At 66.1% G+C, this 57,671-nt stretch carries 37 protein-coding genes and 1 pseudogene (1 of these 38 running past the window's edge); 33 read left to right on the top strand and 5 right to left on the bottom strand.

Going from position 1 to position 57,671, the window contains the following annotated elements; all coding sequences use genetic code 11:
- Window positions 1-187: 187 nt before the first annotated feature.
- Window positions 188-727 (bottom strand): annotated as a pseudogene (locus IF188_RS12620) (transposase); the annotation flags it as partial.
- A gap of 191 nt (window positions 728-918) precedes the next feature.
- On the bottom strand, window positions 919-4,449 hold the full coding sequence (locus IF188_RS20180) for a polysaccharide pyruvyl transferase family protein (protein ID WP_224751838.1): 3,531 nt from the start codon (window positions 4,447-4,449) through the stop codon (window positions 919-921).
- Window positions 4,450-4,727: 278 nt separating this feature from the next.
- On the opposite strand from IF188_RS20180, the gene glf reads away from it, so the two are divergent.
- Both glf and IF188_RS12635 read left to right on the top strand, forming a co-directional pair.
- Window positions 4,728-5,864, top strand: coding sequence for a UDP-galactopyranose mutase (gene glf, locus IF188_RS12630; protein WP_191172171.1), 1,137 nt, complete (start codon window positions 4,728-4,730; stop codon window positions 5,862-5,864).
- Window positions 5,861-6,928: a polysaccharide pyruvyl transferase family protein gene (locus IF188_RS12635; protein ID WP_191172172.1), complete on the top strand. Its 1,068-nt coding sequence runs from the start codon at window positions 5,861-5,863 to the stop codon at window positions 6,926-6,928. Before glf ends, IF188_RS12635 begins: the two co-directional genes overlap by 4 nt.
- 14 nt (window positions 6,929-6,942) lie before the next feature.
- Here IF188_RS12635 and IF188_RS12640 read toward each other — a convergent pair whose 3' ends face one another.
- Complete coding sequence (locus IF188_RS12640; RefSeq protein WP_191172173.1) at window positions 6,943-7,884, bottom strand: glycosyltransferase; 942 nt, start codon at window positions 7,882-7,884, stop codon at window positions 6,943-6,945.
- 462 nt (window positions 7,885-8,346) lie between these two features.
- On the opposite strand from IF188_RS12640, the gene IF188_RS12645 reads away from it, so the two are divergent.
- From IF188_RS12645 to IF188_RS12660, 4 genes are all read left to right on the top strand, one after another.
- Window positions 8,347-9,126: a class I SAM-dependent methyltransferase gene (locus IF188_RS12645; protein ID WP_191172174.1), complete on the top strand. Its 780-nt coding sequence runs from the start codon at window positions 8,347-8,349 to the stop codon at window positions 9,124-9,126.
- Window positions 9,127-9,182: 56 nt separating this feature from the next.
- Entirely contained in the window at window positions 9,183-13,985 is a 4,803-nt protein-coding gene (locus IF188_RS12650; RefSeq protein WP_191172175.1) for a glycosyltransferase, read from the top strand.
- A 615-nt stretch (window positions 13,986-14,600) separates the two neighbouring features.
- A complete protein-coding gene (locus tag IF188_RS12655) occupies window positions 14,601-15,455 on the top strand; it encodes an ABC transporter permease (RefSeq protein WP_191172176.1) in 855 nt (284 codons plus the stop codon).
- 49 nt (window positions 15,456-15,504) lie between these two features.
- On the top strand, window positions 15,505-16,974 hold the full coding sequence (locus tag IF188_RS12660) for an ABC transporter ATP-binding protein (protein ID WP_224751840.1): 1,470 nt from the start codon (window positions 15,505-15,507) through the stop codon (window positions 16,972-16,974).
- A 31-nt stretch (window positions 16,975-17,005) separates the two neighbouring features.
- Here IF188_RS12660 and IF188_RS12665 read toward each other — a convergent pair whose 3' ends face one another.
- Window positions 17,006-18,748, bottom strand: coding sequence for an alginate lyase family protein (locus IF188_RS12665; protein WP_191172178.1), 1,743 nt, complete (start codon window positions 18,746-18,748; stop codon window positions 17,006-17,008).
- 254 nt (window positions 18,749-19,002) lie between these two features.
- Between IF188_RS12665 and IF188_RS12670 the strand changes: the two genes are divergently transcribed.
- Window positions 19,003-21,846, top strand: a complete 2,844-nt coding sequence (locus tag IF188_RS12670) for a hypothetical protein (protein ID WP_191172179.1) — start codon at window positions 19,003-19,005, stop codon at window positions 21,844-21,846.
- Between the two features lie 6 nt (window positions 21,847-21,852).
- Here the strand turns inward: IF188_RS12670 and IF188_RS12675 are convergent, their stop codons facing one another.
- The gene (locus IF188_RS12675) at window positions 21,853-24,189 is read right to left on the bottom strand and encodes a glycosyltransferase (protein WP_191172180.1); all 2,337 of its coding nucleotides are present in this window, start codon (window positions 24,187-24,189) and stop codon (window positions 21,853-21,855) included.
- Window positions 24,190-24,236: 47 nt separating this feature from the next.
- Between IF188_RS12675 and IF188_RS12680 the strand changes: the two genes are divergently transcribed.
- From IF188_RS12680 to rpsE, 26 genes are all read left to right on the top strand, one after another.
- Complete coding sequence (locus tag IF188_RS12680; RefSeq protein ID WP_191172181.1) at window positions 24,237-25,403, top strand: nucleotide sugar dehydrogenase; 1,167 nt, start codon at window positions 24,237-24,239, stop codon at window positions 25,401-25,403.
- A gap of 153 nt (window positions 25,404-25,556) precedes the next feature.
- Window positions 25,557-26,999, top strand: a complete 1,443-nt coding sequence (locus tag IF188_RS12685) for a sugar transferase (protein WP_191172182.1) — start codon at window positions 25,557-25,559, stop codon at window positions 26,997-26,999.
- 47 nt (window positions 27,000-27,046) lie between these two features.
- Entirely contained in the window at window positions 27,047-28,897 is a 1,851-nt protein-coding gene (locus IF188_RS20575; protein ID WP_191172183.1) for a DUF4012 domain-containing protein, read from the top strand.
- Window positions 28,894-29,394, top strand: a complete 501-nt coding sequence (locus IF188_RS12695; protein WP_191172184.1) for a VanZ family protein — start codon at window positions 28,894-28,896, stop codon at window positions 29,392-29,394. Before IF188_RS20575 ends, IF188_RS12695 begins: the two co-directional genes overlap by 4 nt.
- Before the next feature lie 75 nt (window positions 29,395-29,469).
- Window positions 29,470-29,688 carry an Rv0909 family putative TA system antitoxin gene (locus tag IF188_RS12700; RefSeq protein WP_191172185.1) on the top strand — a complete coding sequence of 73 codons (219 nt, stop codon included), beginning with the start codon at window positions 29,470-29,472 and terminating at the stop codon, window positions 29,686-29,688.
- A gap of 327 nt (window positions 29,689-30,015) precedes the next feature.
- Window positions 30,016-39,894 (top strand): VWA domain-containing protein, encoded by a 9,879-nt coding sequence (locus tag IF188_RS12705; RefSeq protein ID WP_191172186.1) that lies wholly within the window; start codon window positions 30,016-30,018, stop codon window positions 39,892-39,894.
- 313 nt (window positions 39,895-40,207) lie between these two features.
- Window positions 40,208-46,900 carry an LPXTG cell wall anchor domain-containing protein gene (locus tag IF188_RS12710; RefSeq protein WP_191172187.1) on the top strand — a complete coding sequence of 2,231 codons (6,693 nt, stop codon included), beginning with the start codon at window positions 40,208-40,210 and terminating at the stop codon, window positions 46,898-46,900.
- A 424-nt stretch (window positions 46,901-47,324) separates the two neighbouring features.
- Entirely contained in the window at window positions 47,325-48,890 is a 1,566-nt protein-coding gene (locus IF188_RS12715) for an RAD23 family protein (RefSeq protein WP_191172188.1), read from the top strand.
- Between the two features lie 500 nt (window positions 48,891-49,390).
- Window positions 49,391-49,699, top strand: a complete 309-nt coding sequence (gene rpsJ / locus IF188_RS12720) for a 30S ribosomal protein S10 (RefSeq protein WP_106816553.1) — start codon at window positions 49,391-49,393, stop codon at window positions 49,697-49,699.
- Window positions 49,700-49,707: 8 nt separating this feature from the next.
- Window positions 49,708-50,385 (top strand): 50S ribosomal protein L3, encoded by a 678-nt coding sequence (gene rplC / locus IF188_RS12725; RefSeq protein WP_191172189.1) that lies wholly within the window; start codon window positions 49,708-49,710, stop codon window positions 50,383-50,385.
- A 4-nt stretch (window positions 50,386-50,389) separates the two neighbouring features.
- Window positions 50,390-51,052, top strand: coding sequence for a 50S ribosomal protein L4 (rplD, locus tag IF188_RS12730; RefSeq protein ID WP_191172190.1), 663 nt, complete (start codon window positions 50,390-50,392; stop codon window positions 51,050-51,052).
- A complete protein-coding gene (gene rplW / locus IF188_RS12735) occupies window positions 51,049-51,348 on the top strand; it encodes a 50S ribosomal protein L23 (protein WP_191172191.1) in 300 nt (99 codons plus the stop codon). The genes rplD and rplW overlap by 4 nt, the downstream gene beginning before the upstream one ends.
- Window positions 51,349-51,374: 26 nt before the next feature.
- Window positions 51,375-52,214: a 50S ribosomal protein L2 gene (gene rplB / locus IF188_RS12740; protein ID WP_191172192.1), complete on the top strand. Its 840-nt coding sequence runs from the start codon at window positions 51,375-51,377 to the stop codon at window positions 52,212-52,214.
- 12 nt (window positions 52,215-52,226) lie between these two features.
- Window positions 52,227-52,508, top strand: a complete 282-nt coding sequence (gene rpsS, locus IF188_RS12745) for a 30S ribosomal protein S19 (protein ID WP_018171448.1) — start codon at window positions 52,227-52,229, stop codon at window positions 52,506-52,508.
- 22 nt (window positions 52,509-52,530) lie between these two features.
- Window positions 52,531-52,929, top strand: a complete 399-nt coding sequence (gene rplV / locus IF188_RS12750; RefSeq protein ID WP_018171449.1) for a 50S ribosomal protein L22 — start codon at window positions 52,531-52,533, stop codon at window positions 52,927-52,929.
- Window positions 52,929-53,708 (top strand): 30S ribosomal protein S3, encoded by a 780-nt coding sequence (gene rpsC / locus IF188_RS12755; protein WP_018171450.1) that lies wholly within the window; start codon window positions 52,929-52,931, stop codon window positions 53,706-53,708. The genes rplV and rpsC overlap by 1 nt, the downstream gene beginning before the upstream one ends.
- Window positions 53,708-54,127, top strand: coding sequence for a 50S ribosomal protein L16 (gene rplP / locus IF188_RS12760; protein ID WP_029145865.1), 420 nt, complete (start codon window positions 53,708-53,710; stop codon window positions 54,125-54,127). Before rpsC ends, rplP begins: the two co-directional genes overlap by 1 nt.
- Complete coding sequence (gene rpmC, locus IF188_RS12765; protein WP_045301493.1) at window positions 54,127-54,441, top strand: 50S ribosomal protein L29; 315 nt, start codon at window positions 54,127-54,129, stop codon at window positions 54,439-54,441. Before rplP ends, rpmC begins: the two co-directional genes overlap by 1 nt.
- Window positions 54,441-54,755, top strand: a complete 315-nt coding sequence (gene rpsQ, locus IF188_RS12770) for a 30S ribosomal protein S17 (protein ID WP_191172193.1) — start codon at window positions 54,441-54,443, stop codon at window positions 54,753-54,755. Before rpmC ends, rpsQ begins: the two co-directional genes overlap by 1 nt.
- Window positions 54,752-55,120, top strand: a complete 369-nt coding sequence (rplN, locus tag IF188_RS12775) for a 50S ribosomal protein L14 (RefSeq protein ID WP_191172194.1) — start codon at window positions 54,752-54,754, stop codon at window positions 55,118-55,120. The genes rpsQ and rplN overlap by 4 nt, the downstream gene beginning before the upstream one ends.
- Before the next feature lie 4 nt (window positions 55,121-55,124).
- Window positions 55,125-55,484 carry a 50S ribosomal protein L24 gene (gene rplX, locus IF188_RS12780; protein WP_141892564.1) on the top strand — a complete coding sequence of 120 codons (360 nt, stop codon included), beginning with the start codon at window positions 55,125-55,127 and terminating at the stop codon, window positions 55,482-55,484.
- A 2-nt stretch (window positions 55,485-55,486) separates the two neighbouring features.
- The gene (rplE, locus tag IF188_RS12785) at window positions 55,487-56,077 is read left to right on the top strand and encodes a 50S ribosomal protein L5 (RefSeq protein WP_191172195.1); all 591 of its coding nucleotides are present in this window, start codon (window positions 55,487-55,489) and stop codon (window positions 56,075-56,077) included.
- A 127-nt stretch (window positions 56,078-56,204) separates the two neighbouring features.
- Complete coding sequence (rpsH, locus tag IF188_RS12790; RefSeq protein ID WP_018171457.1) at window positions 56,205-56,603, top strand: 30S ribosomal protein S8; 399 nt, start codon at window positions 56,205-56,207, stop codon at window positions 56,601-56,603.
- 6 nt (window positions 56,604-56,609) lie between these two features.
- Window positions 56,610-57,146: a 50S ribosomal protein L6 gene (gene rplF / locus IF188_RS12795; protein ID WP_191172196.1), complete on the top strand. Its 537-nt coding sequence runs from the start codon at window positions 56,610-56,612 to the stop codon at window positions 57,144-57,146.
- Between the two features lie 2 nt (window positions 57,147-57,148).
- Complete coding sequence (gene rplR, locus IF188_RS12800; protein ID WP_191172197.1) at window positions 57,149-57,508, top strand: 50S ribosomal protein L18; 360 nt, start codon at window positions 57,149-57,151, stop codon at window positions 57,506-57,508.
- Window positions 57,505-57,671, top strand: partial view of a 30S ribosomal protein S5 gene (gene rpsE / locus IF188_RS12805; RefSeq protein WP_191172198.1) — the start only. 520 nt of this gene lie beyond the right edge of the window; the window shows 167 of its 687 coding nt (coding positions 1-167); it begins with the start codon at window positions 57,505-57,507; its stop codon lies off the right edge, out of view. The genes rplR and rpsE overlap by 4 nt, the downstream gene beginning before the upstream one ends.

A 57,671-nucleotide genomic window follows, 5' to 3' on the forward strand; every position in this document is an offset into this window, starting at 1 on the left:
GGCAGAAGGAGCCTAGGAAGCTGGCGCCGAACCCGAATATCCGGTGGCGCTCAACCACGCGATCGCGTCGACGAGCAAGTGGCGCTCAACCGCAATACTCGTGGCGCTCAGAGACGCGAATATTCACTCGAGCCCGAGGTAGCGGCCCCTTCGACCCATTAGTCGGTCTGCTGGGCCAGGACCCGACCGCGTCGGGCAGGTTCGCGGCCATCGTTTCGGCCGGGCCTTGTTGGGCGTCGGTGATGACCAGGCGGAACCCGCTTAGGCCGCGGGCAACGAGGCCGGCGAAGAACGAGCTCCAGGCTGCTTCTGTCTCGGATGTCGCTACCCGCAGGCCGATGACTTCGCGGCGGCCGTCGGCGAACGCGCCGGTCGCGATCAGCACGACCGTGCTGATGACGCGGCCGCTTTCGCGAACCTACGGGGTCAGCGCGTCGGCGTTGACGAAGATGAACGGACCGGCGTCGTCGAGGGGGCGGGGCTGGTCGACGGGCTCGTCGAGCTCCGCCACCATCCTCGAGACCTCCGGCTTGGATAGCGAGTGCATCCCGAGGATCTTGTCCAGCTTGTCCATCCGCCGGGTCGAGAGACCGGCGAGGTAGCAGCCCGCGACGACGGTGATCATTGCGGTCTCAGCCGACTTGCGGCGATCCGGCAGCCACTCCAGGAAGTAGGTGCCATGCCGGAGCTTCGGGACCGCCATCGATCGCGTATTCACCGATACGTCGAACAAGGCGAATCAGAGTTCGACGCAGCGAGGCGGAGGCATCAAGTCGATGTCGCCCAGATGGTGAGTGAGGGACCAACTTCAACGCGCAACACCGCCGGGATCCTCACGACACCGTCAAGAGCGACGAGTCGGAAGAAGTATGAATCGGGCCCTCGAGACCCGCCGAAGGGGCCGATTCACCGCGGAAACTAGCGTACGGGAACTGTCCGCGGCAGCAACCTTTCGCGGGCTGGAGACTCGCTACGATAGTCATCCCAAATCTGCTGGCTTAGCGACCTCAGCTGATCGATTGCCGCAGCACGCAGTTCCTCGACGCGGTCCATCGGCACAGCGGGCACGCCGCGCTCGACGATCTCAATGAGGCGCCGGTCATCGGGCGCAAGCACTAGGTCCTCGCGACCGATCGACTGCATGAAGGAGCGAGCCTTCGCGACAGGATTCACGCACACAGTCGGAACACCGTACATGGTTGCCACCAGAGTTGTATGCAGCTTCATGCTGAGGACAAGCGAGCACTCACCGAGCGCACGAGTAATGTCGCCTAGGTCCTCGCTATGGAATGTTTCTTTCCCATCGACCTCAAGCAGGCGAGAGTTTTCTAGATCCTTCTGTCCGTGATTCCCGACGCCGCCTATGATGTGGCGAACTCTCCACCCCTGCGCCAGCAGCAGGCGGGACACCTCTGCCATCAGGGCGTATTCTTTCGGATGTTTGATGTGGCGTGTCACTAGCCCAAGAATTGGTGCGCCTTCGGGGCGCGTGACAGGCGGGAGCGGAAGAGCGCAAACGAGGTCAGGATGCGTCGAAACCAGTCGACGACCGCGAATATGCTTCTTGATCCATTCCGCTGAGCGATCGTCCCGTGCCGACACCGAACGGATACTGCGATGACGGAGGAACTCTCGCCAGCGCCGTACCACACGCGGGTCGATGTCTGATCGATTGAGTTCCACTCCGATCCCCGCAACATGGACGGGGCGACGAAGATACATTGGGTTAATGAAGTCGGGATTGATTCGCGGACGGTAAGGGCAGATGAGGTCTCCCCCGCCAATGACCACCGCGTCCATCACATCGACTTGCTTTTGGCGGATATCGCCGAAATAGCGCGGCCTGTTGAGCCCCGTTAGGAGGGTAAGGTCTGACCATTGCCCTAGCCAATGCTCGTAGACGCGTACGTACAGCTCGTCTCCATAATTACCGTGCGTAAACGACCCAGCCAGGCCGATCCTCGGTCGCAGTAGGCGCTTCAGCTCGGCGTCACTTTCGGCAATTGACTCTGGGGCGGGTGCGAATGGTGCTTTCTTGCGTTTCGTGAAAAAGGCACCTCGTCTTGCTCGGGCCGGCTGAGCTTCAGCCTCTCTGGTGTGATGCTCGACTCGCTCCGCGCCTACTGGATGGCTGGCCAGGAGCGCCCCACCGTCGTCGTATCCGCTAGTTTGCCCGGCCATCGACCACATTGCGTGGAGATGCAGCACCTTGTTCACAAACGTTTTGGCGTAAGAATGATGAAGGGCATACGTTGAACCGAGGTGGTCCCGAGCAAAACGGTACGCCGGAAGCATGAGATCGTTTAGGCGCGGATCCTTCGCAAGCTCGCGCAGCGCTTGTACCGCGAGATCGATAAGCGAGACGGTATCCGTCGCAGCGCCACCGGTCTGGTCGCCACACTCGGGGCACGCCACCCATCGGTGTTCCCTGCGGCGTTGATCGCGGGCCCGCCGGAGTTGGTCATTATCGGGTACGAGATCGGTTCGCGCCCGACCGTAGACCGCCGAGTAGGCATCGTTGTACGCGGAGCTTCCATACGGGACTGCCGCGAGTTGCGGGTTCAGTCGATGTATTAGTTCGAGCTGAACTCGTGCGCCGGAGAGGACCTTGCCCGACATGAGGCGCAACCGGTGCAGTGATCTCGTGGGACCGGGTCCCACTCGTGCCGAGCCAAGGGCGGCTGGCATCGCGCCGCCGCCATGGAACCGTGCCCGATAGAAGTTGAAGAGTTGGGACCCCTTCTCCGTAATATCGCCGGGCAGCTCGCCCCATATGCGAGCGATATCCGTGACGCCAGATAGGGGCGCCGCCTTCAGGCTTGCCCGCCCTCGCCACTTGAACATCTGCTGGGCGAGTTCGACGCTCACTTCGTCGGGGTTGGGCACAGCCGGGGCAGCTAGTTGCCAACTCGACGTAGTGTAGTCCCGCGCAATGTTGTCCAACCCGGCACCGCCGGCGTAAACGATGTCGTCCGACCACTCGTGCGCATGACCGTGGCTCCGATGCCAGTATGTACCGAAAGTAGCTTCAATCTGTCGGCGCGCAATATGGCGCACCGTGCACGGGCCGATGGATGTTTCGGCATGTTGGCTGAACGGTATACCAGTTGCCGCGGCAATGAGAGTGGCGATCTCTTCATCCTCGGCCGAGGGTGCCTGATCGGGGGCTTCGGTGTACAAGGATAGTTTTGCCACTGCTGTGGGCGGCCCTGCAAGGAACCCCGCCAGAATCAGTCTTGAGTCCAGGCCACCGGAAATGTCGCACCGGACTTGAGTGATGGTTGGGTCGTTCGCGATCGCCTGGCAGTTAGCGACTAGTTCTACGGCTGCAGCGTCCAGCAACTCGTTATATCGAGAAACCGTGAATCGTGCGGGATTGGCGATATCAGCGCCGAGCTGGCTCGTCTCGCGACGGCTCACACCATCCGGCGTTACTACGAGCACTGTGTCAGGCCGCAGGCTGGAGAAGCCGTTCAATTCGAGATCGTCCAACAAGGGTTGCTGGAACGGTTGCGTCAAGGATGTGAAGTCCGCGTCGATCGTTTTCAGGTTTAGTGACAGATGCTCGCCGCAAGCTCGTGCGATCCAGGTCGCCAGGAGGAAGCTCGAAGCTACAACGTGGAGGTTCTCGCTCACGTACTCGAACCATGAGGAAGTTCCTACGTAATCGCTGTGGAACTCAATTGTTCCATCGTCGGCAATGACGGCGGCGAGAAAGTCGCCGCACTGAAGGGAAGTGAACCGTGAGTGATTCCCATCTCCCGGGCTCGAAGCCGACGACATTGGCTTCGCCGACAACGCGCGGGCCACCTCGCTGGAGCGCCGCAGCGTACCTTCATCGAACGCAATTCCCGAACCGATTGCCCACCCCCCGGTGTCCGGAAGATGCAGCGGCTTGGCACTCGTGAACGCATACATTCCGGACTGGGCAATGGTGTGCGGGTCGACTGCGGTTCCTTCTCCGCTTGCGTTACCGCGGCCGTCCGAGAGCCTGAACACCGAGGCGCCCGCAGATCTTGCGAGTCCAGCCAGCGAGACGGGAGAGGTGAGTTCCCGGTCGTTGCTCCCGGTGAACCGAATGATAGCGATCGACTCGTAAGGACGATTCGCGGGATAGATCAGCGGCGTACCGATTGCGACCTCAACGTCGTGATCGTCTTCGACCCACGCTGCGAAATCTTCTCGATCCGCGGCGCTAGGAACGTACTGCCACTCGGTTCTTGCAGCGGCCTTACTGCCCTCCACATCGATGACAACGTGAAAGTCGCCACCGCCCTCCTGCAGGATCGCCACGTCCCACTGGTATGAGGTCTCTTCCGTGGTCGGCGACTCATCCACCAAGGTGGTGTGACGCATGAGCCGGTATCGCAGCTTGGCAGCGGTAGGAACGTCGACGCATCGACAAGTGAGCGTCTCGTCGGCGGGATCGAAGACCAGCGTCGCGTACATCTTCGGGTTCTCATCACTTCTCAATGGGCCCAGGTCTCGCCTAGACGATTCGGCATTGCGATCCGGACGATTCTAGCCAACCTGCCGCGGATGTCTGGCCATGACCAATTCTGCCCCCGCGTATGTCGTCGACGACGCGATCCGTGGGGGCGTCTCCGGAGCCACGAGGCGTTACGCGAACTGCGGCCGTTAGGATCGAGCGGTCGCGACTGCATCGGGTTCGCGGGCGCGTCGGCGGCTACGCCAGCGCTACGACTTGTCACAAGAGGGCTTGCATCATGGATCTTCTCATCGTCGGTTCGGGGTTCTTCGGCCTCACCATCGCGGAGCGGGCAGCGGCATCCGGTCGCAAGGTCACCGTGATCGATCGCCGGTCTCACATCGGTGGGAACGCGTTCAGTGCGGCGGAGCCGGAGACGGGGATCGAGGTGCATCAGTATGGTGCGCATCTGTTCCACACGTCGAACCCGGGCGTGTGGGAGTACGTGAACCGGTTCACGTCGTTCACGGATTATGTGCACCGGGTGTACACGAACCACAAGGGCGTGGTGTACCCGCTGCCGATCAACCTCGGCACGATCAACCAGTTCTTCCAGGCGGCGTACACGCCCGATCAGGCCCGCGCGCTGGTGCATGAGCTGGCGGGGGAGTACGACGCGAAGGATGCCGCGAACCTGGAGGAGAAGGGCATCTCGCTGATCGGGCGGCCGCTGTACGAGGCGTTCATCCGCGACTACACCGGCAAGCAGTGGCAGACCGATCCGAAGGAGCTGCCCGCGGAGGTCATCAGCCGGCTTCCTGTCCGCTACAACTACGACAACCGGTACTTCAACGACACGTGGGAGGGTCTGCCCACGGACGGGTACACGGCGTGGCTGGAGCGGATGGCCGACCACCCGAACATCGAGGTGAAGCTGGACACCGACTTCTTCGATGTGTCGCAGCCGCTGCACAAGCAGGCGGTGGTGGGGCAGGTGCCGGTGGTGTACACCGGGCCGGTGGACCGGTACTTCGACTACGCGGAGGGGGCGTTGTCGTGGCGGACGCTGGACTTCGAGCAGGAGGTGGTGCCGGTGGGTGATTTCCAGGGCACCCCGGTGATGAACTATGCCGACGCGGACGTGCCGTACACCCGCATCCACGAGTTCAAGCATTTCCACCCGGAGCGTGCGGACCGGTACCCGACGGACAAGACCGTGATCATGCGGGAGTACTCGCGGTTCGCGGAGCGGGAGGACGAGCCGTACTACCCGGTGAACACGCCGGAGGACCGTGCCGGGCTGCTCGCGTACCGGGAGCTCGCGAAGGGTGAGAAGGACGTGCTGTTCGGTGGCCGGCTGGGCACGTACCAGTACCTCGACATGCACATGGCCATCGGCTCCGCCCTGTCCATGTGGAACAACCAGCTCGCATGAGCCCGACCTGGTTCCGACGCTCGAAGAGGCAGGCGACGAGCGAGAAACAGGCGGTCATCGTCGGGCCCTACCGAGTACACAACTTCGGCGACGACCTGATCGGTGCGATCATCGCGAAACATCTGCAGGGGCGTGGCTACGACGTGACGGTGCCTCGGCTCGGTGCCGAGAACGCGGAATGGCTCGGAACGAGATACGCCGCTGACTACGACGGCATCCTCGAGCGGTCCGAGCTGATTGTGGTCGGCGGTGGCGGCATCATGTCCGATACCGCAGGAGCGAAGCCAGGAGCGTCCTATCTCGAGATCGTCTCCCGAGCAGTCGCTGATGGCCGGATCACGGGAAAGCCGGTCGTCGTGACAGGGGTTGGAGCCGGTCCATGGGTCCGTGACAAGTCGAGGAAGCTCGCATTGGAAGTGTCGGACGTCGCGGAGAAGATCGGGGTCCGTGACGAGGAGTCGCGTTCACACCTCGCATCGCTCGGTGTCGACACCGACAAGATCGTCGTGGGCGCGGATATCGCTCTTCTGACCTCGGACTTCCTCCAATTCCGCCCGCGCCGGGTGCGCCGGATCGGCCTGCAGTTCGACATCGCGAACTTCAAAGATGTATATGAGAACCCCGAGATCACGGAAGTGGCCGACGCTGTCGTGCGCTACGCGAACGCAAACGCCCGCCACGTCACGCTCGTGTCCAACGGACGCCATCGCTCGCAACTGGCGGACGGCGCTCCATCCTGTGACCTGATGCGGTACGTGACCTTGAAAGAGTTCCTTCCGCAGCTCGCCGGCGTTCGGGCCATGTTCACGTCGCACCTCCACCTGGCGATCACCGCGTACTCGCAGAGGATCCCGTCGTTCTCGCTCTACGTTCGGGAGAAGACAAAGCGCTTCTACGATCAGATCGGTCACCCGGAGCGCGCTCTAGATCTCCGTACCGCGACGGTGGCCGACTTCGACCGACTGATCGCTCAAGCCGAGACCGTGACCTGGACAGGCGAGGATGAACAGAGACTGGTCCGATTGAAGTCGCAATCTCGAGACCTTCTCGACTTCGTGGGGTAGGGACAGTCTTACTATCAGCGGCGCGATCGGCCACGCACCGACATCATCGCTCGGAGGGCGATCTGTGCATCAATGCCGCTGTCGAGGGCCTTCAGAGAGGCGATCGCATCGTCCGGAAGCACCGTGATCCGCTTCTGGGCGCCGTCGAACACCCCGTAGACCACTTCGCTGAGCATGTCGGTCACCTGCGGCGAGAATGTACGCCCGTCGACTTCGCGGGCCATCGCGACGTAGCTCAAGAAATAGCCTTTGGCGGACTTCTCGTCGTCGAGCGTCGTAATTGTGGAGCCGGGCCGGATACGGCGAGCATATACGTCTGACTTAATGTGAGCGGTGCGATCCGCGTCGAGTAGCAGCCTGAATGTGTACGGGTTGTCCTGGTGCACGATACCAGGGATAAACCGTGCACCGATCCGCCGCACGTAATCCGTCCGGGCGATATACATCCCCACATGAGGTCGATAGTCGCGGTGCCGTCTCATGTCGGCGATCATGTCGGCACCCGGTCGAGTCTCGCGGTATTCCCGTGTGCGCTGGTAGTAGGTGGAGTAGCGAGTCCAGGTCGCACTCGACACGTCCCCGTCCCGGAACGCGAAGCAGTCGAACAGCAACACGTCGAGCCGCTTCTCGTCGGCCTCGCGGACCAGGGCCGCAAGCGTGTCGCCTGGCCAGAAGTCATCGCTGTCGAGATACACGAGATAGCGCCCTGTTGCCGCGTCGAGCCCAGCATTGCGACCCACGGATTGGCCCGAGTTCGGCTGGTCGATGATCGTCAGGCGTGGATCCTGGTCCGCGTATCGCTGGAGTACGCGTCCTGATCCATCTGTTGAACCGTCATTAACGCAGATCACCTCGAGGGTTATCGCAGTCTGGGCCAGCACGCTCGACAAACAGTCGTCCAGCCAAGGCTCCGAGTTATATATAGGCACGACAACCGTGACATCCGGCGTCGTCACGCGATCCGGTCCTGGTCGTGGGCCCGTTGAGCCGAAGTGCTGCGGGACTCTCAGAGCCGATGCGTCCGGAATCGGGGCTCTCGTCGACCGGGAGCGTCGCTCCGCCTTGAAGCGCGTCAGCGCGCGCCGTGCGTTCGTGAGCCTGCGCGGCAGCCAAGTGATCACTTGGCCTACGCGGTACGACACTGACCCCCGTATTTGTCGCAGCTGTCGTTGAGCAATGTCCCGCTCGGCTCGCAAGATGCGGAGCTCGTTATCGTGACCGTCCGGTACCTCGGCGGCGGCGGCGTTCGGGGTTCCGGATTCGTTGCTGGACGTCGGTTCGGGACTGCTGGTCACTTTTACTCTTTTCGCCGGAACGGGCGTGCTGATCGATGCTATCGGGGCCATGAGTCCAACACAGGATCACCGATCCTGTGAGGGCGGTCGCGCTCGGCGGCGTGCTTCTGTAGCGTGAACACGATGACCGAAGCCAGCGAGTCAGCGCGAATCGAGCCGAGACCGGCTGACAAAGACGACATCCGTGCGCTCAGCGCGCGACTTGACGAGGCTACCCAGCAACTGACCCGAATCGGCGAGATGCTCCGCATCATCGATCGACGCACACTCGATATGCCCCGTGGACTGCTCACGGATATTCAAGCGCTTCAACAGCTGCTTCGGCGTTATGAGCCCGAGGCGACTTTGCCTCAGGTCTCAGGATGGGCTCTGAGCCCCCGCGGACTACTTACCATGGTCGATCTCATTGAATCCGCGGAAGCGCAACTCGTCGTGGAGTGCGGAAGCGGGACGTCGACTCTCTGGATCGCATATGCGCTTCGGGAACTCGGTCACGGCAAGGTCGTCGCCCTCGAGCACCTGCCAGAGTACGCGATGCGCACCCAGGCTGTAATCGATGACCATGGCCTTGGCTGGTTTGCTGACGTGCGTCTCGCACCGCTCAGAAAACGATCGACCGATCGAGGCGACTATCTCTGGTACGACTTCGAGCCGCGTTCTCTCCATGCGGCCATCGACGTGCTGCTCGTTGACGGCCCGCCACAAGATACAGGGCGGCATGCCCGCTACCCGGCGCTCCCGCTGTTGCGTGACCGACTCGCCCCCGGAGCGAGGATTCTCTGCGACGACACGAACCGGCGTGATGAGAAGGAGATGATCGATTACTGGCTCGAGGACGAGCCTCGCCTGGCTCGGCAGTCGTCACCGGCGCCGGACCTTGAAGTGCTAATGCTTCGCGCCTGACGCTGGGGCGCGGGTTCCGTCAAGTGGCGAGTTGAGCATCAAGTAGGCTCTACGCTGTGATTCTCCCCGTCGATAACTTGCCCGGTCAGGCATGGCATTCCAACGATCTCCTGATCCGGATCGCTCAGGGCGAGCAGGTCGGGGGAGAGGAGGGTCGGCACCGAGGAGCGCGACCTAATCCTCCCCTTGCCACTGCCGATCTGAAGTTCGGGGTCGCTTCGCTCGAACTGGTCGCGGGAGACCCGGACGTCCACGAAGCCCTTTCAACCGTCCGTTCGACGGCGTTCACAGACCGTGACCTCACAGCGTACGGGGTGCGGGTTGAGTCGATGTGGGTGCTCGACGTGCTCGTCGGGCGGCACACCGGTTACGCGTATGACTGGTCGTCCTTCCGTGCTGAGGTGCTCGAAAGCACATGTCCTCGCCCGGAACCATCGGCTCCAGTCGACGGCATTCCTCTGAACACGCTGCTCGCGATCCTTGAGATTGTCCATACGCACGGCTTTGACGAACCGATTGAGCACGCCCTGTTGACGCTGGTCTTTGACCGCGTGGTGTCGGGTGCTGCACTGCCGCAGGAATCCCGTGAACGCTTCCTTGGATGGCTAGTCCAGGCCGGCATGAGCACACAGGCACGAGAAGTGCTCCGCCGGTCGAAGGACTCGACATGGGCGAGCCTCGCCTTCGCAGCCGAACTCGAGCATCCGCGGTTCGGCGGAACGTTTGCGGCGATGCTGCGACGACTCAACGAGCCCTATCGACGGTTCGGGCTCGAGGAGATCTCGCTCGAGGGCGAGGGCGAGACACCTTCCGCCCGGTTGTCGGCGCGCCCTCGCTCTCGCGCTGGGGCCGGCCCGCTGGTGACCGTGATCATGACATGTTCGGATCCCGGTGCGGTGTTGCTCACATCGGTCTCGTCCCTCATCTCTCAGACCTACCAGGACTGGGAGCTCATTCTGATGGATGACGGGTCCCAGGTCGACTCACGGCCGCTACTCGAGCGGGTTGCGATGCTAGATCCGCGGATCCGCATCGTTCGCAACGAAACATCGGCGGGCTCATTCGTCCGTACTAACGAAGCCCTCAATCTGGCTCGCGGTGTATTCGTCGCTATGCAAGGGGTGTCCGAGTGGTCGCACCCGCATCGTCTTGAGATTCAGGTCCGTGATCTACAAGCCAACCCGATGCGACTTGCGAACACCATCTTCGAGGCGCACATTACCGAGAACTTTGACCTGCTCGATGATCAAGGAGCGCGGCTGATCGCTTCCGAGCGGGCGCTCATGTTTCGACGCGAGCCAGTGCTCGCCGCAATCGGTTACTACGATTCGGTGCGATTCGGCGCTGATGTCGAATTCCGAGACCGTATTGAGTCTGTTACGCGACGGCCGGTACCGGGCTTGCTTCCTGGGGCACCGCTCCAGTTCGCGCTGTGTGAGACAGCGGATTCGCGAGACAGGTCGCGCGCAGGGACAGCTGACGCGGCAGAGAGCGTAATCTATGCAAGCGCAACACGGTGGTTCCTCGAACGGGTCAAAGCGGGCGCGCAGGACCCGTACCTCGCCTTCCCCTTGTCAAGTCGACCGTTCCACGCGCCGAGTCGATGGCGTTCGATCGACGCCAGGTCGTCAGAGTACGACCTGATCGTTGTGTTGGACGGACGAGAGTCCAGCATTCGAGAAGACTTTCACGCGATTGTCGTCGATGAACTTCGCACTGCAGCCGCTGCTGGATTGCGCGCCGCTATCCTGCAGTCGGACTCTCCCATCGGGCCCCAAGAAACGACGCACTTTCCTGCTGAACTGCAGGCGCTGATCGATGCTGACGTGATCACGCGAATCAGTGCGGCTGAGGCCGCTCGCGCCAGTACGGTCGTAGTGCGACACGCTGCAGCCGCTCAAGGACACCCCGAACGACGATTGCTCATCGAAACTGAGCGGGTGGTGATCGTCGAAGATCCCACCGCGGGCGATATCCGAGGTCGGACGATTGCACGTCCCGATGTCGTTCGGACGGTCAAGGCATGGTTTGATGTCGCACCGACGTGGGAGCGTGCACTTCCGAGCTTGCCTTTTCCAGCCTTGACTTCGGTGGTGTTGCGGGATGGGCGAGTGCGACTGACCTTCGCGACAGGTGTGCCGACTATGGTCACTGCCGTTCGTCTGACGAACGAGTCTGCGACCCTGGAACTGGTGCCGGAGGTGAAGGGGAACGAATCTGTCACCTGCAGCGCCGATGGCGACGTCGTGTCGGGGGAAGACTGGGCAGTCGAAGTGGATTACAGCGCGGGCGGGGGCCGCATGGTCACCCGGCGCTGCCCTGCCACGTCCCAGACGGTGATTTGGAATAGCACGGATCTGCTCGCAGTCAGGACTGAGCAAGGCTCGCTGAGGTTCTTGGCGGCAACGTCGGCGGCAGGCGTGCTGACCAGTCGCGAGTTTATCGCGGAATACACCACTGCGGCGGTTTCTGCGGCGCGTATCGTGGGCTCTCGGATCGAGATCGAAGCATCAGGCGGCAGCGCATCGGCCATCGTAGGGCTCTACGCGCTGCGCGAAGTCGATGGCGCGGTGATCCGTCGCAGAGACTTCACCCGTGCGACGTCACCGACCGGTCAGACGACGTGGACGCGGCCGCTTGCGAAGTTCGCTGAGGCGAAATGGGAGATCTTCGGAAGCTTCCGCACGCCGCTGGGGTTCGCGGAGTTTCCCTTGACGCTCGATAGTTCTATGAAGATGGAGTCATCGGACACCTGGCAGCCACAGGTTCTCGTGCGCAATAGGTTGATTATTGATTCACCTCAAGCAAGCAGATTCCGACGCGCCGTGAGCCGAGTTACGCGTTCGGCGGATTCGGTCGTCGGCGCGCGTGCTCGGCATCTGATGCGATTGAGCGATGGTGAGAACCGGGCGCGTTCTCACAGCGCTACGGCGGGGGACTACCATTTTGATGCTTCGCACTCCGTGGCACGGGTAGAGGGCGTTCCTGCTCTCACCGTCGTTATGCCTGTTTACAATGTTGAGCCGTACTTGGACGTTGCAATCTCGTCCGTTCTGCAGCAGGATTTCGCGGATCTGGAACTGATCATCGTCGACGACGCGTCGACCGACGGTGGGCGCCGCATAATCAACAAGCATTGGCAGAGGGACCCCCGCGTACGAGTGTTCGGCCTTGACCACAACACCCTGGGCGGCGCAGGCGTACCGAGCAATATCGGAATCCGGGCGGCCCGCGGGACATACGTTGCATTTGCTGATAGCGACGATCATGTCACGAAAACCGGTTTGGCGAGCCTCGTGCAAACTGCCGAACTTCACGCTGCGGAGATTGTAATAGGAGACTTCCGCACGTTCTCTGACAAACAGAAAGAGGGGATTGACTCCTACGATCGAGCCGTCTGGAGTGAATTCCCGGTAAATCGTCCGATTTCCGCGTTTAGCCACCCCGCACTGTTCCGTCTGTCGCCGGTGCCGTGGCGAAAGCTATATCGTCGCGATTTCCTCGAAGAGCATGGGATCCTGTATCCCGAAGGGGATTACTTCTACGAGGACAATCCTCTGCATTGGTTTGTTCTCTCTCGCGCGCATCGAGTTGTAGCCTCCGACGAAGTAGTTTCGTACCATCGGATGGAACGTGAGGGTCAGACAATGAGTGCCCAATCGTACAAGCTGGGTTCGTTTGTGAATCACATGAATACGATTCTCAATTTCCTCGCGACGAGTACCGATGAACATCGCGACGTGCTGTTTGAAGCATTCTTTGGATTCCTTGATAGAAGTCACTGGGTTGTGCGGAATCAGTCCCAAGCCTCGGCGGCGGCACTGATCCGTCGGGGACTTGGCGATGTCTACGAACGTGCGGTGGCAGCGGCACCCACAGCACCGATCCCGCCGCTCATCCGCTCGCGCCTCGCCACGTATCGGTCGGCCTATCCAGACGTGGATCTCACCGTCGTGGTCCCCGTCTTCAACAGCGCCGACCTGTTGACGCAGACGTTGGATTCTGTCCTTGAGATGTCCGGGGTCAAGTTCAACGTTCTGGTTGTGGACGACGGGTCGACGGATGCATCGGCTGAGATCATGCGATCGTACGAGGACCGCTACTCGAACGTCCATGTCTTCTCTCAAGGAAACCGCGGTGCGGGCCGGGCGCGAAACTCCGTGATCCCGCTTTGCACAGGGCGCTATACATATTTCCTAGACGCGGACGACCTTGTCGATGCTGACTCGCTGGTCGCAGCGGTGGCCCAGGCCGATCTTGTATCCGCAGACCTGTTGTTCACCCAGTATCGGATTGAATACACTGACGAAGCGCGCTCGCGCGGAATGTTCAACGCCGACAGCGAGATCTGGGCAATGTTGCCCCTAGCTGTGGGGAACGAGGATCGGCAACGACTGCTGGCGGGGCTGATCAATTACCCGTGGAACCGAATCATCCGAACCACCTTGTTGCACGACGCGAATATCTTCTTCGGACCGACAGTCGTCCACAACGATGTTCTGTTCCATTGGCACACCATCGTGAGCGCTCAGCGGATCGATTACCTGGACGTCGAGGTCTGTGTCCACCGTAAGTTCGCGACGCGCGACCAGGTGACCAACATCAGCGACGCACGCCGAATGGCCGTGTTGGAGGCACTCCGAGGTACCTACGAGCGGATTTCGCCCCTCGAGTCCTATCCGGCAGTGCAGGCAGTATGGGAGCAGTTCGCAGCGAACCTCCTTGAGTGGGCCAAGAGTCGCGTGCCGGATGCGTTGCAGTCTGCATATACAGAGCGAAGTGACGAACTCATGCGGTCGTTCAGTGCTGACAATGTCACGCCGGCATCGCCAGTTGTTGCCCGCTCTCACGATCGCTGAACTGTGACTGACCACGAACGAGTCGAATCAACATGGTTGGACGCTGACGACGGCGGACTTACGCGGCCATCGCACGGGCGCGGAGAGGTCGGGCTACTGGCGAACTGAGATTCGCGGATGGCCTGATGGGGCCGACGAATGAATGGGTCGCCGTTACGAGCTGGAAGTGGCGAACGCCTGAATACACAAGCAGTGTCGAACGGCGGAAGGACCGTTTGACGTGGTCGGCGCGCAGAACTCAGGGATTGCGTCAGCGAGTCCCTTCCCTGATCGTAATGATCGGCCTGATCCCGCTGCGCGGGACCTCGGCGTGCGCGGTGCGCGTGATGGAATGGGTCAGCGCGAGGTACCTGCCGAGCCGTTGCCACGTACTCTTCGTCATCGAACAAGGGCATTGCGGACACATGGAGACACAGTCATAAGAAGCCCCTCGACGTCGGTGTGCGATGTTCGCAGGGTGAACGACCATGCGCATGGGGCGCACGCATTCACCGATCCGACCCGGGACTCGCCGTCGACTCAGGTTCACTCAAGGCGCGACGGTAGTATCTGAGGGATGTGCGCGCGGGGGACGGTCCCACGAACAACGTGGCGGACAGAGAGGTAAGCGAGTACGTGGTGGATTCACCCCTTCGCGCCCCGGCTCCGGGCCTTTTCGAGGTAGGACGCCGCCCGCCATTCGGTCCGTACCTGGTCGAGGCCTGGCGTCGTCGGAGCTTCGCGTTCACGCTGGCCGGCTACAAGCTTGTTGGGGGCCTGCTGCAGAACCGGCTCGGCGTCCTCTGGATCGTGCTCAAGCCGCTGTTTACCGCCGTCATCTACGGCACAATCTTCGGCGCCGTGCTTTCGAGTGAAGCTCGTCCCAACGACTGGGTGCCCTACCTAATCACGGGCGTATTCACCTTCGAATACTTCACCGGCTGCTTCGGTGGCGGGTCGAGAGCAATCACGGGTAACGCCAAGCTCGTCCAAAGTCTGGGCTTCCCGCGCATCCTGCTACCAGTTTCGGTCGTCGTTGAACAGACAATGCGCGTCGTGCCGATCTTCCTGTTGCTAGGAATCCTGCTGCTCGTCTTTGGCGTTCCGCTGAGTTGGTCGTGGCTCCTGGTGATCCCCATCCTCGCGATGATGGCTGTGTTCAACCTCGGCGTGGCACTCATCGTCGGCCGCATGTCGGTCTGGGTACGCGACGTGCAGCAGTTCATCCCGACGATCAACCGGATCCTGTTCTACGCCAGCTCCATCTTCTTTCAGGTGGACATCGTATTTGCCGACAACCCGGTCATTCTGACGATCGCCCATCTGGTCCCCACTTACGACTTCATCGCACTCGTTCGAGGGGTGATGCTTGTTGCACACCCCGCCCCGTTGCTCGCTCTCATCGCGGCGCCCATCTGGACGGTACTCGCGATCGGCATCGGTGTCGTGTACTTCTGGCGAGCGGAGGCGAGGTATGGCCTCGGTGAGTGATCTGGAACGTCCCGGGACCGTGGGGTCGACGGCGAACCTCCGCCGCCCGATGATTGTCGTCGATGACGCGCACGTCACCTATCGTGTGTACGCGTCGGGCAAGCGAATGAGCGCGCGCGACAGCATCTTCAGCGTGAACGCGCTGCGAGGTGGGCGTGGGCTCAAGTCGGTTCACGCGCTACGCGGTGTCAGCTTCACCGCTTCCGAGGGCGAGACGATCGGCGTCATCGGCCACAACGGCTCTGGAAAGTCCACGCTGTTCAAGGCGATGAGCGGGCTCATCCCGCCGTCAGAGGGCAACATCTGGGCCGCGGACCGTCCGGTCCTACTGGGCGTGAACGCGGCGCTCGTGCCAGAACTCTCGGGCGAGAACAACATCAAGCTGGGGCTCCTGGCCATGGGCTTCACGCCTGAGGAAGCCGCCGCGCACATCGACGAGATCGCTGAATTCGCGGAACTGAACGAATTCATCCACCACCCAATGCGCACCTACTCGTCGGGTATGGGGGCGCGACTGCGCTTCGCCATCGCCTCGGCGAAGGCGCACTCGATTCTTCTCGTGGATGAAGCGCTCGCAGTCGGCGACCGTCGATTCAAGCTGAAGAGCGAACAGCGCATCCGCGAACTGCGGGACAGCGCCGGTCTGGTGATGATCGTGAGCCACTCGGTGAGCTCCCTTCGCGACACTTGCGAACGCGTGTTGTGGATCCACAAGGGTGAGCTCCGCGCGGATGGCGATGCCAAGAGCGTGATTGGCGAGTACGCGAAGTGGGTCAAGCAGCCTGGGCTTGGTGCGGTCGGCGCAGCCTCCGTCGTAAAGGGCAGGCGCCCCGCCCCATCCATCGCACAGCCCAAGGCACCAGCCACCACATCGGCGGCTCCTACCGACACGCTCACGGCATCGGCATCGGCATCGGCATCGGCACCGGCATCGGCATCGGCGCCGTCACCGATCCACACGGCGCCAGCCGTACCTCCTGCTCCGGCGCCGCAGGTTGTCCCCTCGCCCGTGCTCGAGCCGGCAGCCGTCGAGACGTCCCCGGCTCCAGTTCCTCCGGCGTTCGCAGCCGTCGAACCACCCACTTTCGATCAGCTGCTGTCAGGCGAAGCGATGCAGGAACCCGCGCAGAGCAAGCCGGCGCGTCCCGCCCGCACGAAGTCGCGACAGACTCGCGAGCAGCCCGTTGCCACGCGGCCCATCACTCTGCCTCGTGAGAGCCCGCGCGACGCGGCACGTCGCGAGCGCTACCAACGTGCGGCGCGCGATCGCAACCGACGCAGGATCATCGCGTTGGCCATCACTGGCGTGGCGATCCTGATCGCGGTAGGCGCCGGCGCGGCGATTGCGCTTGTCGGTGTGCTGACGCACAGCGCGTCATTGCCCGCTCCGGGTGATTCGTGGTCGACGGCGTCACCGGCGGCGATTGTTCGATCGATCGACCAGTTGCCGCTTTCGGACGAACCCAGTCGGTCAGTTGACGAGATCCGTGGAGACGTCTCGCCCGCATCCCCGCTCTGAAAGCGGGTCTGTTCGTCCGGAGCCTCGCGGCCTACGGTCGTCTACGAACGCGGCGGATGACCAGGAAGCTGGCCGCCGACGCCATTGCGATGACGAGGACAGCCACGACTATGGGCACCGCAACGCTCAGCGTGGCTCCTGTGGGCGCGGATGCCTCCGCCGTCGGGGAGGTCGACCGCGTGGGGGTGGGCGTCGGAGTGGGTGTCGGCGCCTGCTCGGTGAACTTGACGGCTGGAACTGGCTTGTCCGCGAGGCGATGCGTAAGACCTTCCCAAGCGCTGACATCGCCCACGGGGTTACTGTCAACGCGGCGATCGGCGATGAACGCGGCCAACGGATCGTTCTTGGGGTATTTCGCGCCATATCCTCGGATCTTGATCGCGGAGAAGGGGACGCCCTTACGAACCACGTACGCGTTGTAAACGACCTCGGCCGGGAGATTCGCTAGCAGGAGGTTCGTGGTGAGGTCGGTCGCTCCATCGCAGAACCCGCGGGGCCAGCCTTCCGTCTTGTAGGTCAGTGCGACCTGCGCTGCGTACAGCACGCCGGACATGATCCGCTCCTGCTGTTCGGCGTAGAGATCGTCGCCCTGGATGGATGCGGTCTCGGCGGCGTTGATCATGGCGCCGAGCCCGAGTGCGGTATGGCCGAAGTCTCGGCACGACTCTTGAGACTGCCCATTCTGAAACCCGAAGTGCGGGTCCGTCTTCGGGTCGGTCTGGCACGGGGCAACCTTGTTAGCGAGCCAGAAGCAACTGAGATCGGTTCGACTCTGGTACTGCCCGGTGCCAGTGACCGGCGAGGCGGGCACGCGTCCATCCTCGGACAGATATACGTATGCCGGTACCGCCTCGCGCCACATCGCGAGTGCACGGTTGTAGAGGTCACGGTCGTCCAAGAAGACCGCGATGTTCATAAGGCTGTCGGTGGCGGAGAGCTTCCAGTTGCCGTTGTAGGGGCCGTAGTCGAACGTCGACAGCATCGGCACGGCAGTCGTGCGCAGCATCGCGCTGAATCCCTCGACGTCAAAGGCTTCGTCACCCTTCTGGGGCGTGTAGGTGTAGCGCAGGATCTCGGCGCCGCGCAGCATGGTCTCACCTATCCATGCGGTCATAAGCGGGCCGTTCGAACCGGTGTTGCCTCTGAAGTGCTGGGCATACGCGTTCAGGATCGCGATCGCACGCTGGGCGTAGCCCGCGTTGCCGGTGTACCAGAACATCAGCGCCTGTGCGTAGACCGCGCGGGCGTCCATGCGTGCGTCGGTGCAGCCGACGTCGGGGACGTTGAACGACCCACAGTAGGTGACGCAGCCTGCACCGTCCTTCAGGCTGCACCGGGACGACAATGGGTCGACAGCGCCAGCCGACGCGAAATCTGAGAAGTCTGGGGCGTCACGTGCAACGTACGGCGACGACACGAGCTGTTGGAAGATCGTCGTCCACGGCTTGTCGCCCGCGAACAGGTGTTTGCGCGATGTCTCGAGCGAATCGAGGCTGTCGAACACGCCGGGGTGCGTGAAGCCCGCTGACGACACGACCGGCTTCACGGCGTCCGGGCTCGGCTCGGTATCGGGCTCAGGCTCGGCGGTCGGAGTGGGCGTGGGTGACGCCTTCGACGTCGCCTTGGGCTTCGCGGTCGGTGTCGGGGTGGCCTTCGCCTTCGACGTCGCCGTCGGGCTCGGCGAGGGCTTGGGAGTCGACGCGGCCTCAGCCACGACACCGTTCACCGGGAAGACGACGATCACGACGAGGAGGACGGTCAGGAGGGCCGTCAAGGGTCGCCTGCGAGCTCGGGGCACGCGTCGGGATGATCGGGTCTTCATGCTCTCGGGGGAGTGGCCGTGCGATGGTCGGTCCCGCGTTCGCGGGATGGCCATCCCGACCCTACCGGCGTCCGGCTGTGAGCCAGGTCACAAGGCGTGGCGATGGGATTGAATCCATGTCGTAGCCTGCGACTATTGTCGATCTCGGTTCGCCTGGGGGCGCACCCTCTGATGCGGAGACCGCATCTTCATCTCTGGGGAGACGCTTGTCTACAACACCTCGGGCGCGCTCTGGCGCGCTCATTTCCACTGCGGCTCTGGCCGGGCTGCTCGCGTCGATGGTCGTCGCGACGCCGGCCCTCGCTGAGGAGCCCACGCTGCCGACGGGAAGCATCACCGGCAGTGTCCACGATGTCGTCGAAGCAGCCGTCGACGCCGCCCACGTCGAGCTCTTCGCGCTCGTCGATGGCGCGTGGATGCCTGAGCCCACGGCCGAGACCACCACCGATGTCAATGGCGACTACGCCTTCGATGCGGTCGCGGAGGGCACCTACGCCGTCCGCGCGGCGGAAGCCGTGGAACCCTCCGACTTCCTGCCGACCTGGTACCCGTCGACCGAGACGATGCCCGCGGTGGACGCCACCGACGGACTCGTCATCGTCGAGGCGACGCCGGTGGACGACATCGACATCGTCCTCGTCGCGAGCTCGATCGAAGCCACGGTGCTGCCGCAGATCAGCGGCACAGCGCAGGTCGGTGCGACACTCACCGCCACCGACGGTGAGTGGAACGTGAGCGGACTCAGCCTCAGTCGGCAGTGGTTCCGCGGCACGACTGCCGTTGCGGGTGCAACGGGGACGACGTACGCACTCGGCGCGGCCGACCTCGGTCAGATCATCTCGGTCACCGTGTCTGTCGCCCGCGACGGCTTCGGCTCGGCAGCAGTCTCCTCGGCGCCCACGGCAGCCGTCGCTGCCGGCACGATCTCCGGCGCGACGCCGACTGTCAGCGGCACGCCGACGGTCGGCACGACACTGACGGCGCGCCCGGGCACGTGGACTTCCGGCACGACCATCGCGTACCAGTGGCTGCGGAACGGCGTTGCCATCAGCGGTGCCATCAACAGCACCTACAAGCTCACGGCGACCGATGCGACCACCGCGATCGCGGTTCGCGTGACCGGAACGAAGTCCGGCTACACCACGGTGACGAAGACGTCGGCGGCGACCCTGAAGGTCGCCACTGTCGGAACGCCGAAGGTGACGGGCACTTACACAGTCGGCGAGACGCTGACAGCGACCGCCGGCACGTGGACGAGCAGCACGTCGTTCGCGTTCCAGTGGCTGCGCGACGGCAACCCGATCTCGGGCGCCACCGCGAGCAGCTACAAGCTGACGTCGTCCGACAACGCCAAGGTCGTCACGGTTCAGGTCACGGGCACGAAAGCGGGCTACCCGACGGTCGTGCGAACCTCTGCGACATCGGTGAAGACGGTCACGGCCGCAACACCGAAGGTCTCCGGAACGCTCGCCGTCGGCCAGAAGCTGACGGCGACCACAGGCACGTGGACGTCGGGGACGACGCTCGCCTACCAGTGGCTGCGCAACGGGAAGGCGATCACGGGCGCCACGAAGAGCACCTACTCGCTGACCTCGACGGACGTCGGCACCGCGATCAGTGTCAAGGTCACCGGCACCCAGCCGGGCTTCGCGACGATCAGCAAGACCTCCAGCGCGACGCTGAAGGTGCAGACCGCGCCGCGACCGACCGTCTCGGGCTCGATGGTCGTCGGCACGACGCTCACCGCAAAGCCGGGCACGTGGACGACCGGAGCGACGCTGTCGTACCGCTGGCTGCGTGACGGCACGGCGATCACCGGCGCGACGAAGAGCACGTACACGCTGACATCCGGCGACTCCGGCAGGCTCATCACGGTGCGGGTGACCGGCACGAAGTCGGGCTACGCGACGATCGCGCAGATCTCGGCGAACACCACGAGGACGATGCTGGCTGCCACGCCGACCATCACCGGCATCACGAAAGTGGGCTCGACCCTGACAGCGAAGCCCGGCACGTGGACGAGCGGGACGACGTTCACCTACGTCTGGCTGCGCGACGGAGCCTCGATCTCGGGTGCGACCAGCAGCACGTACAAGCTCACCGCGAGCGATCGCGACAAGCACATCAGCGTCAAGGTCACCGGCCGGCAGTCGGGGGTCACCACGGCGACCCGCACCTCGTCGAAGACCGCCGCCATCGCGGCCGGCACGCTGACCACCTCGACCCCGACGATCTCGGGCACCCGGCGTGTGGCCTACACCCTCACGGCGAAGGCCGGCACCTGGGGGCCGGGGACGGTCTCGCTGAAGTACCAGTGGTACCGCAGCGGCACCGCGATCACCAATGCCACGAAGTCGACCTACAAGCTCGGCAGCGGCGACATCGGACGGACCATCACCGTGAAGGTGACCGGCTCGAAGTCGGGCTACACAACCGCGAGCAAGACGAGCGCACCGACCGGGACGATCGCGAAGGCGACGTGGTACGGCCAGGAGTTTGGCGTGTTCACTACGAGGACGATCTCAGGCTATGGAAACGACATCGTCTCGGTGCCGGCAGGTGTGAGGACGGGAGTCATCACGGCCGACTTCGACGGGGGAGGAAACTTCATCGTCGTCTCGCTCGACAGCTCCTACGAGTACCAGGACTTGCTCTTCAACGAGATCGCCTACTCGGCGGGGTTCACGGGCGCGACGGTCTACGGAGACGTCGACAAGTATTTCGATGAGCCGACTTCGTACTTCGAGATCGAAGCCGACGGAGCGTGGACGATCAAACTGTCGGCCATCGATACGGCCAAGAGTCTGCCGGGATCGGCGTACGGGCCTGGCGTCTACAAGTACGACGGTGGGACGCGCACCGTGGGGCTCAGCTACTACGGCGAGGGCAACTTCATCGTGGAGCAGTACTACAAAGATTCGTACTATGGCACCGATTGGGATCTCATCGTGAACGAGATCGGGGCGACAAGCGGGAACTATGCACTGCACGGCGGCCCCTCGATCATCGTGATCACGGCCGACGAGGGCGCCTGGCAGACCTTCCGCTAGCCCCTCTCAGCGCCCGAGCAGCCGCGTCTTCACCTTGTGAGCCAGCGGGCGCAGACCCGGGAAGCGCTGCAGCGTCGCTCGACCGAGCGGCGCTGCAGCCTCCCAGAGCCGGGCGCTGCGCGCAGACCCACCACGACCACCCGAACGAGGGCCACCTCGCCCGCGCTCGGCGAAGAACACCAGCAGCCGCAGCAGTTCCGAGGCGTCTTCGAGCGTCGGCTCGGGCGAGAACTCCGCCGGCAGATCGCCGGTGACCACACCTCGGTACAGTGCACCGAAGTCGTACGAGAGCGCTCGGCGTGCGGCATCCACTGACGAATGAGAAAGCCGCTCGAAGCGCGCCGGATCGTCCGCGAGGTGCGCGATCTCGCTTGCGAGCGACGCGGCGTCGCCCTGTGGCACCGCGACGATGCCCTCGTTGCCCTGCACGAGGGTGAGCCAGGGCAGCTCGTACATGAACACCGGCAGGCCGCGCGCCTGCGCCTCGGCGATCGTGAGCTGATAGCCCTCGATGATGCTCGTCGTCACGAACGCGTCGGCGGCGTCGATCGCCGTCACGAGGTCGCGTCCGTGCCGCGGGCCGACCGCGATCACGCGCTCGCCGACGCCGCGCCGGCGGGACTCGGCGTTGAACTTCTTCGCGGTCAGGTCGTCCCAGTCGGGCCCGATCACGGTGAGCCGGAAGTCGACCTCGAGCTGCTGCAGCTGGACGCCGACCTCGATCAGCTCAAGAACCTGTTTGGTGTGCTGCTCGAGTCGGCCCCACCACACCAGCTCCAGACGTCCCGTCGGCGGCCGCTTGGTCACCGTCGACGCTGCGGACTCGATCAGCAGCGGCGATGGCGGATTCGGCAGGTACGACGTGTGATTCACGCCGCGCAGCTTGAAGTGCGCGACGTCGAGCGGCGAGAGCACCACGAGGCGCGCGAGCGTGTTGCTGCACTGTTCGATGAGAGACAGCCGGTCGTCGCCGTCGTACACCGGCCGGGCGACGAAGTTGTGCACCCAACCGATCGTCGCCGCGCCCTCGGCGCGTGCCGCCAAGGCGAACTCGGGCCAGAAGCGGGTATAGAGCACCTGGTGGTCGATGACGAGGTCCACCTCGTGCGCACGGCAGATCTCGGCCCACTCCTCGAGCCGGGCCACGATGCCGCGGCCCGTCATCTCGACGAACGCGGCGCCCTCGGGAACCGCGCCGGGGTCGTTGCCGCCGTTGCGCGCCACCACGGTGACGCGGTAGCCCGCCTGCTGCAGGTAATGCGCCTGCGATGCGATGACCGCCGAGACACCCCCGGTGCGCACAGTCGAGGTGGCGAGAAGGATGCTGCGCACGGGCCGATCGCCGAGGCCCTGCCAGGCGGTGTGGAATCGGAGTGTCGTGAGCGCCGCGGGGTAGAAGCGGGCGGCCGCGTGGATGATGTCCTGCCCGGACGCGACCGTGTGCAGATGCGCCAGTGCCGCGTCGAGCACGGCGCTGTCGCTGCGCGTGATGAGCTGTGAGCACACGTACCCGACGATCGACAGGCGCGCCGACTCGTACGACTCGCGCAGCAGCGCCGGGTCCGCGTGCGTGGTCGCGAGTTCTTCGACGGCGGGACGGATGCTGTCGATCGAGCCGATCGCCGAGGCGTAGAACTCTGCGCGCTCGACGCTGTCGACATCGTGGCCGCTGCCGCCGCGGCCGAAGTGATAGATGTACAGGCGGTCGGGGATCGACACGTAGCGACCGGCGAGCGCGGCCGCGAGGAACATCAGCGGCAGATCATTGACGCGAGCGAGCGTCAGATCCTCGGGGAGCAGGGCATATGCGTCACGGAGCATGGAGGTGCGGAAGAGGTAGCGCCACAGCTGGCCCTGCGCCGGCTTGCCGACCGGGAACAGACCCGCCAGCACGTCCGTGCCCTCGAGCGCTTGGTGGAGCGGCTGCAGCCGGCCCTCATAGGATCCGCCGGTCTTGCCGTGCCGGTCGACGACCGTGACGCCGAAGCCGACGAGATCGGCCCTCGCGGCTGTGGCCGTCTCGAGTGCGCGGCGTGCAGCATCCGCCGCCAATTCGTCGTCGCCGTCGAGGAACAGCACATACTCGGCAGACGCGGCCAGGATGCCGACTCGTCGCGACTGGAACGCCGTCAGATTGCGGTCTTGGCGCACCAGACGCACGCGCGAGTCGCGCGCGGCGAACGACTCGATCACGGCCGCGGTGCCGTCGGTGGAGGCGTCGTCGACGCAGATGACCTCGATCTCGGAGAGCGTCTGCGCGAGCGCGCTCTCGATCGCCGCCGACACCGTCGATTCGTCGTTGAAGACCGGCAGGACGATCGATACCAGGGGAGCGGGCGACATGGGCCTCGATTCTATTCGGAACCCCTGGCCCGGTTAGTCTTCTCGGCATGAAGATCGCCATCGTCGGCACGGGCTACGTGGGCTTGTCGAACGCCGTCGTCCTTGCTCAGCACCATGAGGTCGTCGCCGTCGACGTCGACCCGCACAAGGTCGACCTGCTGAGCCGGCGAGTGTCGCCCATCGTCGACGTCGAGCTCGAGGACTACCTCGCCACGCGCGAGCTGAACCTCACCGCCACCCTCGACGCCGAGGCGGCGTACCGCGGTGCGGACTTCGTCGTCGTCGCGACCCCGACCAACTACGACGAAGAGACGAACTTCTTCGACACCTCGTCGGTGGAGTCGGTCATCGATGGGGTGCTGGCCGTCAACGGCGGCGCCACGATCGTGATCAAGTCGACCGTGCCGGTCGGCTTCACGGAGCGCGTGCGGTCGGAGCACCCGGGCGCGACGATCGTCTTCTCGCCGGAGTTCCTGCGCGAGGGGCGGGCCCTCTACGACAACCTGCACCCGTCGCGGATCGTCGTCGGCGACCGCGGACCGGCGGGGCGGCGCTTCGCGGACCTGCTGCTCGAAGGCGCGATCGACACCGACGTGCCGGTTCTGCTCACGGACTCGACCGAGGCCGAGGCCATCAAGCTCTTCGCCAACACGTACCTGGCGCTGCGGGTCGCCTACTTCAACGAGCTCGACACCTACGCGGCCGTCCACGGACTCGACGCGCGCCAGATCATCGAGGGCGTCGGGCTGGACCCCCGCATCGGCTCGCACTACAACAACCCGTCGTTCGGCTACGGCGGCTACTGCCTTCCGAAAGACACGAAGCAGCTGCTGGCGAACTACTCCGAGGTGCCGCAGAACCTCATCGCGGCCATCGTCGACGCCAACCGCACCCGCAAGGACTTCGTGGCCGCCGACATCATCGCGCGCGAGCCCAAGACGGTCGGCGTCTACCGCCTCGTGATGAAGTCGGGGTCCGACAACTTCCGCGCGTCGTCGATCCAGGGGATCATGAAGCGCATCAAGGCCAAGGGTATCGAGGTCGTGGTCTACGAGCCGTCGCTCGAAGAGGAGGACTTCTTCCACTCCGAGGTGGTCCGCGACCTCGACGAGTTCAAGACGCGCGCCGACGTGATCATCGCGAACCGGTCGACCGACGTGCTCGACGATGTCGCGCACAAGGTCTACACGCGCGACATCTACGGTCGCGACTGACCCGCAAGCCGGCCGAAGCGGCATCCACAGCGGATTGCCGTGTCCGGTCGCTTTGGTAGGCTTCACGCGGTGTCCCTGGCGACACCGACCGACGCTGTTCGGCCGCCAACCCGTCGCTTCACGCCCCCGCAAGGGCGAACGTCCCCCCGTGCGATGACTGAGACCTCACGATCACCCCGCGACGCCGACTGGCCGCGTCGCTACGCCAGCCGGCTGTTCTACTCCGACGCGCTGGTCGTCGCGGCGACCCTGACGATCTACGGTCTCATCGCGCTCGATCAGCTGAGCCAGCCGGTGGCCTGGCCCTCGGGGCCGACGATCCCCTACTGGGTGTTCCTCATCCTGCTCGGGGTCGTGTGGCTGCTGTCGCTCGACGTGATCGACACGCGCGATCGCCACATGATCGGGCAGGGCATCACCGAGTACCGGCGCATCGTCAACGCGACGGTGATCGTGTTCGCGCTCGTGATCATCTTCGCGTTCTTCTTCCGCATCGAGATCGCGCGGTCGATCTTCATCATCGCTCTGCCGATCGGCGTCGCCGCCCTCGTGCTCTCGCGATGGCTGTGGCGGCAGTGGCTGCGCCGTCGGCAGCGGCAGGGCAGCTATGTGTACCGCGCCGTCGTCGTGGGGGAGCGGTCCAAGATCGCCCACATCGCCCGTCAGATCGAGCGCGCGCACGACTCGGGGTACGTCCTGATCGGCGCCCTCACGCGGGGCGGTGACGGCTCGGTCGCTCAGCTCCCCGTGCTCGGAGATTTCGCGGATGCCGGCACCGCCGTCGAGCGGGCGGGCGCCGATACGCTCATCGTGACGGGTTCCGACGAGCTCGATCCGCAGACGATGCGTCGGCTCGGCTGGGAGATGGCCGACCGCGACATCAACTGGGTCGTGGCCCCGACGGTCACGGACGTCGCCGGTCCCCGCATCCACTCACGCCCCGTCGCCGGACTGCCGCTCGTCCACATCGACTTCCCGACCCTCGAGGGGTACAAGCGCGTGTCCAAGCGCGCCTTCGACCTCGTCGGCTCGACGCTGCTGCTCGTGCTGCTCTCGCCCCTCATGCTGGTCACCGCCATCGCGATCCGCATCGACGGGAGCGGACCCGTCTTCTACCGCCAGATCCGCGTCGGCCGCGGCGGCCGCGAATTCGGCATGCTGAAGTTCCGCTCGATGGTGGCCAACGCCGACGACCAGCTCGCGAGCCTGCTCGACGTGCAGGGCACGACGAACCGGCCCCTGTTCAAGGTCACGAACGACCCGCGGATCACTCGGGTCGGCTATTTCATCCGCAAGCACTCGATCGATGAACTGCCTCAGCTCGTCAACGTCTTCCTCGGCGAGATGAGTCTCGTCGGACCTCGCCCGCAGCGCGCCGCCGAGGTGGCGCTCTACGACGACGACGCGCACCGCCGCATGCTCGTCAAGCCCGGCATGAGTGGACTGTGGCAGGTGAGCGGGCGCTCCAAGCTCTCGTGGGAGGACTCGATCCGCCTCGACCTGTACTACGTCGAGAACTGGTCGTTCACGCAAGACATCCAGATCCTGTTCCGCACCATCAAAGCCGTGATCGCCCCTGGTGAGACCGCACATTGAGCGCGTCTCTCGGCTTCGTCACAGGCCCTGACCGGTAGCATCCTCTGGTGTCTTCCAAGCCCACCCCCGGTCGCTTCCGCGAAGGTCGCGCCGGCAACCATGCCCCGGCGCCGCAGCGTCGACGGCGCTGGCCGTGGGTGCTCGTCGGCGTCTTCGTCGTTCTCGGCGCGCTCGCCGGTGTCGGCGGGATCTTCGCGTCGCAGGCGCTCGGTGTGCGTGACGATCTGATGGCCGCGAAGTCGCAGCTCGGATCGCTCACGGAGGCGTACAAGAAGGGCGATGCCGCCCAGATGCAGTCGATCGGCGCCGAGGCGCTGCGGCTCACCACCAAGGCGGACGCCACCGTCGAAGGACCGCTGTGGGATGTGGCCTCGGCCCTCCCCGTCGTCGGTGTCAACATCGCCGCGGTGCGCAGCGCCACCGAGGCCACCCACATCATCGTCCGCGATGCTCTGCCCTCGGGCATCGAGCTTCTCGGCATCATGTCGCCCGACAAACTGAAGGTCGAGGGCGGCGGCATCAACCTCGCGCCCTTCCAGCAGGCGCAGCAGACCCTGCCCCAGATCAAGACGGTGCTCGCGAGCGCCCAGGCGAAGGTCTCCGGAATCGACCGTGCCGCGCTGCTGCCGGTCGTCGACGACGCCGTCGGGCAGCTCATCTCGGTCGTCGATCAGGCGGGGCCGATGCTCGACACCGTCGAGAAGGTGCTTCCGATCGCCTTGCGCATGGCCGGCTCCGAGGGGCCGCGCAACTACCTGGTGGTGTTCCAGAACAACGCCGAGATCCGCGCGACGGGCGGCAACGCCGCGACGTCGACGCTGATCCACGCCGAGAACGGCAAGATCGAGAAGGTCGAGGACGATTCGGTCGAGGACTTCTACAACGCCGGCGTGACCGGGCGACTGCGCTCCGACCTGCCCGACGAGACGCTGGCGCTGTACGAATGGGACTTCACGAAGAACGCCCAGAACTTCACGCGCACCCCGGACTTCCCGACCACGGCGCAGATGTTCTCGCAGCTGTGGACGCAGACGAACGACTCGCAGCTGGACGGCGTCATCTCGATGGACCCGGTCGCGCTGTCGTACATGCTCAAGGCCAGCGGCCCCGTACCGCTCAAGGACGGGTCCGAGATCAACGCCGACAACGCCGTGAAGCTCCTGCTGAACGACACGTACGAGAAGTTCGGAACGAACGGCCTGGCTGCCGACGCGTACTTCGCCGACGTCGCCTCGCGCGTCTTCGACAAGATCGCGAGCGGGTCGTGGGAGCCGACCGCGATGATCGACCAGCTCACCCGCTCGGTCGATGAGGACCGCATCTACGCGTGGTTCCCGCGCGAGGACGAGAACGCGCTCGCGGTCGACCTCAAGATCGACGGCGCGCTGACGGCCGACAACACGAAGGCGACCCAGGTCGGCATCTACCTGAACAACGCGTCGTATAGCAAGCTCGAGTACTTCCTGTCGACCTCGCTCACCGTGACCTGCGATGCGGCCACCCGCACCATGACGACGTCGCTGACGATGGCGTCGACCGTGCCCGGCAGCAACATGAGCGGCTACCGGCTCGGCTACCGCAACCCGTCGATGGACCTGCCCCGCACGACGATGATCCTCGACACCCTCTACGTCGCGCCTCCCGGTTCGACGATCACGGCGATCAGTCCGGCGGACGGCGACGTCAAGCGGTGGAACCGTGACGGCGCCGAGAAGGGGCATCCCCTGGCCAGCCGCACCATGCTGCTGAAGAAGGGCGAGACGAAGACGGTGTCGTTCACCACGCAGCTTCCGGAAGGCGATCTGGGGCCGCTCGAGGTGCGCTACTCTCCCACCGTGACGCAGACGCCGGTGACGATCGACGCATCGTGCACCGCCATGTTCCCGGCGGCGAAATGACGAGCGATCGACTGCCGTCGACGAGCGGTCCGCGACACACGATCATCGCACTGATGGTGCTGGGCTACGGCGCCTTCCTCGCCTTCATGGTGTTCTGGCCGAGCCCGATCGACGCGCCGGTCGAAGGCCTGCTCGACCGCGCCATCTCGGAGCTGCACGAGCGCGGCGTGCCGACGTTCATCGACTACACGTTCATCGAGTCGTTCTCCAACGTGCTGCTGTTCATCCCGGTCGGGTTCCTGTTCGCACTCATGGTGCCGCTGCGCTGGTGGCCGATCGCGCTGCTGCTCGGGCCGGCGCTGTCGGCCTGCATCGAGCTCGCACAGCACTTCCTGCTCGACGCGCGTGTGTCGACGATCAACGACGTGGTCGCGAATTCGATCGGTGCGACCATCGGCGTGCTCATCGCGGTGATCATCCGCGCCGTGGTCAAGGCTCGGGACGAGAAGGTCATCGAGCGGCACGAGGCGCAGAAGCGCGCGCGAGAGTGGGCGTAGCGGGGCTTTCGGCGCGGCATCCGTCCCGACAGAATGTGTGGTGACGCCGCACTCGGGGCGAGAGACGGAGCCAGCATGAGCGGGTTCGACGACCTGGTCAATCAGGGCAAAGAACTGTACGAGCAGAACAAAGACAAGATCGACGACTTCTTGAAGTCGGAGCAGGCCGAGGGCATCAGCGACAAGGTGCTGGACGGCGCGTCCGACTTCGCCAAGAAGGTGCTTCCCGACGAGCACGACGCGACGATCGACAGCGTGCGCGGCAACCTCGACGGAGCCGTCGGCGACAAGTGAACGACACGCAGAAGCGGCCCGGGGCGACCCGGGCCGCTTCTGCGTTTCCTGAGCGGATCGTGATCCGCGTGTGACCGGGGGTGCTTGACGCCGCCCTCGAGTCGCCGCTAGCTTGACCGTGGGCTACGTGCGTCCGGTGCAACTGGGGAGTTAACACCGGAGGGAACGCACACTTGGGGAGTCCGACCGGGAATTCGGGGTCCCCTTGAGCTGACATCAGCGAGAAGGGGAACCTTGATGTCTGGGTACTGGGGAAATGACGGTTCAGCGCGCACGGGAATCCGGCGCAGCCTGCGAGCGGCTCGGGAGCGCGACCGCAGACTGACGATGCGGCACCGGTGGTACGCCGGTGGCATCGCGACGCTGCTCTCTGGCGCGCTGATCTTCGCAGGCATGTCGCCGGCGTTGGCGAACGAGACGCCGGCGCCGACGCCATCGCCGTCGGCGACGACCGAGTCGACCGACACGGGCGATGCTGAGAAGGATGCCGCCACCCCGGCTCCGTCGGACGACGAGGCGGTGACACCCGAACCCGAGAAGAGCGAGCCGGCGCCCGAGCCCGAGCCCGAGAAGAGCGAACCGGCTCCCGCACCGGAGCAGAGCGAGCCGGCGCCGGTGAAGACCGACGAGGGCGAGAGCGAGACGGATGCCGCCACGCAGAAGCCGCAGAGCCGCTCACTGGCTGCGGAGGCGCCGATCGCGCCGCTCGCGGCCGGGCCCGACGGCGGACAGCCGCCCTACATCTACTGGCGCGCCGTGGACCAGGACGGCGTGCTGCTCGGCGGGACGACGTTCAACGTCGAGCGTCGCTCCGGCAACAACTGGGTGGGTGACACCAGCATCACCGACAACGGTCCGGGCGACCTCGACCCCGACCTCGGCGAGTTCCTGGTCAAGACCGTCGGCTCGAACGCGGTCACCGCGAACTCCCGTTATCGCGTGCAGCTGACGGATGCCCCCGCCGGCTACAACGTCACCGACGACGATGCGCGTTCGATCAACAGCAACACGAACTGGACGACGTACAACTTCGGCGACTTCACGAGCACGAAGGTCCAGCCCGGCACCATCACGATCCAGAAGGGCGGGCTCCGCACCGGCGGCCAGACCGTCGCCGGCCTGCAGGACGCCGTGTTCGAGGTCCGCACCGGCACCGACGCTGCGCCTGACATGAGTGCAGGCGGGCTGATCGGCTCGTGCACGACGGCCGCCAACGGCCGGTGCTCGATCTCGGTGCCCAGCGGCGCGCAGTACTGGATCGTCGAGAAGACGGCGCCGACCGGCTGGAGCAGCGTCTCGCAGTTCAACGTCGGCAACCCCGCCGCCAACACCGCCTACCGGTTCCGCACGGGAACCGTCGCGGCGGGTTCCGACACTTCGTACCCGCAGGTCGGCACCGGCAACGGCGCCACTGCCTCTGGCGGGTTCTGGGCTGACATCAAGAACAACCCGGCCGCACTCCAGGCGTGCGGCATCCGTGTCGGCCTGCTCATCGACCTCTCGAACTCGATCGACTCGGGTGAGTTCACGCAGCTGAAGAATGCGGCGAACGGCTTCGTCGATGCCCTGCAGGGAACGCCCTCGTCGCTCGCGGTGTGGACCTTCGCTTCGCAGGCGCCGGTCGGGGGCGCGAGCAACAGCACCCTCGGCCTGACGTCCGTGTCGACCGCCGGCGGCGCGACCACGGTGAAGAACAAGATCAACGGTCTGACCAAGCCTTCCGAGAGCCTCGGCGCCACGAACTGGGACCAGGGCCTCTGGCAGGTCGCCGGCGACGCGGCGAACAAGGTCGACGTGCTGCTGATGCTCACCGACGGGACGCCCACCGTCTACGGCCCGAACGCTGAAGGACCGGGCAACTTCTCGCGCTTCCGCGAGGTCGAGAACGCCGTCTTCTCCGCGAACGCGGTGAAGAACCTCGGGACCCGCGTCGTGCCGGTCGGCATCGGCGTCGACGGCGCCGAGGCCAACATCCAGGCGATCTCGGGCCCGGCCGTGAACAGCGACTACTACCTCGTCGCCAACTACTCGGCGCTCGCGACGTTCCTGCAGAACCTGGCCAAGGGTCAGTGCGAGAGCACGATCAACGTCACGAAGATGGTGATCCCGAACGGCGGCACCGTCGCCAACGCGACGCCCACGCCCGGCTGGGGCTTCGGCGCCACCAGCGGCAACGCGGTCACGCCGAGCAACGGCACGACGAACGCCTCGGGCGCCATCAGCTTCAAGGTCTCGGGGCTCTCCGCTGGGTCGTCCACACCGGTCACAATCACCGAAGAGGACCGCGCCGGGTACACGCCCGCACCTCAGGGCGGCAAGAACGCGGTCTGCAAGAACGACCTGGATCAGCCCGTCACCGTCACGAACGTGGGTGCGCTCGGCTTCACGGCCAACGCCACCGGCGGGCGCATCGTGACCTGTACGGTCTACAACCAGGCGCCGAACCCGAAGGTCGACCTGAAGGTCGAGAAGAAGTGGGTCATCAACGGCGTCCCGTACGACAACGGCTCACAGCCGATCGGCTCGGCCCAGCTGACCCTCGACGGCGCCGCCAAGAACTTCGGCACGAACTACACCTACGACGTCGGCACGTCGGTGGCGATCGCCGAGACCGTGACGCAGCTTCCGCCGTTCTGCACGAACACCTCGACCGGCACCGGCTCGCACACGATGACGTCGACGCCGAACCCGAACGTGATCACGATCACGAACACCGTGACGTGCACCACGCAGCTGAAGCTGACGAAGAAGGTCGTCGGCGGATCGGCCGACCCCACCACGTGGACGCTCACGGGCACCGGGCCGCAGGGTTCGCTCCCCGGCCCGAACGCGAAGTCCCCGACGGGGCTGACGAACGTCACGCCGGGCGTCATCTACACGCTCGCCGAGTCGGGCGGCGACCCCCGCTACACGCAGGAGGTCGTGCCGGGCGCGACCCCGCGCCCGGGTTCGACGGGCTCGTGGCACTGCTACGTGCTCAACGAGAACGGCACGCGCGGTGACGAGTACGACGGCCTCAACGGCGGTGTCACGGTGCAGCTCGGCCAGCACGTCGAGTGCGAGGCGATCAACCGGACCGCGAGTCTCGTGCTGCGCAAGCACGTCGTGAACGACAACGGCGGCGACGCGGACCCGTCCGACTGGGATCTGAAGGCGACGCCGGCCCCGCTGACCGGCCTGGCCACTCCGCCTGCGGTCGAGGGCGCGGACTCCACGACGGCCGCCAACACCATCCAGGTGCGGCCGGACCACACCTACACGGTCTCCGAGACGGGACTGACGGGGTACACCAAGGTGAAGCTCCAGCAGCTGGTCGGCGCCGACTGGGTCGACGTCGAGGGCTGGGATGTCACGGTGGCGCCTGGCGCGACCGGCGTCTACCAGATCGTCAACGACGACATCGCTCCGAAGCTCACCCTCAAGAAGGTCGTCGTGAACGACAACGGCGGCACCACGCCGGACACTGCGTGGACGCTGTCGGCGACGACGGAGGACGGCCCGGACCTCAGCGGTCAGACCGGGGTGAACGGAGAGGTCGTTGCGGGCGAGGTCTACACGCTCGCTGAGAGCGTGATCGGCGGCTACGACTTCAAGGCCCTGTCGTGCACCGGCTACCCGAACACCACCAAGGGCAGCCCGACGCTGACCCTCAAGCCGGGCGACGACGTCACCTGCACGTTCACGAACGACGACAAGCCGGGCACGCTGCGGCTGCTCAAGGTGGTCGACAACTCCAACGGCGGCGACAAGGTCGCAACCGACTGGAACCAGCACCTGACCGCCACCCTTGGCGCGACGACGCTGACCTTCGACCACAACGTGCCTCGGACGGTGGATGCCGGCACCTACACGCTCGCCGAGATCGACCAGCTCGCGGGGTACCAGCTCACGAACCTGGTGTGCTCGACCGGCGGAACGTCGCTCGCTGCGCCGACGGTCACCGTCCCGAACGGCGTCGAGGTCGTCTGCACCTTCACCAACTCGTCGCAGAAGCCCACGCTGACGCTGGAGAAGAAAGTCGTCAACGACGGCGGTGGCTCGGCCACGGCGAACCAGTGGACGCTGACCGCGAAGAACGAGGCCAACAGCGACACCCCGATCAACGGCACCGGCACGCAGGTGGGCGGCGACCCGCTGCTGGCCGCGATCAGCGGTCAGGTGGTCGCGGGCCGCGCCTACGTCCTGAGCGAGTCCGGCCCGTCGGGCTACTCGCAGGACGGCGCGTGGTCGTGTGTCATCACCGGAACGCAGACGGCGGTCGCCCTCACCGACGGCGCCGTGAAGGTGCCGCTGGCGAAGGACGTCACCTGCCGGATCGTGAACAACGACACCGACGCGACGGGATCGATCGCCAAGACGGCATCCACCCCCGTCCAGCAGCCGGACGGAACGTGGTCGATCGACTACACCGTCACCGTCACGAACAGTTCCGCGACCGGCTCGTACGCGTACAAGGTCAACGACACGTTCCTGTTCGGCGCCGGCATCACCGTCGGCACGGCCACCGTCGACAACTCCGGCGCACCGGGTTCGACGCTGACGGCCGGCTGGGACGGCGCGGCGCAGCCGCAGCTCGCGACGGGCACCGTGCCCGCGGGGGCCGGCAACACGCACGTGTTCGTCATCCACGTCACCGGCATCGCGATCGCCGACAGCGTGGCTGACGGCGACGCCTGGAAGTGCGAGACGCCCGAGCCGGGCGGATTCGCCAACCGGACCGACCTGTTCACGCGCACCGGCACCACACCGGCGGGCACCGCGTACGCCTGCAAGGAGCCGGCGTTCCCGACGGTCACGAAGACGGGCACGAACCCGGCATCGCAGAACCCGGACGGTTCGTTCAACGTGGTATATACCGTCACGGTTATGAACCCCGATCCGACGGCGGTGCAGGCCGCGCTGACCGACGCATTCCCGGCCGCTCCGGCGGGCTGGACGCTCGTCGACGGCGTGTGGAACGTCGCGGCTGTCGACGCTGCGCCCGCCCCGACGGCGGCGACGTTCGCCCCGGGCAACGGGACCATCTGGCAGGGTGTGCTGCCGCCGACGGCGAGCTACGCCTACACGGTCAGCGGGAAGCTGCTGCCTTCGACGGACGCTGTCAGCATCGGCGACTGCGCGGCGCAGGCGGGCCTCAAGAACAAGGCCACCGTCACCTCGGGCCAGGTCGTCAAGGATGCCGAGGGCTGTGTCACGGTCGTCCTGCCGCCGGTGAGCGTCTCGAAGACGGACGGCACGGTGACGCAGCTGGACGGCGGTGACTGGCAGGTCGACTACACCGTCACCGTGACCAACTCCAGCCTGACCACGGGGACCGTCTACACGCTGACCGACCTGCCCGACCTCGGCGTCGGCTTCTCGGTCGTCAGCGAGGGCTGGCAGGGCGCGGCACCGGTGGCGAACACGCCGATCGAGGCCGGCGGCTCGGACGAGTACGTCTACCGCATCGTGGCGTCGTTCGACCCGGCTGCCGAGGACCCGGAGCTCACGTGCGAGCCCGGCGAGGGCGGCGCGTTCCACAACGTGGCGACGGTCGTCTATCCGGGTGGCTCGAAGAGCGACGACGGCTGCGGCCAGCCGGCCTCGCCCGAGGTCGTGAAGGACTCGGCGACGATCGCGCAGCAGGGCACCGACTGGCTGCTCGGCTACACGGTGACCGTGACGAACCCGAGCGCCATCCCGCTCTGGTACTCGCTCTCGGACACCCCGGCGGCACTTCCTGCCGGAGTGAGCGGCGCGGTCTGGACGGCTGAGGGACCGGCCGACCTCGACGGCGGCACGTTCACGGCACCGGCGACGGCGTTCGACGGTGTGGGCAACACCCTCGTCGGCACCGGCACGCTGCCGGCGGGCGCCTCGCACGTGTTCACCATCACGGCGCAGGTCACCCTCTCGAACGACGTCAAGGCGGCGGACCTGGTGTGCGGCGAAGAGCCGGGCACGGGCGTCTGGAACACCGCCACCGTCACGAACGGCGTCGGCGGCGACGAAGACGACGCGTGTGACGGCATTCGTCTGCCGAAGGTCGGCATCGAGAAGTCCGATGCGAAGGTCGCACAGAACGTCGACGGGGAGTGGGTGCTGTCCTACGACGTCACGGTGACGAACCTCGACCCGACGCTCTCGGCGGCGTACGCGCTCGCCGACACCCCGCAGTTCGACGCGAGCTTCGACGTCGTCCCGGGTTCTGAGACGTGGACGCAGGACGGCACCCCCGGCATCCCTGCCGGTGTGCTGGCCGGCGGCGCCTCGACGGTCTGGACCTACACGGTGAAGGCGACCGTCGACGCGGAGGACTTCGACCCCGAGACGGCGCTCACCTGCACGACCGAGGGCGAGACCCCCGGCGGCGGCTTCTACAACGTGGCGACCGTCACGTTCCCGGGCGGCACCGCGAGCGACGACGGCTGTGGCGTTCCGACGAGCCCCAAGGTCGAGAAGACCGGCGTGGCGGCTGTTCAGGATGCCTCGACCGGCGAGTGGACGCTGGCCTACAAGGTGAAGGTCTACAACCCGACGAGCACTCCGCTGCAGTACGTCGTTCACGACACCCCGCAGGCTCTTCCGGCGGGAGTCACGCCGGTCGGGATCTGGGCGGCCTCGATCGACTCGATCGGGGCGGGCAACGTCGGCACGCTCGGCGCGACGTGGGCCGCGGACCACACCCAGCCACTCGGTGCCGGGCTGCTGACGCAGAACTCCCAGAACGTCTACCTCGTCGTACTGAAGGTGAAGATCGCGGCATCCGTGCCCGACAGCGCCCTCGACTGCGAGGCGCAGGGCAAGGGCCTGTGGAACCACACGGTCATCACCAACGGCATCGGCGGCAACGAGTCCGGCGACTGCATCCCGGTGGTCCGCGCGGTCACCGAGCAGTCCAAGACCGTGACGAGCACCTCGCAGGGCGAGGACGGCACGTGGACGATCACGTACGACATCGTCGTGACGAACACGTCGACCGAGGCGCCCGCGACGTACAGCGTCACCGACCGGCTCGAGTTCGGCGGCGACATCGAGGTGCAGGATGCCTCGTGGACCGGTCCGGGCGGAACCGACGTGCCGTTCGCGAACGCCGGTGACGACTGGACCGCCGACATCGCGACGGACGCGACGCTGGCGCCGAAGACCGACACGACGGGGACGGCGACCTACACGGTCACCGTGCACGCGACGGTGCCGGCAGAGGCGTGGAACGGCGACACGCTGGGCTGCTACCCCGACGACGAAGACCCGTCGGGCGGCTTCCTCAACACCGCGGTCATCACCGTCGCGGGCGAGGAGTATCCGGTCGACGACTGCTCGGAGCCGGCCCTGCCGACGATCGACAAGACCGCGACCAGTGCCACGCAGAACCCGGACGACCCCGACAGCTGGACGGTCACGTATCAGCTGACGGTCAACCCGAGCGGGTTCGACACCTTCTACACGCTGACCGACGTGCCGGGCTTCCCGTCGGGCATCACGCTCGGCGACGGCACCGCGCAGCGCACCACGCCGGCGGGCGACGAGCCCATCGACATCGAGCCGGGAGCGTCGTTCCCCGACGACCCGGTCGCGCTCGGCGCGAACGAGACGCAGGTGTGGACCGTGTCGTGGAAGGCGACGGTCACCGAACCGGTGCCGACGAACGAGCTGGAGTGCAGCGAGGGACCGGGCTACGGCTACTTCAACGCCGCCTACCTGTACGTCGGCGACGACCAGGTCGATGACGGCACCGCCTGCATCCCGGTCAAGGAGGCGGTCTACCCGACCGTCGCCAAGACCGTGACCTCGTCGACGCAGGACCCGTCGACCGGGCAGTGGACGATCGTCTACAACCTGACGGCGTCGCTCGCAGCGGCGGGCACGCCCGAGAACCCGGACGGTCTGTCGGCGAAGTACAGCCTGCAGGACGTCGTCGAGTTCGGTGGAGGCATCCAGATCGACTCGGCCACCTGGAGCGGCGAGGGGCAGACGGACGTCGCCTTCGACGACTCCGACTGGTCGGCGTCCATCGCGAACGGCAAGGCGATCACGGCGGGCTCGACGCACACCTACACCGTCACGGTGAAGGCGGACGTCACAGCCGAAGCGATGAACGACGGCACCACCGTCTGCGACGAGGGCGGGGAGGGGCCGTCAGGCGGCTTCCTCAACACCGCGCGACTGACCAGCGGCGGGCAGACCGGAGTGGTCCACGCCTGTGCCGAGCCGGTGTTCCCGACCGTCGAGAAGACCGCGGGCGCGTACACGCAGAACGGTGACGGGACGCAGAGCATCTCGTACGTCGTGACGGTGACCTACCCCGAGACCGATGCGGATCCGAAGCCGGCCGAGGTGGGGTACGTCCTCACCGACGCGCCCACGCTGCCGGACGGGGTCGACCTCGTCGGCGACTGGACCGCGGAGGCGGCGGATGCTGTCACCCCGGCGGTTCCGGCCTCCGGAGCGTCGTGGAACGGCGAAGGGGAGTGGACGATCGTCCCGGCGGGCACGCTGACGCCGGACGGACCGGTGCACACGTACGTGGTCTCGGCGAAGGTCAAGGTCTCCGGACCGCCGACCACCGAGCAGCCGCGCACGTGCTTCGAGGCCCAGGAGGGCGGCTACTTCGTCTGGAACGAGGCGGTCATCCACTCCGGCGAGTATGTCGATCGCGACGACGCGTGCCAGACGGTGCACTTCGACGACGTCGGCATCGAGAAGACGGCGACGAACCTTCCCGAAGAGGGTTCGATCGACCCGGGCACGGTGTTCGACTACGAGCTGACCGTCACGAACAACGGGACCCGGGATGCCGAGAACGTGGTCGTGAGCGACCCGCTGCACGAGCGCCTCGAGGTGACCGGGCTGACGCTGCCGGCAGGTTGGAGCAACGACAACGCACCCGCGTTCGTCGATGACGACAACACGCTGTCGGTGCGCATCCCGACGCTGGCGGTCGGGGCGAGCGCGAAGATCGTGGTGCAGGTGACCTTCCTGCCGCCCACGACCTCCGCGACGCTGCCCGAGGTGATCGGCGACGACGAGCCGCCGGCTCCGCCGACGCCGCTCGACGACATCCTCAACGAGGCGTGCGTCTCGGCGGATCACGACAGCGACCCGACGAACGACTGCGATGAGGTGACGACGCCGACCCGTGACATCGCGGCTCTCGTCTACACCCGCTGCGTCGCCGACGCGCCGTACCTCGGCTGGGTGGTCACCAAGTCCGAGTCGCTGAAGGACGAGCCGGTGAACTTCCTGTGGAAGCCGGTCAACGACGCCGTGACGCCCGAGACCTCTCCGGCGCAGGTGGAGCTGTCCGACAACGGCAGCACCACCTGGAGCGACGAGATCCCATGGGTGGGCTCGGCCTTCACACCGTCCGGTGTGTCGATCGACTACCCGGGATGGCGTCCGATCGCCGCGAGCGACATCGTCGCCGGTTCGACCCCGACGCAGTACTACCTGCCCGGGACCACGACCGTGATGACGCCCGAGCAGCAGGCGCAGTTCGTCTTCAACGGACTGATCCTCGACCCGAGCGAGCTCGACTACTCGTGGCGCCTCAACACCGAGATCACGTTCACGGTGAACCCGACGCTCACCTTCTCGACCTCGTACCCGGCCGCGACGCCACAGTGCTTCGTCGCGCGCCACACCGAGGTGCAGGTCGAGAAGTCGGCGAGCGTCGAGCACACCGAGCCGGGCACCTCGTTCCGGTACACGCTGGACGTCGCCAACGTGAGCGATGACGCGGCGGCCGAGGGCGTGGTCGTCACCGATGTCATCCCGGCCGACGTCAAGATCACCGCGGTCGACTGGACCGGCAAGGGCGACGCCGATGCGTTCCCGAACTGGCAGTCGTGTGAGGTGGCGGGTCAGGATGCCGGCGGCTACGGCGGAACGCTCACGTGTGAGCTGTTCGGCCCGCTGCAGCCGATCAACTCCGACAACGGCGGCGCGACCGTCGCTCCGCGGATCACCCTCGACGCGACGGTGAACCCGAAGTCGACGGCGAACACGATCACGAATGTGGCGGTGGTCGACTACCACACGTTCGGCGACCCGGACGACCCGGGCCGTGACTCGGACGACGCCACCGTCCTGCTGTCGGCGCTCCCGGCGACGGGCGGAGGTGCGACCCTGCCGCTGATCATCCTCGGGCTGGTGGTGATGCTGACCGGCACCTCGGTGCTGCTGATGTCTCGCCGCCGCCGCGGAGAGCCCAAGCCGCAGCTCTGATCGCCTGAGGTCCCCGCGAGGGGGCGGGCCGTCCCGGACGGTCCGCCCCCTTGCGGCGTTTCGGCCGTTGCCGAGCCGTTACTTGACGCGGCCGGGTCGGCGGCATACGTTTAGCCCCGGGAACACGTCTCGGCGCGTGTTTGGGGAGAATGCCGAACCGCTTGGGGAAGCAGAAGCATTTCATCCACTCGCCGTTGCGTGATTGGGAGGGGCCTCATCTGGGGCGCCCTGTGTCGTAACGACCAAGGGTGAAGTGATGTTCAGTCGTCGTACTTTCGTGCGCGCGTCCGGTAACGGAGACACGCGCCGTCGCATGCGTGAGCAGCGGACCGAGGAGCGCCGGCTCGCGCTCCAGCAGCGCTGGTATGTCGGAGGGGTCGCCGCCATCGTGTCGACGGCCCTCGTGTTCTCGGGGCTCTCCCCGGCGGTGGCAGAGGAGGCGCAGCCGGATCCGGCCGCGACGACCCAGGCCGCCGACACGACGACCGACACGTCGGAGACGGACTCGTCGACGACGGATTCGTCGAAGGATGCCGCCGACCCGGCGCCGTCCGAGACGGCAGCGGATCCTGCGCCCACCGAGGCCGCTCCCGATCCCGCGCCATCGCCGTCGGAGCCCGCGAAGGACACCAAGACGACGAAGACCGACACCGCGAAGACGGTGGCGCCGCTGGCGGCGCCTGAGATCCAGCCGCTCGCGTGTGCCCCGCTCTTCTACGGCTTTGAGATCGACGGCAACCGCGCCGTCGACTGCGCCGGCAACGACTGGGACAGTGTTCCGGATGCGACGACGAACGGTCACGGACCCTACAAGACCGACAACGACAACAGTGACCCGTCGACCTGGTACGCGTCGGGCAGCCCCGCGCAGCACTCGACGATCCTGAACGGACAGGCCTGGTCGACCACGGTCAACGGCGACCCGATCCTCTTCGCTGCGTGGGACCGCGCGAGCGGCACCGGATCGTCTGGCTTCATCATCGAGATCACGAAGGCACCGACCCGCTCCGGAGGCCAGGGCACCGTCCCGCAGCCGGACCGCTCGCAGGGCGGCACGGTGTTCTTCATGGACCAGAACGGCAACAACGGCACTGAGCTCCGCGGGGCGTGCACGTACGGGCCGATCAGCTACACCGGCGCCAACGCGAACCCGGATGACTACCCGGGCACCTGCATCACGAGCAACTTCCCCGCGAACAGCTTCATGGGGGTCACCAACGTCGACGGCACGTTCGTCGAGGTCGGGCTGAACCTCGCGCTTCTCGCGAACGTCAAGCCCGGGTGCCCGCCGTCGATCGGCTCGTCGGTGTACATCCGCTCGTTCACGGGCAACAACAACCCCATCGGTGGCAACATCCAGGCGTGGGCAGGACCTCTCACCATCACCCCGCCGTCGACGTGTGTCCCGCTGACCGCGACCAAGACCGCGACGACGACGTTCGACCGTGACTGGGACTGGAAGATCGAGAAGACGGTCGACAAGAACGAGGCGAAGGCGAAGCCGAAGACGGGCGCAGACTTCAACTACACGGTGACGGTCACGCCCGAGGGCCCCCAGGACTCCGGCTGGAAGGTGTCGGGCACCATCACGGTGTCGAACGCCAACCCGATCGCGGTGCCCGTCACGGGCGTGTCGGACTCGATCGGCGCGGGGTGTGTGGTCAACAACGGACAGCCTCTCCCGTCGGTTCCCGCCAACGGATCGGTGGGGATTCCGTACTCGTGCGCAGTCGGCTCGGGCGCGAGCGGGACGAACAAGGCCACCGTCACGTGGGACGGCAGCAAGATCCCGGCCGGCTCTGCGACGACGCCCGGCGTCGACTATTCCTTCGTCACGCCCGCTCACGAGACCGACAAGACCGTGACGGTGTCTGACACCGCCGATGAGTTCGCCGCCAAGTACGGCACTCCGGTCATCGTGTCGAAGCTCGACGGCCCGACTGTCTTCACATACTCGCGCCACCTCGGTTCCGAACTCGAAGCCGACACGTGTCAGCAGTACCCGAACACGGCCTCGCTCGCCGCGACCAGCGATCAAGGCAAGCAGGACTCCAGCGTCTCGGTCAAGGTGTGCACCGGCGCCGACCTGACGGTCGACAAGAACGTCGTGCTGAGCCTCACGCGCACCTACGACTGGAGCATCGAGAAGAAGGTCGACGCGACGGTCAAGACCGTCGACCCCGAGACGGGCAAGGCGACCTTCGACTACACGGTGATCGCGACCCCCGGGGCCGCGACCGACTCGCAGTGGGCGATGAGCGGTCAGATCACCGTCAGCAACCCCAACGACTGGGACGTCGTCGCCACCTCGGTGACCGATGTACCGACGTTCCCGGGTGTCACGTGTGCGGTGACCGGCGGCACGGACGCGACCATCCCGGCGAACTCGTCGAAGGTGTTCGACTACAGCTGCACGTTCCCGCAGAGCGGACCGTTCACGACCGGCATGAACACGGCCACCGTGAACTGGGACGACGACGCGGCGTACAGCCCGAGCTCGACGGCATCCAAGACGGTCGAGATCTCGACGGACGGCTGGAACGTCACGCCCGTCAACGCGACCGTGCACGTCGTCGACGACAAGACCGACCCGGCCAACCCGGTCGAGCTCGGTACGGCCAACTGGGCCGACGGACCGAAGGAGTTCCACTACTCGCTGACGTTCGACGGCACTCCCGGCGCGTGCGTCGACTACAAGAACATCGCGAAGATCACTGAGACCGGTGACACCGACGACGTGACGGTGAGCGTCTGCGACTACCAGGACCTGGTGGTCACCAAGACCGCGGACCCGACGTTCGACCGCAGCTACTCGTTCCTGATCGACAAGACCGCGAAAGAGACGAAGCTCGTCATCGACCCTGACACCGGCAAGGCGACCGCGACCTACACGGTCACGGTGACCGACGGCAAGGCGACCGACACGAACTTCGACGTCTCGGGCACGATCACCGTGACGAACCCGAACAACGTGGTGGTTCCGCTGACGGCGCTCACCGACAAGATCGGCGCGACGGTGTGTGACATCGACTTCGGCGATGCCACCGCGACCGTGCCGGCGAACGGCCAGCTCGTCGTCCACTACCTCTGCGACAACCTGTCGGCGACCGCCGACACGACGGGCACGAACACTGCCACGGCCACCTGGGACAAGACCGAGCTGCGCGGCACGAGCGGGACGGCCGTCGGGACGAAGGACTTCGACTTCGCCGACGCGGTCATCACCGACCTCAACGCCAAGACGGTGACCGTCACGGACCAGTTCACGAACCCGGCCGGACCGGTCGTCGAGCTCGGCACGCACACCTGGACGGCCGAGGGCGCATCGCAGCCCTGGACGTACGAGCGTGAGCTGCAGGGCACGCTGGGCGCCTGCGTCACGGTCGACAACACCGCGACGATCAAAGAGACCGGCCAGGACGACGACGCGAGCGTCGAGCTCTGCGGCTACAAGGATCTGACGGTCGCCAAGACCGCGACCGGCTCGTTCGACCGCGACTACGGCTGGAGCATCGTCAAGGACGTCAACGCGAACGCCGTCACGGTGGCGCCGGGAACGTCGGCTGAGTTCAAGTACGACGTGACGGTCACGCCGACCGCCGCGCAGGACTCGAACTTCGCGATCGCCGGTGAGATCACGGTGACGAACGACAACAACGTCGACGTCACCATCACGCTCGACGACACGCTCGCAGGCTGCGTCGTCACCGGGACCGACAACCTGACGATCCCGGCAGGCGACTCGCGGACGTTCCCGTACTCGTGCGACCTCGAAGGAACCACGGCGAGCGACTCGGTCGAGAACGTGGTCGACATCACGTGGTCGACCGAGACGCTGCCGAACACCTCGGGTGCGGCATCCACGTCCGCGACGGTGGACTTCGCGCAGGTGAACCCGGCGACGACGGATGCCACGGCCACTGTGTCCGACACGGCACCGGAGTTCGGTGACGACGTCACGCTGAACGCGGTGGACGGCCCGAAGACGTTCGAGTACACGCGCACGCTGACCACTCCGGACGGCGTCTGCACGACGTACCCGAACACGGCGACGGTCGACCCGTCCGACGAGGCGTCGAAGTCCGACAGCGAGGACGTCGAGGTCTGCGCCCCGACGATCTCGAAGGAGATCGAGTCGTCGGTGCAGAGCGAGACCGACCCCGACCTGTGGGACGTCTCGTACCTGATCACGGTGACCCTCGCCGACGGTGAGCGCACCTACGATCTGGGTGACGAGCCGGACTTCGCTCCGGGCGTCGAGATCCTCTCGGGTGACGCGCAGCGCATCCTGCCGGCACCGGCCGGCGCGCTGATCACCGACATCCCGTCGGACGGCGCCCCGTTCGTCACCGGAGTCTCGATCGGCGGTGAGGACGACTCCACGCACGTGTACCGCGTCACGTGGCACGTCCGCATCCCGGCGCAGATCCCGGCCGGCGACCGCGTGTGCGAGGGCCCCGGGACCGGGTTCTACAACACCGGCATCCTGACGGTGGACCACGTCGTGCAGAACGACGACGCGTGCGGCCCGGTCGACGAGAAGGTGTACCCGACCGTCACCAAGACGGTCAGCGACATCTCGCGCGACCCCGACACCAAGGAATGGGAGATCACGTACGAGCTCAAGGTCACGCTGAGCGACGACGAGGCTGTCAACCCGAAGAAGCTGGCGTCGAAGTACAACCTGTCCGACACGCTCGACTACGGCGTCATCGACGTCGTGGACGCGTCGTGGAGCGGCCAGGGTGTGAGCGACCAGGCCTTCGATGAGGCCGGCGGTGTCTGGACGGCATCCATCGCGAACGGCAAGGCGATCCTCGCCGGGGCGACCCACACCTACACGGTGGTCGTCCACGCGACGCTGGATGCCGGTGACCTCACGCAGCACCAGGTCGGCTGCACCGTGGTGGGTGAGCAGCGCGGACTCGGATTCCTCAACAAGGCGACGCTCTCGTTCACCGAGCAGCTGCCGCCGGTGTCGGTCCAGGCCTGCACGCCGCCGGTGTACCCGACGGTGACCAAGACCGCCGAGGGGACCACTGAGGACCCCGAGACCGGCCTGCAGCGGGTGTCGTACCTGGTGACCGTGACCGCTCCGGCGGCTCCGGCCGCAGGTCCCGTGACGAACGTGCTGTACACGCTCGTCGAGAAGCCCGACGCCCTGCCCGACCATGTCGAGCTGGACGGCGACTGGCACGCCGAGGCGGTCGGGGCTGACACCCCGAACCCGACTGAGGCGAGCTGGGACGGCACGGGCACGTGGCTGCTGAAGGGGATCGGCGCGTTCACCGCGCAGGACCGTATCGACGGCAAGCTCACGCACACCTACCGGATCTGGGCCGACCTCAAGGTCACCGGCGTGCCGACGGCAGAGCTCGAGCCCTGCACCGAGGGCGACGACCAGGGCGTTCCGATCTGGAACACCGTGTCGCTCGTCTTCGGAGAGCAGTCGCAGGATGCGAGCGCGTGCGACGAGGTGAACTACGACGACGTCTCGATCGTCAAGACCGCCTCGGGTCTTCCGGAGCAGGGTTCGGTCGAGCCGGGTGACTCGTTCGACTACACGCTGACCGTCACCAACAACGGCACGCGTGACGCCGAGGACGTGGTCGTCACCGACCCGGTCCCCGAGCGGCTGGAGGTCACCGGACTGACGCTGCCGGCGGGCTGGACGAACGACAACGACCCGGCGTACGTCGACGACGACAACCAGCTCAGCGTGGGCGTGCCCACCCTGGGTGTGGGGGAGTCGGCCGACATCGTCGTGCACGTGACGTTCACGGCGACGCCGGTGCCTCCGGTCGAGCCCGGTGATGACACGGCTCAGCCGGCGACTCCGCTGGAGGAGCTGAGCAACACCGCGTGTGTGGCGGCCGAGCGCGACCAGGTCGAGGAGAACAACTGCTCGACCGTCGAGATCCCCGTGCGTGAGATCACCGCGATCGTGTGGACGCAGTGCGTGGCGGATGCCCCGTTCCTGCACTGGTCGATCAGCAAGTCGGCAGCGCTGACGGATGAGGACATCCACTTCCTGTGGACGCCCGACACCGCATCGGCGACGACCGACCCGGCTGAAGTCGCGATCACCCACGCGGGCGGCACGTCGACCTGGACCGATATGGCGGCCTGGCCGGGCGCGGCGTTCACCCCCTCGGGCGTGAGCATCGACTACCCGGGCTGGCGTCCGATCGAACTGGGCGACATCGTGCCCGGCTCGAGCCCGACGCAGTACTACTACCCGGGCACGAGCGACATCATCCCGGCGGCGGACCAGGCGAACTACATCTTCAACGGCCTGATCCTCGATGACAGCGAACTGGACTACGCGTGGCGCCTCGGCTCCACCGTGACGTTCTCGGTCAACCCGGAGCTGGTGTTCTCGACCGAGTACCCGGCCGCCACGCCGGACTGCCAGGTCGCGCGTCACTCCGACGTGCAGATCGAGAAGACGGCGAGTGTCGAGAAGACCGACCCGGGTGCCTCGTTCACCTACACGCTGGATGTCGCGAACGTGAGCGACGACTCGGCGGCCGACGGGGTCGTCGTCACCGACGCCATCCCGGCCGATCTGAAGATCACCGACGTGAGCTGGCCGGGCAAGGGCGACGCCGAGGCGTTCCCGAGCTGGTCGTCCTGCGCGGTGGCCGGTCAGGACGGCTCGGGCTACGGCGGGACGCTGACCTGCACGCTCAACGGGCCGCTGCAGCCGCAGGGCGCGGAGGGCGTGTCGGTGGCACCGACGATCACACTGTCGGCGACGGTGAGCCCGACGTCGACGAGCAGCTCGATCACCAACATCGGTGTCGTGGACTACTACACGTTCGGCAACCCGAGTGACGCGGGGCGCGACGCGGACGACGCGATCGTGCTGCTGTCGGCACTGCCGGCCACGGGTGGCGAACCGTCGCCGCTGCTGGCGCTGCTGGGCCTGCTGGCTCTGCTCGCCGGAACGACGCTGTTCGTCGTGGCCCGCCGCCGCCGCGGAGAGTCCAAGCCCACTCTGTGAGCGTGAGAGGGGGCGGGCTGCCCCAAGGCCCGCCCTCTCCCACCCCACCTCCGTCATCGGTGCACCGACGGAGGTCCGAGCCCCTCTGCCACCCCGACGGCGAGGGGCTCGGTCGCGTCTGCCAGCGGGTCTCTGAGTCTTGTGAAGGGTGGATGCCGGGCGCCCGGCATCCACATTCTCCACAGCGATTCGCGCGACCGGCTCGGGCACGATAGCCTGCTCGAAAGGACGGCTTGATCGCCGCCGTCGGCCTACCCGAAATGGGCCGACGGAGCAGGCTCGCCCCCGTCCCAGGGGGCGGACCGAACAGCGTGCCCCCGCGCGCTGCTGGGATGTACGGCGTGCTTCGGCGCGCCGCGAGTACGGCGTGCCCCCGCGCGCCGCTGGGAACGGCGCTGCAGCGTCGCTATTGGGGAGGATCGTCGTGCCTGAAGCACGCAAGAAGAGAACATTGAAGGCGCTCGCGGGCGCCCTGATCGCGGCGGCCCTGGTCGTCGCGCCGATGGTGACCGCCGGCGCATCCGCGGCCCCGAAGGACAAGGGTCCGGCCACGGCGCCGACCTGGCCGTCCGCGACGGAGGGTGTGAAGGGCGAGCTCGTCGCATGGACGAATCAGAACAATCACGCCGACTTCTGGAAGACGTACGTGCAGGACGGTGACACCGTTGTCTGCTTCGACGGTCAGAGCTCTGCGCACGGCAAGCTCACCGACGGTGGTTTGACCGTCACGCTCGAGCCTTTCAACCAGGATTGGGAAGGCGACCACTGGGAGCTGCTCGTCATCAAGGCGGGCAGCGACTGGAACAACGTGATCGTGCATCCGCAGGCGGGGGTCGCGTACGCCTCGCCCCCTAACAGCGGTGGCAAGCAGGCACAGGTGTCGCACTGGACCGTCTGCAAGGGCACCACACCGCCGACGACGCAGCCCGACCCCGAGGTCTCGCAGCGCGTCACGACGGACTACGACTGCACGAGCGGCGTCGTCACGACCACGACGATCTACACGACGATCGAGTACATCAAGAACCGCGCCGGAGAGTGGCAGCTGGGGACCCCCGTTGACTCGGCCCCGGTGATCGAGACACGCCTGCTGACGGACGAAGAGCGCACTGACTGCCCGACCGACACCACCGTCGTCTACAGCGAGTGGAAGGACGGTGTCTGGAGCTGCGGCGACACGACCGTCGACCAGACTCGCACGGCGACGACGACCACCACGGTCGGCGGCAAGACCTCGACCGAGACGAAGACCGAGACGCAGACCCGCGCACTCACTCAGGACGAGATCGGCACCTGCCCGCTCGTCCCGGGTGACATCGAGGCCACGTGTGTCGGTGATGTGCCCTATCTCTCGTACGACGTGGCGCTCCCGGAGGGCTTCGAAGCCGGCGAGAACCCGGTCACGATCACGTTCCTGAACCCCGACGGTGCAGACTACGTCGTCACGGGCAAGCCGCTGAGCGGCAAGATCCTGTGGCCCGGTGCCTCAGACGGAGAGCCGAAGATGTGGCCCGGCTGGGACCTCGTGGACGGCGAGTACGTCCAGACGGAGGGCAACTTCGCGTGGACCCGTGACAAGACCACGGTGCGCTTCGACGTGAACCCGACCTACTCGACGGTGGTCGTGTACCCGCAGGCGAGCGCCGACTGCGCCAACCCGCCGGTCGGTTCGGGTGAAGAGCCCGAGGAGCCGACGGTCCCGGGTGAGCCCGAGGAGCCCACCGTCCCGACCGTGCCGGAAGAGGAGCCCACCGCTCCGACCGAGCCCGGCACCCCGACTGAGGAGCCGACGGACGACACGACCGGCACGCCTGCCGGCACCCCGTCCGCCACCCCGGTTCCGGCCGCGGAAGGCTCGAACGGAGACCTGGCCGTGACCGGTGGCGGCGTGAGCCCCATCGTCGTCGCCGCGGGCGGTGCCGCCCTCGCAGCAGGTGTCGCCGTCGTCACGTTCGCGGCGTACCGCCGTCGTCGCGCCGGCGCAGAGTGATCCGCTAGGAACACAGCAGGAGAGGGCGGTCGCGCACAGCGCGGCCGCCCTCTCTGCTGCGTGGGCGGCATCCATTCGTCGGGGGAGCGGATGCCGCCTGAGAAACGGCCGAGCATACCGGCGTCGCGACACGCCCGAGTTTGCGACACGCCCGGGCCGCACGTAGACTAGTGAGGTTCCACATTCCGGCGCCCCTCTTGGCGTGCGCTGGATCACTGCCAGGGCAGTGCATAGGCGGCGCAACGCGCAGGGTCCTAGGCCGCGGGCAGCAGAACCACCACATCCAGAATCCACTCCAGCGGAGCCATGCTCCGCGCGGGCGGAGAACGGATGCCGGGAGCAGCGTTTCGGCGCGGCATCCGGATTGACAGCAGAACAGCGGTGCAGCATCCCTCGACGAGCTCGGGAACGAGCGGCCGCGAGGAGTAAGTGCCAGGGCGTGAAGCCCACGTGCGTCCAATGCCACAGGGGTATGACGCGAGAAAGAGAGTGAGCAGACAATGGCGGGACAGAAGATCCGCATTCGCCTGAAGTCGTACGACCACGAGGTCATCGACTCGTCGGCGCGCAAGATCGTCGACACCGTGACCCGTGCGGGCGCGACGGTCGTGGGCCCGGTGCCCCTTCCGACCGAGAAGAACGTGATCGCTGTGATCCGTTCGCCTCACAAGTACAAGGACAGCCGCGAGCACTTCGAGATGCGCACCCACAAGCGTCTGATCGACATCGTCGACCCGACGCCCAAGGCGGTCGACTCGCTCATGCGCCTCGACCTCCCGGCCGATGTCAACATCGAGATCAAGCTCTGAGGTTCGACATGGCACAGAATTCTAAGGCTGCAGAGGTCAACAACAAGGTTTCCAAGGGCCTGCTGGGCACCAAGCTCGGCATGACCCAGGTCTGGGACGAGAACGGCAAGCTCGTTCCCGTCACGGTCATCGAGATCGCTCCGAACGTCGTGACCCAGGTCCGCACCCCGGAGAAGGACGGCTACAAGGCCGTCCAGATCGCGTACGGCCAGATCGACCCCCGCAAGGTGAACAAGCCCCAGACGGCCCACTTCGAGGCCGCGGGTGTCACCCCGCGCCGTCACCTCACCGAGATCCGCACCGCGGACGCCGCTGACTACTCACTCGGTCAGGAGCTCACGGTGGACGGCACGTTCGAGGCCGGCCAGCTGGTCGACGTCGTCGGCACCAGCAAGGGCAAGGGCACCGCGGGTGTCATGAAGCGCCACAACTTCAAGGGCGTCTCCGCTTCGCACGGTGCGCACCGCAACCACCGCAAGCCCGGTTCGATCGGCGCGTCGTCGACCCCGAGCCGCGTGTTCAAGGGCATGCGCATGGCCGGCCGTATGGGTGGCGAGCGCGTGACCGTCCTCAACCTGACGGTGCACGGCATCGACGCCGAGAAGGGTCTGCTGCTCGTCAAGGGCGCCGTCCCCGGTGCTCGTGGCCGCATCGTCTACGTCCGCAACGCAGTGAAGGGTGCCTGATCTCATGGCTGACTCGACTCTCGCGCTCGACGTCGTGAAGGCAGACGGCAAGAAGGCCGGCTCGGTCGAGCTGCCCGCCGCTCTGTTCGACGTCAAGACGAACATCCCGCTCATCCACCAGGTCGTCGTCGCGCAGCTCGCGGCGGCTCGCCAGGGCACCCACTCGACCAAGCGTCGCGGTGAGGTCTCGGGCGCCGGCCGCAAGCCCTTCAAGCAGAAGGGCACGGGTAACGCCCGTCAGGGCTCGATCCGCGCGCCGCACATGACCGGTGGTGGCATCGTCCACGGCCCGAAGCCCCGCGACTACTCGCAGCGCACGCCCAAGAAGATGATCGCCGCCGCCCTGCTGGGCGCGCTCAGCGACCGTGCTCGTGGCTCGCGTCTGCACGTCGTGGAGTCCTTCGGCATCGAGGGCACCCCGTCGACCAAGGCCGCCGCGGCGGTCCTGACCGGTCTCGGCGCCGTCAAGAACGTGCTCGTGGTCGTGGACCGCTCGGACGACATCAGCGTCCTGAGCGTCCGCAACATCGCGTTCGCGCACGTGCTGCCGTTCGACCAGCTCAACGCTTACGACGTGCTCGTCTCGGACGACATCGTCTTCACCAAGGCCGCCTACGACGCCTTCGTCGCGTCGAAGACGGTCGCCACCGAGGAGGCCTCGGCATGACCGCCGTCAACAAGGACCCGCGCGACATCATCCTGAAGCCGGTCGTTTCGGAGAAGAGCTACGGGCTCATCGACGAGGGCAAGTACACCTTCCTCGTCGACCCCCGCGCCACGAAGACCGAGATCAAGCTCGCGATCGAGAAGATCTTCGGCGTCAAGGTCGCAGCGGTCAACACGCTCAACCGCACGGGCAAGGCTCGTCGCACCCGCTTCGGCACGGGCAAGCGCAAGGACACCAAGCGCGCCATCGTGACCCTGAAGTCGGGCACCATCGACATCTTCACGGCAGTCGGCTGACGGTCGGGACAGAGGACTAGAGAACTATGGCTATTCGCAAGTACAAGCCCACGACCCCGGGTCGCCGCGGCTCGTCGGTGGCCGACTTCGCCGAGATCACCCGATCGACGCCCGAGAAGTCGCTCCTCCGCCCGCTCAGCAAGACCGGTGGTCGCAACAACCAGGGTCGCATCACCACCCGCCACATCGGCGGTGGCCACAAGCGCCAGTACCGCGTCATCGACTTCCGTCGCAACGACAAGGACGGCGTCAACGCCAAGGTCGCTCACATCGAGTACGACCCCAACCGCACCGCGCGCATCGCGCTGCTGCACTACTTCGACGGTGAGAAGCGCTACATCCTCGCCCCGAACAAGCTCCAGCAGGGCGACATCGTCGAGTCGGGTCCCTCGGCCGACATCAAGCCGGGCAACAACCTGCCGCTGAAGAACATCCCCACCGGTACTGTGATCCACGCGATCGAGCTCCGTCCCGGCGGCGGTGCGAAGATGGCGCGCTCGGCCGGTGCCTCGGTGCGTCTCGTCGCCAAGGACGGCCCCTACGCCCAGCTGCGTCTGCCCTCGGGCGAGATCCGCAACGTCGACGCGCGCTGCCGCGCGACCGTCGGCGAGGTCGGCAACGCCGAGCAGTCGAACATCAACTGGGGCAAGGCCGGCCGCAACCGCTGGAAGGGCATCCGCCCGACCGTCCGCGGTGTCGCGATGAACCCGGTCGACCACCCGCACGGTGGTGGTGAGGGCAAGACGTCCGGTGGTCGTCACCCCGTTTCGCCGTGGGGCCAGGCCGAAGGCCGCACCCGTCACGCGAACAAGGAAAGCGACAAGTACATCGTCCGTCGTCGCAACGCCGGCAAGAAGCGCAAGTAGGAGTAGAGGAAGATGCCTCGCAGCCTTAAGAAGGGCCCCTTCGTCGACGAGCACCTGCTTCGCAAGGTCGTCGTCCAGAACGAAGCCGGCACCAAGAACGTCATCAAGACCTGGTCGCGCCGCTCGATGATCATCCCGGCCATGCTGGGTCACACCATCGCCGTGCACGACGGTCGCAAGCACATCCCCGTGTTCGTGACCGAGACCATGGTCGGCCACAAGCTGGGCGAATTCGCGCCCACCCGCACCTTCCGCGGCCACGTGAAGGACGACAAGAAGGGCCGCCGCCGCTGACGCGGGGGCAGAGGAGAGAGAAATGGTGGAGTCCATCGCACGCGTGCGACACATCCGCGTGACCCCTCAGAAGGCTCGTCGTGTCGTCGCGCTCATCAAGGGCAAGCAGGCTGAGGAGGCCCTGGCCATCCTCAAGTTCGCGCCGCAGGGTGCGAGCGAGCCGATCTACAAGCTCGTCGCCTCGGCGATCGCGAACGCTCGCGTGAAGGCCGACAAGGACGGCGAGTACCTGGACGAGCAGGACCTGTACGTGAAGAACGCGTACGTCGACGAGGGCACGACGCTCAAGCGTTTCCAGCCCCGCGCGCAGGGTCGTGCGTTCCAGATCAAGAAGCGCACCAGCCACATCACCGTCGTGCTGTCGACCCCCGAGGTCGCGGAGACTGCTGAGGCGGGCAAGAGCAAGAAGGCGAGCAAGTAATGGGACAGAAGGTTCACCCGTACGGCTTCCGCCTCGGCGTCACCACGGACCACGTGTCGCGTTGGTTCTCGGACTCGACGAAGCCGGGACAGCGTTACGCCGACTACGTGGCCGAGGACATCCGGATCCGCAAGCTGCTGCAGACGCAGCTCGACCGCGCCGGCGTCAGCAACATCGAGATCGAGCGCACGCGTGACCGCGTCCGCGTCGACATCCACACCGCCCGCCCGGGCATCGTGATCGGTCGCCGCGGCGCCGAGGCCGAGCGCATCCGCGCCGACCTCGAGAAGCTCACCGGCAAGCAGATCCAGCTGAACATCCTCGAGGTCAAGAACCCCGAGGCCGACGCCCAGCTCGTCGCGCAGGGCATCGCCGAGCAGCTCACCGCTCGCGTGGCGTTCCGCCGCGCGATGCGCAAGGGCCTGCAGGGCGCTCAGCGCGCCGGCGCCAAGGGCGTCCGCATCCAGGTCTCCGGCCGCCTCGGCGGCGCCGAGATGAGCCGCTCGGAGTTCTACCGCGAGGGTCGTGTGCCGCTGCACACGCTGCGCGCGAACATCGACTACGGCTTCTACGAGGCGAAGACCACCTTCGGCCGCATCGGCGTGAAGGTCTGGATCTACAAGGGCGACCTGACCAACAAGGAGCTCGCTCGCGAGCAGGCCAACGCGCCGAAGTCGGACCGTCGTCGTGACGACCGTCGTGGCCCGCGTGGCGACCGCGGCGAGCGTGGCGGCGACCGCCGCAACGAGGCCCCCGTGGCAGAAGGAGCGTCGGCGTAATGCTCATCCCCCGCAAGGTCAAGTACCGCAAGCAGCACCACCCCGGCCGTAGCGGCCAGGCCACCGGCGGCACGAAGGTCTCCTTCGGCGAGTTCGGCATCCAGGCCCTGACGCCCGCCTACGTGACGAACCGTCAGATCGAGTCCGCTCGTATCGCGATGACCCGTCACATCAAGCGCGGCGGCAAGGTGTGGATCAACATCTACCCCGACCGTCCGCTCACGAAGAAGCCTGCCGAGACCCGCATGGGTTCCGGTAAGGGTTCGCCCGAGTGGTGGGTCGCAAACGTCAAGCCGGGTCGCGTCCTCTTCGAGGTCGCCGGCGTCAACGAGCAGCTCGCTCGTGAGGCCCTGACCCGTGCCATCCACAAGCTGCCTCTCAAGGCACGCATCATCAAGCGCGAGGAGGGCGACGCGTAATGGCGATCGGCACCAAGACGCTCGCTCCGAGCGAGCTCGACACGTTCGAAGACCAGCGCCTCGTCGAGGAGCTGCGCAAGGCCAAGGAAGAGCTGTTCAACCTGCGCTTCCAGTCGGCCACCGGCCAGCTCGAGAGCCACGGCCGCATCCGTGCGGTCAAGCGCGACATCGCGCGGCTCTACACCGTGATCCGTGAGCGCGAGCTCGGCATCCGTGCCACGCCCGCGCCGCTGGAGACCGCGACGAAGGCGAAGAAGACCAAGGCCAAGAAGGCGGATGCCGCTGACGAGGCTGCGAAGGAAGAGGCCGAGTGATGGCTGAGAAGAAGCAGGCCGCCGAGGTCGAGCACGGCGCGCACGACGTGCGCGACGCCGACGCCCGTGGCTACCGCAAGGCCCGTCGTGGCTACGTCGTCAGCGACAAGATGGACAAGACCATCGTCGTCGAGGTCGAGGACCGCGTGAAGCACCCGCTCTACGGCAAGGTCATCCGCCGCACCTCCAAGGTCAAGGCGCACGACGAGGGCAACACGGCCGGCATCGGCGACCTCGTCCTCATCAATGAGACCCGCCCGCTGAGCGCCACCAAGCGCTGGCGTCTGGTGGAGATTCTGGAGAAGGCCAAGTGATTCAGACCGAGTCCCGCCTCAAGGTCGCCGACAACACCGGCGCCAAGGAGCTGCTCACGATCCGTGTGCTCGGCGGCTCCAACCGTCGGTACGCCGGCCTGGGCGACATCATCGTCGCCACGGTCAAGGACGCGATCCCGGGCGGAAACGTCAAGAAGGGCGACGTGGTCAAGGCCGTCGTCGTCCGCACCGTCAAGCAGACCCGTCGTCCCGACGGCTCGTACATCAAGTTCGACGAGAACGCCGCCGTCATCCTGAAGAACGACGGGGAGCCCCGCGGCACCCGCATCTTCGGACCGGTCGGTCGTGAGCTTCGCGACAAGAAGTTCATGAAGATCGTCTCGCTCGCACCGGAGGTGATCTGACCCCATGGCCAAGATCAAGAAGGGCGACCTGGTTCAGGTCATCTCGGGCGCCAAGCCCGAGCGCGGCGGCGACCGCGGCAAGCAGGGCAAGGTCCTCGAGGTCCTTTCCGAGCAGAACCGCGTGATCGTCGAGGGCGTGAACTACGTCACCAAGCACAACCGCGTCGGCCAGTCGCAGCGCGGCACCAAGACGGGCGGCATCGAGACGATGGAAGCCCCGATCCACATCTCCAACGTCGCGCTCGTCGACCCCTCGACCAAGAAGCCGACCCGTGTCGGTCACCGTGTCGAGGAGCAGACGAAGGACGGCGTGAAGCGCACCGTCCGCGTGCGCTACGCGAAGAAGTCAGGCAAGGACCTCTGAACATGAGCACCACCACTGCCGTGGAGGCTGGCAAGATCCAGCCCCGCCTGAAGCAGAAGTACAACGCCGAGATCAAGAAGGCGCTGCAGGACGAGTTCGGCTACGAGAACGTCATGCAGATCCCCGGCCTGGTCAAGGTCGTCGTGAACACCGGTGTCGGCGAGGCAGCTCGCGACAGCAAGGTGATCGACGGTGCGGTCGACGACCTCACCAAGATCACCGGCCAGAAGCCGGTCGTCACCAAGGCTCGCAAGTCGATCGCGCAGTTCAAGCTGCGCGAGGGCCAGGCCATCGGCGCGCACGTCACCCTCCGCGGTGACCGCGCGTGGGAGTTCCTGGACCGCCTGGTGAACCTCGCCCTGCCCCGCATCCGCGACTTCCGCGGTCTGTCGGGCCAGCAGTTCGACGGTCACGGCAACTACACCTTCGGTCTCCAGGAGCAGTCCGTGTTCCACGAGATCAACCAGGACAAGATCGACCGCGTGCGCGGCTTCGACATCACTGTGGTGACGTCGGCGAAGACGGACGCCGAGGGCCGCGCTCTGCTGCGCGCGCTCGGCTTCCCGTTCAAGTCCGAGGACGCCCAGGCGTGACCCGTGGATGCCTCGGCCGGCGCGCGAGCTCCGGCCGAGGCATCCGCCTACAACTGAATACGGCCATCATGGAAGGTCGTCTGGCGTGTAACGCCAGCCGATACCTCGTGAACGAAGGAACCCAGAAATGACAATGACAGACCCGGTCGCAGACATGCTGACCCGTCTGCGCAACGCGAACTCGGCGCACCACGACACCGTGTCGCTGCCGAGCTCCAAGCTCAAGACCCACATCGCCGACATCCTCAAGCAGGAGGGCTACATCTCGTCGTGGGAGGTCAGCGACGCCCGCGTCGGCCAGACCCTCACCCTGACGCTGAAGTACGGCCCGAACCGCGAGCGGTCGATCGCCGGCATCAAGCGCGTCTCGAAGCCCGGCCTCCGTGTCTACGCGAAGTCGACCGAGATCCCCCGCGTCCTCGGCGGGCTCGGCGTCGCCATCCTGTCCACCTCCTCTGGCCTCCTGACGGACCGCCAGGCCGAGCAGAAGGGCGTGGGTGGGGAAGTCCTCGCCTACGTGTGGTGATCTGACATGTCGCGTATCGGTCGTCTTCCGATCGACATCCCCGCCGGTGTGACCGTCTCGGTCGATGGCCAGGATGTCGCCGTCAAGGGCCCCAAGGGCGAGCTGAAGCTCTCCGTGGCCCGTCCCATCGAGGTCAAGGTCGAGGAGGCGCAGGTCCTCGTGACCCGTCCCGACGACGAGCGCGAGTCGCGCTCGCTGCACGGCCTGACCCGCACGCTCATCAACAACAACATCATCGGTGTCACCCAGGGCTACTCCAAGGGCCTTGAGGTCGTCGGCACGGGTTACCGCGTCGCGCAGAAGGGCACGGCCGTCGAGTTCGCGCTCGGCTTCTCGCACCCGGTGCTCGTCGAGGCTCCCGAGGGCATCACGCTGACCGTCGAGGGCAACAACAAGCTCACGGTGTCGGGCATCGACAAGCAGGCTGTCGGCGAGGCCGCGGCCAACATCCGCAAGATCCGCAAGCCCGAGCCGTACAAGGGCAAGGGTGTGCGCTACGCCGGCGAGGTCGTTCGGCGCAAGGCCGGAAAGGCTGGTAAGTAACCATGGCTGTGAAGTCGAAGTCCGACGCGCGCGCGCGTCGTCACGCCCGCCTTCGCAAGAAGGTCGTCGGCACCCCCGAGCGTCCGCGCCTGGTCGTCACGCGTTCGTCGCGCCACGTGTTCGTGCAGATCGTCGACGACAGCAAGGGCCACACGCTGGCCTCGGCCTCGACCCTCGAGACCGACCTGCGTGCCTCCGACGCTGACAAGACCGCCAAGGCACGCAAGGTCGGCGAGCTGCTCGCCGAGCGCGCGAAGGCCGCAGGCGTCTCGGACGTCGTGTTCGACCGTGGCGGCAACCGCTACGCGGGCCGTGTCGCGGCGATCGCCGACGGCGCCCGCGAGGGAGGTCTGAACCTGTGAGTGACAACAAGGAGAACATCGTGACCGAGCAGGCTGCTGCCGAGGCCCCGGCCGAGGCGACCGCGCCCGCCGAGCGCGAGCGCGAGCCGCGCCGCGGTGGTCGCGAGCGCAACCAGACCCGCGGTGACCGCGGTGGCCGTGACCGCAACGAGAGCCAGTTCCT

The organism is Microbacterium helvum (genome assembly GCF_014779795.1).
Lineage (GTDB): Bacteria > Actinomycetota > Actinomycetes > Actinomycetales > Microbacteriaceae > Microbacterium > Microbacterium helvum.

Bases quoted from the DNA above. Each gene is read 5' to 3' on its own strand.
- IF188_RS12695 (WP_191172184.1), top strand. From the start codon at position 28,894: ATGACGAGCGATCGACTGCCGTCGACGAGCGGTCCGCGACACACGATC.
- rplC (WP_191172189.1), top strand. From the start codon at position 49,708: ATGGCACAGAATTCTAAGGCTGCAGAGGTCAACAACAAGGTTTCCAAG.
- IF188_RS12700 (WP_191172185.1), top strand. From the start codon at position 29,470: ATGAGCGGGTTCGACGACCTGGTCAATCAGGGCAAAGAACTGTACGAG.
- IF188_RS12635 (WP_191172172.1), top strand. From the start codon at position 5,861: ATGAGCCCGACCTGGTTCCGACGCTCGAAGAGGCAGGCGACGAGCGAG.
- rpsQ (WP_191172193.1), top strand. From the start codon at position 54,441: ATGGCTGAGAAGAAGCAGGCCGCCGAGGTCGAGCACGGCGCGCACGAC.
- IF188_RS12680 (WP_191172181.1), top strand. From the start codon at position 24,237: ATGAAGATCGCCATCGTCGGCACGGGCTACGTGGGCTTGTCGAACGCC.
- IF188_RS12705 (WP_191172186.1), top strand. From the start codon at position 30,016: ATGCGGCACCGGTGGTACGCCGGTGGCATCGCGACGCTGCTCTCTGGC.
- rplW (WP_191172191.1), top strand. From the start codon at position 51,049: ATGACCGCCGTCAACAAGGACCCGCGCGACATCATCCTGAAGCCGGTC.
- rpsJ (WP_106816553.1), top strand. From the start codon at position 49,391: ATGGCGGGACAGAAGATCCGCATTCGCCTGAAGTCGTACGACCACGAG.
- rplE (WP_191172195.1), top strand. From the start codon at position 55,487: ATGAGCACCACCACTGCCGTGGAGGCTGGCAAGATCCAGCCCCGCCTG.
- rpsH (WP_018171457.1), top strand. From the start codon at position 56,205: ATGACAATGACAGACCCGGTCGCAGACATGCTGACCCGTCTGCGCAAC.
- IF188_RS12645 (WP_191172174.1), top strand. From the start codon at position 8,347: ATGACCGAAGCCAGCGAGTCAGCGCGAATCGAGCCGAGACCGGCTGAC.
- IF188_RS12675 (WP_191172180.1), bottom strand. From the start codon at position 24,189: ATGTCGCCCGCTCCCCTGGTATCGATCGTCCTGCCGGTCTTCAACGAC.
- rplX (WP_141892564.1), top strand. From the start codon at position 55,125: ATGGCCAAGATCAAGAAGGGCGACCTGGTTCAGGTCATCTCGGGCGCC.
- IF188_RS12660 (WP_224751840.1), top strand. From the start codon at position 15,505: ATGATTGTCGTCGATGACGCGCACGTCACCTATCGTGTGTACGCGTCG.
- rpsS (WP_018171448.1), top strand. From the start codon at position 52,227: ATGCCTCGCAGCCTTAAGAAGGGCCCCTTCGTCGACGAGCACCTGCTT.
- IF188_RS12685 (WP_191172182.1), top strand. From the start codon at position 25,557: ATGACTGAGACCTCACGATCACCCCGCGACGCCGACTGGCCGCGTCGC.
- rplB (WP_191172192.1), top strand. From the start codon at position 51,375: ATGGCTATTCGCAAGTACAAGCCCACGACCCCGGGTCGCCGCGGCTCG.
- rpsC (WP_018171450.1), top strand. From the start codon at position 52,929: ATGGGACAGAAGGTTCACCCGTACGGCTTCCGCCTCGGCGTCACCACG.
- IF188_RS20180 (WP_224751838.1), bottom strand. From the start codon at position 4,449: ATGTACGCGACGCTGGTCTTCGATCCCGCCGACGAGACGCTCACTTGT.
- rplD (WP_191172190.1), top strand. From the start codon at position 50,390: ATGGCTGACTCGACTCTCGCGCTCGACGTCGTGAAGGCAGACGGCAAG.
- rplV (WP_018171449.1), top strand. From the start codon at position 52,531: ATGGTGGAGTCCATCGCACGCGTGCGACACATCCGCGTGACCCCTCAG.
- rpmC (WP_045301493.1), top strand. From the start codon at position 54,127: ATGGCGATCGGCACCAAGACGCTCGCTCCGAGCGAGCTCGACACGTTC.
- glf (WP_191172171.1), top strand. From the start codon at position 4,728: ATGGATCTTCTCATCGTCGGTTCGGGGTTCTTCGGCCTCACCATCGCG.
- rplF (WP_191172196.1), top strand. From the start codon at position 56,610: ATGTCGCGTATCGGTCGTCTTCCGATCGACATCCCCGCCGGTGTGACC.
- rplR (WP_191172197.1), top strand. From the start codon at position 57,149: ATGGCTGTGAAGTCGAAGTCCGACGCGCGCGCGCGTCGTCACGCCCGC.
- IF188_RS12710 (WP_191172187.1), top strand. From the start codon at position 40,208: ATGCGTGAGCAGCGGACCGAGGAGCGCCGGCTCGCGCTCCAGCAGCGC.
- rplP (WP_029145865.1), top strand. From the start codon at position 53,708: ATGCTCATCCCCCGCAAGGTCAAGTACCGCAAGCAGCACCACCCCGGC.